General features: G+C 50.9%; 48 protein-coding genes and 1 pseudogene. 28 read left to right on the top strand and 21 right to left on the bottom strand.

Annotated elements, in window-relative coordinates:
• Positions 1-628: 628 nt before the first annotated feature.
• From CRO05_RS15190 to CRO05_RS15380, 3 genes are all read right to left on the bottom strand, one after another.
• Positions 629-1630: a tyrosine-type recombinase/integrase gene (locus tag CRO05_RS15190; RefSeq protein ID WP_200814453.1), complete on the bottom strand. Its 1002-nt coding sequence runs from the start codon at positions 1628-1630 to the stop codon at positions 629-631.
• 104 nt (positions 1631-1734) lie between these two features.
• Entirely contained in the window at positions 1735-4761 is a 3027-nt protein-coding gene (locus CRO05_RS15185; RefSeq protein WP_097068060.1) for a hypothetical protein, read from the bottom strand.
• 22 nt (positions 4762-4783) lie between these two features.
• Complete coding sequence (locus tag CRO05_RS15380) at positions 4784-5317, bottom strand: hypothetical protein (RefSeq protein ID WP_143860951.1); 534 nt, start codon at positions 5315-5317, stop codon at positions 4784-4786.
• 729 nt (positions 5318-6046) lie between these two features.
• Here CRO05_RS15380 and CRO05_RS15180 point away from each other — a divergent pair.
• The 6 genes from CRO05_RS15180 to CRO05_RS15155 all read left to right on the top strand — a co-directional run bounded on the left by CRO05_RS15180 (position 6047) and on the right by CRO05_RS15155 (position 11668).
• Positions 6047-6250, top strand: coding sequence for a CopG family transcriptional regulator (locus CRO05_RS15180; RefSeq protein WP_097068059.1), 204 nt, complete (start codon positions 6047-6049; stop codon positions 6248-6250).
• Between the two features lie 38 nt (positions 6251-6288).
• Positions 6289-7431: a DNA cytosine methyltransferase gene (locus CRO05_RS15175; RefSeq protein ID WP_097068058.1), complete on the top strand. Its 1143-nt coding sequence runs from the start codon at positions 6289-6291 to the stop codon at positions 7429-7431.
• A gap of 70 nt (positions 7432-7501) precedes the next feature.
• Positions 7502-8242 (top strand): GIY-YIG nuclease family protein, encoded by a 741-nt coding sequence (locus tag CRO05_RS15170; protein ID WP_097068057.1) that lies wholly within the window; start codon positions 7502-7504, stop codon positions 8240-8242.
• The gene (locus CRO05_RS15165) at positions 8232-8630 is read left to right on the top strand and encodes a very short patch repair endonuclease (RefSeq protein ID WP_097068056.1); all 399 of its coding nucleotides are present in this window, start codon (positions 8232-8234) and stop codon (positions 8628-8630) included. The genes CRO05_RS15170 and CRO05_RS15165 overlap by 11 nt, the downstream gene beginning before the upstream one ends.
• A gap of 56 nt (positions 8631-8686) precedes the next feature.
• Positions 8687-10366 (top strand): AIPR family protein, encoded by a 1680-nt coding sequence (locus CRO05_RS15160; RefSeq protein WP_159462758.1) that lies wholly within the window; start codon positions 8687-8689, stop codon positions 10364-10366.
• Between the two features lie 501 nt (positions 10367-10867).
• Complete coding sequence (locus CRO05_RS15155; protein ID WP_143860950.1) at positions 10868-11668, top strand: hypothetical protein; 801 nt, start codon at positions 10868-10870, stop codon at positions 11666-11668.
• Between the two features lie 330 nt (positions 11669-11998).
• Here the strand turns inward: CRO05_RS15155 and CRO05_RS15145 are convergent, their stop codons facing one another.
• Positions 11999-12664: an SOS response-associated peptidase gene (locus tag CRO05_RS15145; protein WP_097068053.1), complete on the bottom strand. Its 666-nt coding sequence runs from the start codon at positions 12662-12664 to the stop codon at positions 11999-12001.
• 58 nt (positions 12665-12722) lie between these two features.
• On the opposite strand from CRO05_RS15145, the gene CRO05_RS15140 reads away from it, so the two are divergent.
• The 3 genes and pseudogenes from CRO05_RS15140 to CRO05_RS15130 form a co-directional block, all read left to right on the top strand.
• Entirely contained in the window at positions 12723-13187 is a 465-nt protein-coding gene (locus tag CRO05_RS15140) for a LexA family transcriptional regulator (RefSeq protein WP_097068052.1), read from the top strand.
• 2 nt (positions 13188-13189) lie between these two features.
• The gene (locus CRO05_RS15135; RefSeq protein WP_097068051.1) at positions 13190-14503 is read left to right on the top strand and encodes a Y-family DNA polymerase; all 1314 of its coding nucleotides are present in this window, start codon (positions 13190-13192) and stop codon (positions 14501-14503) included.
• 94 nt (positions 14504-14597) lie between these two features.
• Positions 14598-14879, top strand: a pseudogene (locus tag CRO05_RS15130) (HU family DNA-binding protein); the annotation flags it as partial.
• 92 nt (positions 14880-14971) lie between these two features.
• On the opposite strand, the gene CRO05_RS15125 reads toward CRO05_RS15130, so the two are convergent.
• The 7 genes from CRO05_RS15125 to traJ all read right to left on the bottom strand — a co-directional run bounded on the left by CRO05_RS15125 (position 14972) and on the right by traJ (position 22911).
• Positions 14972-15874 (bottom strand): ArdC family protein, encoded by a 903-nt coding sequence (locus CRO05_RS15125; protein WP_097068049.1) that lies wholly within the window; start codon positions 15872-15874, stop codon positions 14972-14974.
• Between the two features lie 586 nt (positions 15875-16460).
• Complete coding sequence (locus CRO05_RS15120) at positions 16461-17054, bottom strand: RES family NAD+ phosphorylase (RefSeq protein ID WP_097068048.1); 594 nt, start codon at positions 17052-17054, stop codon at positions 16461-16463.
• Between the two features lie 12 nt (positions 17055-17066).
• Complete coding sequence (locus tag CRO05_RS15115) at positions 17067-17693, bottom strand: integrase (RefSeq protein ID WP_097068047.1); 627 nt, start codon at positions 17691-17693, stop codon at positions 17067-17069.
• A gap of 195 nt (positions 17694-17888) precedes the next feature.
• Positions 17889-18431: a conjugative transfer signal peptidase TraF gene (traF, locus tag CRO05_RS15110; RefSeq protein WP_235001489.1), complete on the bottom strand. Its 543-nt coding sequence runs from the start codon at positions 18429-18431 to the stop codon at positions 17889-17891.
• A gap of 13 nt (positions 18432-18444) precedes the next feature.
• Positions 18445-20316, bottom strand: coding sequence for a type IV secretory system conjugative DNA transfer family protein (locus CRO05_RS15105; RefSeq protein WP_097068045.1), 1872 nt, complete (start codon positions 20314-20316; stop codon positions 18445-18447).
• Positions 20313-22508 (bottom strand): TraI/MobA(P) family conjugative relaxase, encoded by a 2196-nt coding sequence (gene traI / locus CRO05_RS15100; protein ID WP_097068044.1) that lies wholly within the window; start codon positions 22506-22508, stop codon positions 20313-20315. Before traI ends, CRO05_RS15105 begins: the two co-directional genes overlap by 4 nt.
• Positions 22509-22539: 31 nt before the next feature.
• Positions 22540-22911 carry a conjugal transfer transcriptional regulator TraJ gene (gene traJ / locus CRO05_RS15095; protein WP_097068043.1) on the bottom strand — a complete coding sequence of 124 codons (372 nt, stop codon included), beginning with the start codon at positions 22909-22911 and terminating at the stop codon, positions 22540-22542.
• Between the two features lie 93 nt (positions 22912-23004).
• On the opposite strand from traJ, the gene CRO05_RS15090 reads away from it, so the two are divergent.
• From CRO05_RS15090 to CRO05_RS15080, 3 genes are read left to right on the top strand one after another with little or no spacing between them, the layout of a single operon-like run.
• Complete coding sequence (locus CRO05_RS15090; protein WP_369831638.1) at positions 23005-23508, top strand: TraK family protein; 504 nt, start codon at positions 23005-23007, stop codon at positions 23506-23508.
• Positions 23509-24237, top strand: coding sequence for an AAA family ATPase (locus CRO05_RS15085; protein WP_097068042.1), 729 nt, complete (start codon positions 23509-23511; stop codon positions 24235-24237).
• A complete protein-coding gene (locus CRO05_RS15080; RefSeq protein ID WP_097067217.1) occupies positions 24234-24650 on the top strand; it encodes a conjugal transfer protein TraM in 417 nt (138 codons plus the stop codon). The genes CRO05_RS15085 and CRO05_RS15080 overlap by 4 nt, the downstream gene beginning before the upstream one ends.
• A 136-nt stretch (positions 24651-24786) precedes the next feature.
• Here the strand turns inward: CRO05_RS15080 and CRO05_RS15075 are convergent, their stop codons facing one another.
• The 7 genes from CRO05_RS15075 to CRO05_RS15045 form a co-directional block, all read right to left on the bottom strand.
• The gene (locus tag CRO05_RS15075; RefSeq protein ID WP_097068041.1) at positions 24787-25926 is read right to left on the bottom strand and encodes an HAF repeat-containing PEP-CTERM protein; all 1140 of its coding nucleotides are present in this window, start codon (positions 25924-25926) and stop codon (positions 24787-24789) included.
• A 308-nt stretch (positions 25927-26234) separates the two neighbouring features.
• On the bottom strand, positions 26235-26585 hold the full coding sequence (locus CRO05_RS15070; protein ID WP_097068040.1) for a KfrB domain-containing protein: 351 nt from the start codon (positions 26583-26585) through the stop codon (positions 26235-26237).
• A gap of 28 nt (positions 26586-26613) precedes the next feature.
• Positions 26614-27603, bottom strand: coding sequence for a ParB/RepB/Spo0J family partition protein (locus CRO05_RS15065; RefSeq protein ID WP_097068039.1), 990 nt, complete (start codon positions 27601-27603; stop codon positions 26614-26616).
• Positions 27600-28379 (bottom strand): ParA family protein, encoded by a 780-nt coding sequence (locus tag CRO05_RS15060; RefSeq protein ID WP_097068038.1) that lies wholly within the window; start codon positions 28377-28379, stop codon positions 27600-27602. The genes CRO05_RS15065 and CRO05_RS15060 overlap by 4 nt, the downstream gene beginning before the upstream one ends.
• A gap of 42 nt (positions 28380-28421) precedes the next feature.
• A complete protein-coding gene (gene kleE, locus CRO05_RS15655; RefSeq protein ID WP_097068037.1) occupies positions 28422-28730 on the bottom strand; it encodes a KleE stable inheritance protein in 309 nt (102 codons plus the stop codon).
• Between the two features lie 63 nt (positions 28731-28793).
• Positions 28794-29192 (bottom strand): single-stranded DNA-binding protein, encoded by a 399-nt coding sequence (locus CRO05_RS15050; protein ID WP_097068036.1) that lies wholly within the window; start codon positions 29190-29192, stop codon positions 28794-28796.
• A 930-nt stretch (positions 29193-30122) separates the two neighbouring features.
• Positions 30123-31148, bottom strand: coding sequence for a replication protein RepA (locus tag CRO05_RS15045; RefSeq protein WP_097068035.1), 1026 nt, complete (start codon positions 31146-31148; stop codon positions 30123-30125).
• 324 nt (positions 31149-31472) lie between these two features.
• Here CRO05_RS15045 and CRO05_RS15040 point away from each other — a divergent pair, with 324 nt between their 5' ends.
• The 16 genes from CRO05_RS15040 (at position 31473) to CRO05_RS14965 (ending at position 48252) form a co-directional block, all read left to right on the top strand.
• Positions 31473-31883, top strand: a complete 411-nt coding sequence (locus CRO05_RS15040; RefSeq protein WP_097068034.1) for a transcriptional regulator — start codon at positions 31473-31475, stop codon at positions 31881-31883.
• 161 nt (positions 31884-32044) lie between these two features.
• Positions 32045-33010: a P-type conjugative transfer ATPase TrbB gene (gene trbB, locus CRO05_RS15035; protein WP_235001487.1), complete on the top strand. Its 966-nt coding sequence runs from the start codon at positions 32045-32047 to the stop codon at positions 33008-33010.
• A 3-nt stretch (positions 33011-33013) separates the two neighbouring features.
• Positions 33014-33403: a conjugal transfer system pilin TrbC gene (gene trbC / locus CRO05_RS15030; protein WP_097068033.1), complete on the top strand. Its 390-nt coding sequence runs from the start codon at positions 33014-33016 to the stop codon at positions 33401-33403.
• A 5-nt stretch (positions 33404-33408) separates the two neighbouring features.
• Positions 33409-33720 (top strand): conjugal transfer protein TrbD, encoded by a 312-nt coding sequence (locus CRO05_RS15025; RefSeq protein WP_097068032.1) that lies wholly within the window; start codon positions 33409-33411, stop codon positions 33718-33720.
• On the top strand, positions 33717-36254 hold the full coding sequence (locus CRO05_RS15020) for a VirB4 family type IV secretion/conjugal transfer ATPase (RefSeq protein WP_097068031.1): 2538 nt from the start codon (positions 33717-33719) through the stop codon (positions 36252-36254). Before CRO05_RS15025 ends, CRO05_RS15020 begins: the two co-directional genes overlap by 4 nt.
• A complete protein-coding gene (locus CRO05_RS15015) occupies positions 36251-37027 on the top strand; it encodes a VirB8/TrbF family protein (protein WP_097068030.1) in 777 nt (258 codons plus the stop codon). Before CRO05_RS15020 ends, CRO05_RS15015 begins: the two co-directional genes overlap by 4 nt.
• 7 nt (positions 37028-37034) lie before the next feature.
• A complete protein-coding gene (gene trbG / locus CRO05_RS15010; RefSeq protein WP_235001486.1) occupies positions 37035-38066 on the top strand; it encodes a P-type conjugative transfer protein TrbG in 1032 nt (343 codons plus the stop codon).
• 2 nt (positions 38067-38068) lie between these two features.
• The gene (locus tag CRO05_RS15005) at positions 38069-38584 is read left to right on the top strand and encodes a hypothetical protein (protein WP_097068029.1); all 516 of its coding nucleotides are present in this window, start codon (positions 38069-38071) and stop codon (positions 38582-38584) included.
• A gap of 2 nt (positions 38585-38586) precedes the next feature.
• Positions 38587-39873, top strand: coding sequence for a TrbI/VirB10 family protein (locus CRO05_RS15000; RefSeq protein WP_097068028.1), 1287 nt, complete (start codon positions 38587-38589; stop codon positions 39871-39873).
• Positions 39874-39886: 13 nt separating this feature from the next.
• Positions 39887-40651 (top strand): P-type conjugative transfer protein TrbJ, encoded by a 765-nt coding sequence (gene trbJ, locus CRO05_RS14995; RefSeq protein ID WP_097068027.1) that lies wholly within the window; start codon positions 39887-39889, stop codon positions 40649-40651.
• An 18-nt stretch (positions 40652-40669) separates the two neighbouring features.
• Positions 40670-40891, top strand: coding sequence for an entry exclusion lipoprotein TrbK (trbK, locus tag CRO05_RS14990; protein WP_097068026.1), 222 nt, complete (start codon positions 40670-40672; stop codon positions 40889-40891).
• A gap of 5 nt (positions 40892-40896) precedes the next feature.
• Positions 40897-42249 carry a P-type conjugative transfer protein TrbL gene (trbL, locus tag CRO05_RS14985; protein ID WP_097068063.1) on the top strand — a complete coding sequence of 451 codons (1353 nt, stop codon included), beginning with the start codon at positions 40897-40899 and terminating at the stop codon, positions 42247-42249.
• Between the two features lie 561 nt (positions 42250-42810).
• Entirely contained in the window at positions 42811-43236 is a 426-nt protein-coding gene (locus tag CRO05_RS14980) for a hypothetical protein (RefSeq protein WP_143860949.1), read from the top strand.
• Positions 43237-43432: 196 nt separating this feature from the next.
• The gene (locus CRO05_RS14975) at positions 43433-44554 is read left to right on the top strand and encodes a DUF4268 domain-containing protein (RefSeq protein WP_097068024.1); all 1122 of its coding nucleotides are present in this window, start codon (positions 43433-43435) and stop codon (positions 44552-44554) included.
• Positions 44555-44617: 63 nt separating this feature from the next.
• Complete coding sequence (locus CRO05_RS14970) at positions 44618-46342, top strand: ATP-dependent endonuclease (RefSeq protein ID WP_097068023.1); 1725 nt, start codon at positions 44618-44620, stop codon at positions 46340-46342.
• A complete protein-coding gene (locus CRO05_RS14965; RefSeq protein WP_097068022.1) occupies positions 46342-48252 on the top strand; it encodes an ATP-dependent helicase in 1911 nt (636 codons plus the stop codon). Before CRO05_RS14970 ends, CRO05_RS14965 begins: the two co-directional genes overlap by 1 nt.
• Positions 48253-48399: 147 nt before the next feature.
• On the opposite strand, the gene CRO05_RS16215 is transcribed toward CRO05_RS14965, so the two are convergent.
• From CRO05_RS16215 to CRO05_RS14950, 3 genes are all read right to left on the bottom strand, one after another.
• A complete protein-coding gene (locus CRO05_RS16215) occupies positions 48400-48648 on the bottom strand; it encodes an IS3 family transposase (protein WP_369831639.1) in 249 nt (82 codons plus the stop codon).
• 698 nt (positions 48649-49346) lie between these two features.
• The gene (locus tag CRO05_RS14955) at positions 49347-50939 is read right to left on the bottom strand and encodes an NAD(P)/FAD-dependent oxidoreductase (protein WP_159462756.1); all 1593 of its coding nucleotides are present in this window, start codon (positions 50937-50939) and stop codon (positions 49347-49349) included.
• Between the two features lie 307 nt (positions 50940-51246).
• Positions 51247-54441, bottom strand: a complete 3195-nt coding sequence (locus CRO05_RS14950; RefSeq protein ID WP_143860948.1) for a hypothetical protein — start codon at positions 54439-54441, stop codon at positions 51247-51249.
• Positions 54442-54558: the final 117 nt, after the last annotated feature.

Below are 54558 nucleotides of genomic sequence, written 5' to 3'. Positions count from 1 at the left end.
AAGGCTACATCGGGACAAACCCGACGCGCAACGAGCGTCAACGGACAGGACTGAGCAGTGACAATGAGTGCGTAAGCTTCCCCTCCCGGCACAGGCGCTCAACTACTTCGGTGCTATCATCCGTCACTTCCTTGATATACCAACGATCCCCGCCTAACTCTCCATGAACTGAAATCGCCCGCTGCCTACGCTTTGCTTCCGCTGCAATAGCTAGCAAATTTGTACAAGCATCCTTGTTACGATCATCTAACTTGCGCCAGCCACTGTTTCTAGGCCAAACCCAAGCGTTCGATTCCTCCTCATTGCTCCACAAGGCATCAATATACCGGCCACAGGAAACACTCATAGCTGCTTCTCCTTCTAGAGCTTGACAGCGTGGTGCTAATGATTATTTATAGGAGTGAAATTGGGAACAATCAAGTTCACATTGTGTGGAGTTTTTACCCTTGATAACGTCCTTTAGCGATAGAATCATCAATCATAATCAGCATCGCACGCCGCTTGGTAGTTGCATAATGACTCCCTTTTGGACACTGAAAACGAACAATGCAAGACAGTTTTTGTTTGCCCACTTTTGTTGCATAAGGGTGATGCAAAAACAGAGAGGGAAAATTCATTAATATCGCGCCTAATAACTCACCTTAAAGGTCGGACTATCCTCCGGCCGGGTCTTGCGGTGATCGTAGATCCGAGTCGTGGCAATATTCGCATGCCCCAGCCATTCCTGCACCTTGGCAATGTCCGCCCCGTTATCCAACGCATTGGTCGCGGCTGTGGCCCGCATCACGTGCGGCCCCATGTTCCTGCCCGATAACCCCAGCTTCTTTAAATATTTCAGCACCACTTGTTCGTAAACATTGCCCGGGGTCATTGCGGTATAAGTATGGCCATGCACATTGTTCTTAACGGGACGAAACAGCGGCGCATCCAGATCGAGTCCGTGGCCAGCGGCTTCCAGATACTCTTCTATCAAGGTCAAGGTGCCGGGATGGGCGGGCACAAAGCGCGTCTTGCCGCCTTTGCCTTGTACCTGCAAATGGGCCACTCCCCGGCGTTGTTGGCAGTAGTCTCTCACTTTCAGCTTGGTAAGTTCTTCCCGGCGCAAGCCATGATAGAGCAAGGCCGAGAGAATCGCGCGGTCGCGCTTGCCTTTGAGCGTACTCGCGTCCGGGGTGCTCAACAAGGCACGCGCCTGGGCATCGCCCAATGCCGGGGTTTTTCCCTGTTGCGATTCCACTACCGGACGCTTCACGCCTTTGACCGGATTGTGGGTCACTGCATTGGATTCACATAAATGCTCGAACAAGGAAGCCAGCGCGGCCAGTTTCCGACGGATGGTGCTGCCGCCGAGTTGGCGCACTTCCAGGGTTTTGCGCCAGGCCAAAACGTGGGATCGGGTGACGGTGCGAAAATCCTCCGGGTGATGGATGCCGACAAACTGCATGAAGCCGCGCAAGTCGTTTTCGTAGGCGCGCCGCGTTTGCGGATTGTCGATATTGGCGAACCATTCGATTGCGGACGGCACTTGGCTCAATTGGCGGTATTGGGCGGAAGTCAGCATCGGGACTCCCGCTGTGGTTGCCAGTTCGGAAATACCCGCGTCTTGAGGTTTTGGGATGAGCGAATTCATGAGCTTAGTTTACAGTTGATAAAATATGTTATCAACTGTAAAAGGTGCGAACTTGGCGAACAGATCATACGCAGTTATAAGTGTTAAACAGCTTATGATTATTCCTACTTTTTTCCTGGTTGATTTTTCTGAGAAGAAGGTTTTGAAGAAGCGGGCGCCAACCTTGATTGTTTTTCTACTGTGAAATTAACACGCGCAAAGCTCTCATCATCCAGAGCTGCATGTTTGATATAGCCCAGTCTTACTTTATGCTCTTTACTCTCTTCCCAGGACGTAAGAAGTGCGATTCTCTCAACAAATGAGTCTCGTAGCGCTCTTAGTAGGTAAGCGGGGGGGCGATATGCAATTTGATTTGTTTGTATCTCAGCCGCGGTGGGTAATGGTATTAAAAAGTCGCTCTTGCCGTTTTCACCCTTATAGACTAGCTTGAGGTGCCACCATGGCTTGTTATCTTTGATGCCCTGAACTAATGGCAAACCCGGAAGAATCGATTTAAGGTGTACCTCCTCGTCCGATTGCAAAGCAAAAGCATATGCTGGGATGGAGGTGTTGGTTTCGTTCAGTTTGCTCCCTACCAGGTAGTAGCTAATGTTCAACCGGAACGGAATACTGTCTTGAAGGAAGCACACCGTTAAGGCGTAGGGAAATCTTCCCCATATCTCAGCAGAAGGACTGCATGGTACGGGCCTTCCGTTGACATCTTTTGGAGATATCAAATCCAACGGCGGAAGTTCTGCCGTCGTTCCGTAATTCGCTTCGCCAAGTATATCTGCTGACCTTTTAGTAATAAGCAGACCTGAATGTAAGGTCTCCTGAGCTACCGCAAGATTTAGCACATCAAGATAGAATTCCGGCCAATCAAGCAGTTCTGATCCGTCAAGTCCCCGATCGGGAACACCATCAAGTAACTCACTTTCGCTCAGCATCTTATATTTGCGATTTGGCTTCTCGCTCTCCTTAAGCATTTCCATATATGGAGAAAAAAATAACATATACTCGCCCAGTTGCCTCACCATTGCAGGTGCCAAGGCTCGTTCAAGAGCGTGGCTGGGGGGCACAGGATCACCAGCGCGAGTGCACAATGCTCCCTTACATCCCTCAGCAGAGATGTGAGGTGGATCTATGTCTTCACCTAAACAAATGAACGCAGAGTGCTGTAAGTTTGCAAAACGGTCAGGCGCGATCGCTAAACCTGAGAGCAATCGTGAGTAGCAGTTCTGCTTTTCTTGGGTAAGTTGGTACGTTTCTTTAGAATCGTCATCTTTGGTTTTGCTAACGGCATGTATCCCCAGTGTGAGAAGCGTAAAATCTTTCATTCGCGAAAGCCGTGATTGAGCTGAATTCGGTTCAGACATGTCCTGCAGCACACCCGCAGTTCCAGCTAGTAACAGGGGGTGAACTATTGTGAGCGGTCCCTTACCGTTTTCCCCCCAATCATTGGCGGCGCTTGCCACTAACCTATTTACACTACTAGATAAAAAATCGCGGCATTTATCGAAGGAGTCGACGCGGTTGATATCACCGTCAAAATGTTTTATTCGGTCCGCATAGCTTGGAAAAATGCCGTTTTTCATATGGAACTTCTCTTCTGCTGTACGAACAAAATCGCCACAGCGATCGTACCTCTCGAGCGTCTGAACAAGAATTAGCTGATTAGCAACATCAACTTTATCTTCTAGAGTTTTTAATCTCGCCATGATTTTGGCGGTACTCACGTTCAGCTGAAAGCTGAGGTCATCGAGTTTTTGTATCGTGACGAACTGAAGCCTTGTGATCTCCTTCAAGGCTCCCATTATCTCCTTGTAATGTTCCGCTTCTGCACTTTGACCTCCGGGGAAAAGACCGCCGGCATTTTGAAGAACAGTAAACCAGCCACCCCAACCGCCCAAGGCCACGCCACTGATTATGTTAACTGTGGCTGATGCCGTTTCTATATTTCGATTGAAGTTGTAAACATCGACAGGAAGACCTGCCATTGCGGCAAGATTAGCAAGTTGCCCTGCAGCGGCGAGGGTTTTAAGGGCATTGTCACGAGAATTCATGACATTAGCAGTAGAAACAAGATCGCGACGCAGATCATCACGTTCATTCGGGTCCATCTTTGGAAAAAACCCATCGTCCAACGCGCGTACCTGGTCTGCGGGGCTCATCTGCCGCCACATGGCGGATTGCATTGCATCAACTTGATGGCTAATCATTCCTATCTTGTTGTTGAGCAAGACAAATTGTTTTTCTGTATAGTTCTTGAGCTCTACAATTGCTCTTGTGTTTGCAGAAATCTGCTTCTTAAATTCCGTAATCTCTTTGGCCGTCCCCATAAATTTCGAATGCTGAGCCTTAACTGCTTGTCTTAAAGAACTAAGTTCAGCATCTGTATGCGTTTTGTATCGAGCCAATGCTTTCCGAACTATTTCTGCTTTTGCGTTAGCTAAGTCTGCCTTCACACCCGGCCCGAGCTCTTTAACAAGTTCGTCATCAAAGAACTCATTTTGGGGGCCGAACAAATCCCGTAACGCCGCTTGCTTTGTGCTATCAGTAACTCCCAGTTGCGCCCATTTTGCGGCCAATGCTTCATCCGTTTGAAGAACGGCCAGGGTTATCGCGTTTTCCAGGCCTGATTCGTAATCCGTTTTAATCTGCTTCGCATAACTTTCCGTTATTTCTTTAAAGCTCATGGATCCAGCGTGCGCCCCAAGTTTTAGACCGAGCTTTGTTTTTGCTCCGCCAAGCAATGGGGTTAAAGCATTTACTGACTCATGCCCTTCCTTGATACCTTCCAACGCATATCGCTTTTTATTGTAAGTTTCTTGGGCTGCATCCACGTGCGACACCATATCGCTGATAGCTGTGACGCGAGTCTGAAACGAATCATTCGGGGGCGGAGTCGCCTTCTGCGCCCTCAGTTTTCCGATTTGTTCTGCAACCCGTTTTGCCGTCCGTTCATTTTCCCTAAACTTAGGGTCCCCGTACTCAGCTCCGACAATGGACTGAGTTACGGGCGAACCGTATTTTGCGCCATTTGCTTTTAGCTTGAGCTGAGTGTCTGTCGCTGCGGATGATGATTGAGCATGTGCCTGGCTAAAACTCGTCACGCATATAAAAGCAAGTATTATGGCAAGGGGTAAACGCATGACGAATTAAAGCTGAGCCAATTTATTTTTTTTCCACAGCTGGAGGTAGCACCTCATCACATTTCTCTTTTTTCTCAGCGTAGGTTTTACAAAACTGGTTCAAGAGCAGCCGCATGTCTTTGCTGCTTGATTCGGCAATAACTTCTGGCCTTAGCACACGTACGCAAGCAGATGGAATCTCCGCGCGCACTTTATAGTAACAGTACTGATATGCCGTTTGTTTCGTTTCCACTGTTGGAAGACATTCATCATTTGGCGCCGGTTTATTATAACCAGCGGGACATAATGCGCTTCTCCATTGCACAATCCATTGTTGATATGCTGGGTTATCAGGAAGAGGTCGAGTCATTGTTAAGGGAGGCTCTTTATCCTTTACTAGCAATCTCCAAGAGGCAGGAGTTCCAACATGTATATCCTCTGCACATTTGCGGACGATATCCTGAAGACATACTTCATCAAAAACCGTTATTTCTTTGTCGCTACCCGAGAAACTTGGCGGTACTACGAATACCGTTATTAGGATTAGACCCAAAAAGCGACGAATTGTGAGATGCACGTTGTTTCTCCTTTTCTCCTTATACCTCCAGAAATAATACTAGGATTCAGACTCATAAAACATGAATGATTCACAGCATGATGGATTTGTGATTTCCTGATGGAAGGAGGTTGCCATGAGTGTTTTGTTCTGGCTGAGCGAAGAGCGGTTTTTCGGATAGCAATATCATGGGCAATTGATAGCAGTGACTTAAAGGGTGATACCAAGTAGACCCCGCTAAATGTGTGTGAGATTCAAATGATCTTTGCTTTTTCTACACGCATTAATCCAGGGCTTTTCTCTTCACAAGCCTCGCTAGGTGTCCGACAGCCCCAGGTTTTGCCGATGAATTCCACCTTGAGTAAACTCGACGTAAGGATCAGGTCGCCCCGCCCTACTCGCTCAAGCAGCTCTCCGAGCCGACGGCTTCGCCTGTCTGCAGAAACCTGATTAATGCGTTTAACGAATGCGCTATACATCTATTTAAGATGCATTAAATATAGCAACGCGGTACCGTTTATACCGTCGTTTTAATGGATGCAATCCTAGCCATTTTGATATTTTTCTTTAGAAACTTCTTGGGGGGCTACTATCGGTCCAGCTTTAATCCCCACGAATGGATGAGCCGTTTGCTGGAAATCCAAACTAGGAAAACAAAGAGGGACAGAAAGGAACACAAAAAATTATTCTTATCTCTCGTTTTTGCATCTAGTTGGTGTAAAGTGATGCAATCGTTAGCCGGTGATTATCATGGTGACTAAAGCCAAACCTTCAGAGCGGTCTAAAGCAGAACCAAAAAGCACACGGACATCTGTCAGTTTTCCGCCTCAGCTATATGACACGCTCGAACTCATCGCTAAAGAAAAAAAAGTTTCCGTGGCTTGGGTCGTTCGGGATGCGACAGAAAAATACGTTGCTGATCAATGGCCATTATTTCAAGAAAGTACACAATGACGCTCTATTGGGTGAAAAACAATTCTAGGGAATGAGCAATGCCAACCTTCTATGAATTCTTTGCCGGTGGCGGGATGGTCCGCGCAGGCCTTGGACGAAACTGGCGTTGCTTATTTGCTAATGACGTTGATCTAAAGAAAGGCGCTACCTATACGGCTAATTGGGGCGTCAAACATCTGCACATTGGTGATGTAGCGAAGCTCGGGATCGGCAACTTGCCAGCGCAAGCAGACTTGGCTTGGGCATCGTTTCCATGCCAAGACCTCTCACTTGCCGGTGCCGGCGCTGGTCTGGAAGGCGACCGTTCGGGCACCTTCTGGCCATTCTGGGACTTGATGCGTCAGCTCGGAAAAGAAGGACGGGCACCACGCATGGTCGTGCTGGAGAACGTTTGTGGCGCTCTCACGTCGCACGGAGGCAAGGATTTTGCAGCTATCAGTTCCGCTCTGACCGGCTCCGGCTATCGTTTCGGCGCCGTCATCATTGACGCAGTAAATTTCCTGCCGCATTCGCGGCCGCGTCTATTTATCATCGGCGTGGCCCCCGAAAATCCGATTCCAAAAGAACTGACAAGCGAAGGTCCGACGCAACCTTGGCATACGGACGGGCTAATGCAAGCTTACGGCGCGCTTTCAGGCCGTGCAAAAGCAAAATGGATCTGGTGGCAATTCCCGCAACCGTTACCGCGCAGCCAGAACTTTGTAGACATAATCGAAGATAAACCAAAAGGCGTTAAATGGCATACAGCAGCGGAAACAAAACAGCTGCTTGCTATGATGAGCGCCGTGAACATTGCCAAGGTCAAGAAAGCACAACAAAACGGGGGCCGCGTAATTGGCGCTGTTTACAAACGGACGCGCACGAACGACGCTGGCGAAAAAGTGCAACGGGCCGAAGTGCGATTCGATGATGTAGCCGGATGTCTACGCACCCCAGCGGGTGGATCGAGCCGTCAATCAATCTTGGTGATTGAAGGGAAAAAAGTTCGTTCGCGTCTATTATCCCCACGCGAAGCAGCGAGGTTGATGGGGTTACCTGATGATTATATTCTGCCACAGAAATACAACGAAGCGTACCACATAGCCGGCGACGGAGTAGCTGTGCCAGTCGTCCGGTTTCTAGCCGCCAACCTTCTAGAGCGGCTGCTTTTAGTGTGGAAAGAAGAATTGGCGGCCGCCTAATAAAGATTTCCTCTCGACCTCCATGTGTCTTGCCTATTCTTGACGGGAAAAGCAATAAACAGGAAAGCAATTGTCTTCCAAGAAGAAAAACCTAGATTCCGTAAATATTCCTCCATTTGAGACGGAGGACTTGCGAAAGAATCTCACTGCCATCCTTGATGCAGAGTTTCATGATCCGATCATCAAGAAAAACATCAAAGTCGGAAATTTCAAATGGGGTGTTTACGCTTTTTTTGACTACGACGGCGAGCCAATCTATATAGGGCAAACAAATGAAAAACTCCGTACTAGAATCCGGCGTCACCTGACTAATCAACGAACAGACGCCGTGGCCATGTCGGTCCTTGATCCGTTCGAGGTATTTGAAGTCGAGGTCTGGCCATTGCCGCAATTCCAGACAACCAGCGGTACGGATAAAGAGGCCAGAGCTTATCTGAACGCTTTAGAAGAGCTAATTTATCGGCAAGCGCTGAAGGATAGCAAATTTGGAGCCGTTCTAAATGAGAAAGACCCGCCAGCGCCGCTTATTGAAGTGAGGGCGCCGCCATCCTTGCGGCAACGTATCGTTTCTGATGATGTTTACGCTATACGTTCTCATCCTGACTTCCGCATAGCGCGCCGTTCTCTGGTCATCGCACGGCTGGCGCAAGTTATCTCAGAACGGAAGGTACAGGGTGGGCTGCGTCGCGTTCTTCTTACGCAAGCGAAGCGGGTGGAGTGGCTTGCAGAAAGACGATATTTGGCGCTTGGCGGCCCTGCGTCCGTCGAACGTGAGGAAAGCGATTCCGAAACCGGTGACAATGATAGTTGACCCGGTGCGGTCACGCATCATGCGGGCAGTAAGGGGGAAAAACACAGCCCCTGAAATGATTGTTCGGCGCCTTACGCATGCTCTGGGATACCGCTTCCGTCTTCACCGCGCTGATTTGCCTGGAAAACCTGATCTTCTTTTTCCAGCGCGCCGGAAAATTATATTCGTCCATGGATGTTTCTGGCATGGACACGATTGTCTACGAGGAAACAGAAAGCCAAAAACAAATGCCGATTATTGGCGTACTAAGATTGAGAATAATCGTGCGCGTGATTGCATCAACATAGAAAAACTTGAGATTAAGGGGTGGCGCGTGTTGATTCTTTGGGAATGCCAGATGGCAGATAAAGAGCGTCTTACATCAGAAATCAGCCAATTCTTGATGTGATGTACATTCTATCGATTGGATAATTCACGAACGGGAAATAATAGAACGATATGAGCATGACCATTCTTCTTGAAAGCATCCTTCAAACAGAGAGGCTTAAATATCCAACGCATCTGTCTGAAGACGAGCTATTTGAGTATTACTGCGCCGACAATATCTTGGTGAACTACGATCTTGACAGCGACGAAATCGAAAGTGGGTTAATAGATGGTCAACGCGATGCTGGCATAGATGCCGCATACGTCTTTGTGAATGCGCAAAGTCTCGCCGAGGATTTCAGCTTTGATACAGTGCGTCAACCGGTCGAGCTTGAGTTGTATTTAATTCAATCCAAAAACCAATATTCTTTCAAGGAAGGGCCGGTGGATAAACTCGCTTCCTCTCTGCCTCTTTTGCTTGATCATACAAAAAAATCAGCAGATCTGGAGCCTCTTTTCAAGAAAGAGGTGGTATCTGTCTGTCGTGATTTTCTTGATGCTATGGGGAGGCTTGCCGATAAATTTCCTAAGATATCAATACGGCTTTTCTATTGTTGTAAAGGTAGTGAACCGAATGAAACTATCAAAGCAAAAGCCGTCGCTCTGGAAACGACTCTCAAAGGTATGCAATTCCAGAACGCTCAATTTACGTTTCTCGGTGCTCAGAACCTCTATGAGCGATCAGGAATCCAAAAGCTTTTTGTGGGTAAACTTTCCACGGCAAGCACCCCTCTTTCTGGGTCCGACTCGTTCGTAGCACTTAGTAAGTTGCGAGACTATGTCCAGTTCATCACTGATGATGGCGGAAGCCTTATTACCAGGATATTCGAAGCTAATGTTCGAGCATATCAAGGAGAGGTTGAAGTAAATCGCGAGATCGCGTCGTCACTTCAAGAGCCAACAGCTGGACTAGATTTTTGGTGGCTAAACAATGGGGTTACTATCGTTGCTGATGAGGTGAGCTACATTAAAAATCAGTTGGTTATAAAAAACCCTCTAATTGTCAATGGACTTCAGACATCTCATGAAATTCACGCTTATGCGAGTAAGCTGCCTACTGATGATGAGCGCTCCATTCTCATACGAGTAGTCGTGGAACAGGATCCAATCAGACGCGATCAGATCATTCGCGCAACAAATCGACAGACCAGCATTGGCAGCTCATCGTTCAGAGCCACAGAGCAAGTCCACAGGGAGATCGAAGATTATCTTTTGACCCTTGGGTATTTTTACGACCGCAGAAAGAACGCCTATAAACGTCAAGGCAAACCAGCAGACAAAATTATTAGCATTGATCGGCTCGCTCAGGCGATTCTATCCGTTCTTCTTCAGGAACCGCATACTGCTCGTGCCCGGCCGACGAGCGCCATTAAAATAGATGCCGATTACAAGCGAATCTTCTCAGGTGACAAAGCTGAGCAACCACTTGAAATGTACGGTAACGCCATTCACATGCTAAGCCATATTGAGCGGCACTTTAAAAGCATGAGTAGTGAAGTCAGCAGAATTTTCCGCAATAACCTTAAATTTCATGCGCTCATGGTCTTGGGTTGGGCGCTCAACGAAAGCACAAACTTACCAGCACTACGTATTGCCCAACTCGATCCGATGAGAATAACCAATCAGCAGGTAGAGAGAGTTATAGACTGGGTATTCAATGAGTTTGATGCGGCGGGTGCCGAGGATAAAACTGCGAAAGACAAGGCATTTACACGACGATTAAAAGAGAACTGGTCTGTAGACATAACCATATCCTGATTCTTAATTTCTAAGTTCTAGTGCTATGCTGGTATAAGTTGGTTAACTTTCAATTTTTGCTGCACCCCGAATGTCTGCTGGTATTTGGCAAAACAAGAATTAAGTACGACTTTATTTTCGCCTCACCACTTAGCGAATAGCCGAATGCCCGTCCTATATTTTCTACCCTGGGTATCTACCGTAAAAACCGTCATTGTCGGCGACCTGAAACTAGTTCCTTATGAGCGTGGTATACAGCCAGCCGACTTGGACGGCATCACTATCAACAGTATTGACGCGGTTCTTGCGAACTACGGAAACCAAGGGTACCCGTCTAAGCGTCGCGCTGCGCCAATTACTAACGCAACGATAGTTGCCTGGAATAGCGCAAGCACAGCCAGCGAGCCAACTGATGAAGAAATCCAAAAGCGCCTCCAGGTAGGGCAGCAGTTAGTCTTCTGTGCCTTGGCACGACGTCAATTCTGCTCGCACTTCGGATACTGCAATACTGACGGATACCGAATGATTGCCCAACGTTTCACAGTCCACAATAGTGGAGCAATTGCCGTGAGGACGAGAAGGCGCGATGGTCATTCGCTACAATATTTGGGAAACAATGCCCACAATCCCCGATTTGTGAGGCCATTACATGTTGACGCTCGACTCCCTCTGGATATCGATTTTAAGTTATTAGAAGCATTGCAGGCTGTCATTGAACCGGAGCTAAAAGAAAGACTATCGGCCGCGATTGACGTCTTCGTTCGTGCTAATACCGATGCACCAGATATGCCTGAACGCACTGAGATCGTTCTTCTACGAATCGCTTTCGAGACACTGCTCAATTCAACACACCAAACGGATGATCTGGTTCGCTGCTTCGCTGATCACTTTAGAAGAGAGGTTCCGTCAACCCCAGTCTGGCATGCTGGACAATTCAACGAAAAAATCTGGCGCAAACGCTGGCTAGATAAAGGCAAGCGGAATATTACTCGACCGTTAGATGCCTGGGTTAATGATTTCTGTGGTGCCAGAAATGCAGCTGCTCACGGCTCCCGAGGCCATCACGATTTACCCGTTTGGCAAATACAGAACCATCTTCTATTTGCTAGCTGGCTTTTTCCACTTATGGTGAAGGGGTGCCTTGCATCTGCTGGCTTGTATCACCTTACTGATGAAGACGTCGCCTTGCGAGGAGGATTTGAGGCATTTTTTGCGCATGATGTAGTTGCTAGTTTTGACGAGAACAACCCAGAACTCATGTGGACAAAGGTCGAGCGCGAATTGCTTTTCCAAGTTTTCGCCAAAACCGTATTCTCCACCTAAATGGATTAATCAGCTCCCTAGGTGTAGCGACCTGCGTTTGAAAACGCTCCGACCTGCATTTCATCGCGGCGAACCAGGAATAAGTGCGACTGACGTGGCGCCGATTTTAGATCGGCAATCCCGCCGCCAATATCTGCTCGCGCAGCTCTGCCGCGCGAGCAGTCTCAAGCTGGTTGCTGAACAGCGCCCTGATTTCTGCCGGCTTAACGTGCTTTATTTTCCGTTTTCTGAGACGACCCCATGTAGCAAAATTCAGATTTCATAAACTTTAAACAACCTTTCAGAAAAAAACTCTTCAAGAGTTATTATTTTTAGCGTAATGAATTTTCTTCAAGAAATAGATTGAATCAACTCCTCTCCCTGATTCGCCACTCGCCCCACTGCCGGAGATACGGGCCAAGCCTGCATCCGCTCCGCATCAAAGGGTTTAAGCAGGGAAAGCAGGATCTCCTCCTGTTTCAGATCCGGATCAAGCCAAGCCGCCCAGTCATCGGGAGACAGGATGACCGGCATGCGCTCATGAATCGGCTGCATCAACGCATTGCATGCGGTCGTGATAATGGTGCAGCTGTCGATAGACTCTCCCGTATCTGCCGTCCAGGTTCCCCATATTCCTGCAAATGAAAATGGCGCCCCGTCCTGACTGGATATAAAATACGGCTGCTTGCTCTTGCCCTCTGCCTTCCACTCGAAAAATCCGGAAGCGGGGATCAGGCATCGCCGCTGGCGGAAGGACTGCTTGAACATGGGTTTTTCAGCGATTGTCTCCGCCCTGGCATTGTTCATCACCGGCAGTTTTTTCGTGTCCTTTGCCCAATAAGGAATGAGTCCCCAGCGCATTGTTGAGCCGATGCGGCCGCTCTCGGTTTCGCGCACAGCGATAATATCCATCGTCGGCGCGATGTTGTAGCGCGGCTTAAACTCCGGCATGGATGAAGCGCGGTACCAGTCCGTCAACACTGGATGAGGATGATTCAGTCCGTAGCGTCCGCACATAATCGACTATCCTTTCAAGACAAGTTATATTTTTTCATATTGCATCAGGGCGCATTCCATGGCAAACATTCTCCCGCTTCGCAATGAGACTCCCTTGCCCTATCTGCGGCAGGCGGCACTCTCCGCTCCGCTATATCGTTTGCCCCTGCTGCTGCAGCGCATCCCGGCTGGTTTTCCCTCCCCGGCAGACGAATACGCGGAATCCGCGCTCGACCTCAATACGTACCTGGTGCGCAACAAGACCGCGACCTTCTTTTTCCGGGTGATCGGCGACTCCATGACCGGCGCCAATATTCATGATGGCGACCTGCTTGTAGTGGACCGTTCCATCGAACCCAGGCACGGGCATATCGTGCTGGCCGTCATCAACAACGAATATACGGTCAAACGGCTGCACCGCTTGAACGGCGTGATCGAGCTGCATGCGGAAAATCCCGCCTACGCGCCGATATGCTTTCAGGAACACGACGAATTACGAGTATGGGGTGTCGTGACCGGCGCGGTATCGCGCTTTGCCGTATAGCCATGCCGGCATTCGGCGCAGCTGCGAACCAGCAGATTTTCGCGCTGGTGGACGTCAATAATTTTTACGTCAGTTGCGAGCGGGTGTTCAATCCGACCCTCGAAAACCGGCCGGTAGTCGTGCTCTCCAACAATGACGGCTGCGCGGTGGCCAGATCCAATGAAGTCAAGGCGCTGGGGATAAAGATGGGTGCGCCCTGGTTCCAGATGAAGGAACTGGCCAGGCAGCACGGCATCGTTGCGCTCTCTTCCAACTATGCGCTCTACGCGGACATGTCCAGCCGCGCGGTATCAATCCTGCGCGAGTACAGCCCCAACCTGGAAGTGTATTCCATCGACGAAAGTTTCCTCAGTTTGAACGGCCTGGACAGCCTGTGGCCGTCTTTTACCAGCATGGGGCAGTCCATGCGCCAGCGTATGTTGCAGTGGACCGGCTTGCCGGTGTGCGTCGGCGTTGGCCCATCGAAAACGCTGGCCAAGCTCGCCAACCATATTGCCAAGAAAAATCCCCGCTTTAATGGCGTGTGCGATCTTGCCGCCATGCCGCAGGCAGCAATAGACGCGCTGCTGGCCGGCATCGAGGTCGGCGAAGTATGGGGCGTAGGCCGCCGCATCGAGGCCCACTTGCAAGCAGCCGGAATCCGGACAGTGAAAGCCCTGCGCGATGCGCCTTTGGCCTGGCTGCGCTCGCGCTTTGGCGTCGTGATGGAGCGCACGGGAAACGAGCTGCGCGGCATCTCCTGCCTGGCGCTGGAAGAAGTTGCGCCTGCCAAAAAACAGATTATTGCGTCGCGCTCGTTCGGCCAGCCGGTCCATGCCTTGCCGGAGTTGAGCGAGGCGGTTGTCAGCCACGTAAGCCGTGCCGCCGAGAAGCTGCGCGGCCAGGACGGGATATGCAATGCCATCCATGTATTCATCCATACCAATCCGTTCCGCGAGCAAGACCCGCAGTACAGCAACAGCATCGTTATTCCCCTGCCCAATGCCAGCGCGGATACACGCTTGCTGGTGCGCGCCGCCCTGTTCGGCTTGAAGAAAATCTACAAGCCGGGCTATGTCTACAAGAAGGCCGGGGTAATGCTGATGGGGATCGGGGAAGCGCAAGTGGCGCAAGGTTCATTGTTGCTGGAGCATGGCGCGGGGCAGCGCTCGGAAGGGCTGATGAAGGCAATGGACGCCCTGAACCGGCGCTACGGGCGCCATACTGTATCTGTATTTGCCTCGTCAGCCGTAAAATCCTGGGCCATGCGCCGGGAAAATATGTCGCCCTGCTACACTACCCGGTGGAGCGATGTGCCAGTGGCGCATGCCTGCTGATAACCAGATACCAGGTAGGTTACCTCCCTACCCTTCGCGACAAAAAAAGAAAATGCAGCAAATCCAGTAACCACCATTCTTAAAAGAGAAAAAAACCATGAACAAGAACGAGCTAATTGATGCAATGGCCGCCAAAACCGGCTCCACCAAAGCCGATGCCAGCCGCGCCGTGGCGGCATTGACTGAAATCATTGCGGATGCCCTGAAAAAAGGCGATTCCGTCTCCCTGATCGGTTTTGGAACCTTCGAGGTGCGCGACCGTGCCGCGCGCACCGGCCGCAATCCCAAAACAGGTGAAGAGCTTAAAATTGCCGCCGCAAAGGTTCCAGCATTCAAGCCGGGTGCCACACTCAAGGCCACGGTCAACGAAGGATAAAGGAGGAATGGGGAGATGTTTTCGCATATGCGAAAATGCATTTCCTGTGTTTTCCATTGAGACCGCTGCAGCGGTCTCAATGAATGTTTGCCTTATGCCACCTTCTGCTCGCTTGTTCCCTCCACCCCATCCACTAAATCCATGATGTAGCGGTGCGCTTGGCTTGCTTGGCTGGCGGCGGTGAAGATGGCGCGCTTGTCGTTCTTCAGCACCTTCAACCATGATTCGATATATCCGCCATGGTTGGGGATTGTGGCTGCGGAAAAGCCCAATTCTGCATTCAGGAAAGCGCTGCCAAGCTCGGCTATCAATTCCTCGAAAGCGTAAGCCTCTGTACCGAAGCGTTTGGTAAAGTCACGCGCTAACCGGTGCCTGGCTCCCGTCCAGTGCGTCAGCTCATGCAGGGCCACACTGTAAAACTCAATCTCGGAGGAAAAACGGGTGCGTTCCGGCAGGTAAATTTCATCAGTCGAGGGACGGTAAAACGCATTTTCGCCTGCTTCATGGATAACGGCGCCAGAATGAATTAAAACCTTCTCGGCTGCATCGATCTGCTGAAACTCATTACGCGGCTCGTCGGTCTGTGGCTTTTCAATGCCGTCTACCTGGTCAAGATTGAACAACCAGAACGGTTTTATCAAGCGGATCGAATCGGCTTTCTCGGTGCTGTCGCCCTCGTTCTCCGACTCGCGCTCAAGCGTCTTGAAAAAAACGCACGTAACGCTTTTTTCGCCTTTGCGGACTTGACCACCCATCTCTGCGGCTTGTCTGTAGGTCAGCCAGCGGGCGCTGGTATAACCACGAGTCATGGCTTCGGCCCACAACAAAAGCACGTTAACACCTTGATACGCTGCACCGGTTTGATGATTGCGCGGCAAACCATCGCCACTTTGCGCCCAGGTAAGATGACTGGTCTTGCCGCTCTCCATCACGGCAATGATCGAATCGGTGACTTGGGCATACAAGTCCTTGTTTGGGCTGGTATTGGTTTTCATGTTTTCGGTTCCTCGCGATTGATTAAAAACAGATCCTCTCGCTCGGACTCTCCTCGCCTCGCCCTGGGGCGACGGGAGTGGGGATAGTCCTTGCCCTCACGGGCAAGGGTTGGGAATGGGTGGGGTTAAAAGGCAAGCAAATGCAGGGCCGATGTATCTGGCCCCGCATGAAATGTTTATCCCCCCACAAGTCCCCCTCACTTAAGGACTGGGGGCGCTTGTGGGGGGATTCATGTGGGGATTTGCAGGCCCGGGCCGTCAGGGATTGGAATTCAAGTGAGCTGCGGCCGCAAGCAAAGCTTTCGGATCAGAGGCCATGACAGGCAAAGCGCACCGCGTAGCGGCTGGCGTGGCCTGTGACAGCAGGAAGCGGCATCAGGGAGAATTTTCGTGCACGCGAAAATCTTTATGAGGAGGTTTGCGAAAAGGGATCGTTACCGAATGGCCGGGACAATGTCCCGGTGTGCGAAGCACATAGAGCCCGCCCCGCGCACAGCATGGAAGCGGGTTTGCTGAAAGCTAGTCCTTAACGTGCTTTAAAGCGCGAATCGTGTCTTTACCTCTTTCTGGTACGCGGACCAGGGATCTAACTCACGCCGATCTGGTATTTCTCGACGAAGCCTGGCCACTCCACATGCTCGGGTAGATCGATGTCGTCGACCAACTTGATCTTGCCCTGTGCCCGCTCGAACAATGCGATGCTGGTAGAGGGAAAGTTGTTGCGCGACGGATAGAGCACTCCATCGAACAGCGGCACATTATCGGCATCCAGCATCGCATGCACCCGAGCGGAAATCTGCTGCGTATGCGTGTAGTCACGGCTGGCCAACTGCTCCAGGGTCAAACCAAAGTAGCCGGCCATGACACCTGCGGCCGTGAGGTCCGCCAACTGCAGTGCGTCCACCACGCCAACCGCGCGCACCAGTCGACTCTGGACTTCAGCCAACGCAATCGAGCGTTTGGCGTCCTGGTCCCACCGGTGCTTGTGAAATACTGACTCCATCAATGCCGTGGGCAGATCACGGCCAAGATAGAGCACACCATAGTTCTTGGCCGGATCGTCGTAGCGGTTCGTGCCATCGCGGCCGTAGTACAGCAGCGTACCACGGTAGGCAACCCGACTCACATGCTGGAGCAACTCACGTGGGTCGATGCGCAGCGTGGGAAGCTCGATACCCATGCCAGCCTTCCCTCAATGCACGCCGAGCACATTGAAGACCGCTTTCGCCACTGCGTCGACCGAATCGGCAGTCACCGCCTCCACCGGCGAACGCCCTGCCAACCCTTCGAGCGGTTCGGACAAGGCGCGGTACAGCGTCCAGATATCAACCTCGGGCGCAGCCTGTAGCACGATCTGGGTCAGTTGCCGTTTCACCGGATCGAGCTGCCAATCGGGCAACCTCCGGCCGCGCGGCCCCACGTTCAGCGCCAACAACCGGCGCGCCTTGATGTCCTTGTAGATCTGCTGGCGCGATTTGTTCGCCAGCCGAGCAAAGTCAGGCAACGGCAGGTTGTGGGGCTGCTCGAAAGCCTCCAACAACACGGCACGACCGCGCTGAATGTCGGTCTGGCTCGGTACCCAGCGGATGTCGGTACGCAACGCTGCAGTCTTCCTGGCCAAGGTCTTCTCCACCGTCTCCACTTCGTTTTCCATTGACGGTGGGAGTTCGACCGACTCAAGGCGCTCCTGCACGAACGCGTACAGTTCGGCTGCAAAGGCCGGAGCATTTCGAATCTCGACGGTATTGGAGAAACGGCGTACTTCGTCCAAAGTCACCCTTGGCAGGTGGCCGACAATGAATTCCAAGGTCTTGGGCATGGATAGCTCCCGTTAACAGATTGAGATAGTCTAGCCGCCTTTGTCTCGTTTGTCAATGATGACAACCGAGCCCCGTCAAATGGGAACGGGTCAGCATCCGATTGGTTCTGGCGGCATCCGGAGGATTTGGAGGAGGCCTTTCCACCCTTAAATTTTCGCGGCCGCGAAAATATTTTTCATCCGGGGATGTCAGTCTCACCAAGTGAAAACCGGAAAAATAACGCCCTTAATCTGAGATAGTTGAATCGGACCAAAATAACGGCTATCAAACGATGTACGACTGCCCGACAGAAGCAGCAATTCTGAATTCTGCAAGGTGAAGCTGCCGGATTGATAGCGCGGCATAACTCGTCCCGCTTTGTCCATTCTCAAAGGGGTACTTGAAGGCTGTAGTACCTTGTTGATGGTAATGCCGTTTTCCCCTACTACAACCGTGTCATGTTCTGTTGCCACGACCTGCTTCATCATCAAACCGTACTCGCCTGGACAAAACCCGGCTGTAATGTACCCCCGCGCCTTTGCCTCGTCAAAGAGGGCCAATCTAGGGGGACAGAAGATCACGAAGGCTCCTTTCGTTACCGGCGCGTCAATTATCCAGTAAAGCCCAATTGGAATGCTTCGAGTGGTGTTGATTCGTGCGCCTGCCGCGTAACAAAGGAACCCCAGCACCAGCACGCTCGCCCCGCTTATAGCGGTGAAGCGGCCAATACGGTCCGGCATTGAGTGAATCGGTTGCACGATTGAGCGCTCGTCAAATAAGCCTATCGCTTTGGCCGGGGGCCGGTATCTCGGCCCTTGCCTGAAAAACCGGGTCTTTGAAGTAAAGCGGCTGCCTGCCATAAATGGCCGGGAATCCCGCCACATAGATAATCATGTCGCCGGCTTCTTCGATAAGATCTTCGTCGCCTCGTCGCACCTTCACGGGCCCCGGCATCCGTAAACATTCATCGACGGTAAGCAAAGAGCGCTGTATTTCCTGCTTGGTGCGGGAAACCTGGCTGCCCAAAGCAAGGACACCCCGCCCCGTCCTGGTCGTCTGTTCTTTAAGGATGGTGGTCTGTCCGGTAAGTTTCGAGAGATGTTCCGCGGTTTCAATTCTGTTTGGCGGAAAAGCATTCTGAATATGACAATTCGAAGTAATAGTCTCATCAGGTCCGTATCCCGCCTCTCGCGACTTTAGCTGATTGATATCCTGACAAACGAGATAGCACATAATGCCGTAGCCGCCAAGAAAGGCGAGTGATTCCTGCATAATATCGAGCTTACCCATGCTCGGAAACTCATCCAGCATAGCCAGTAGCCGGTGCTTGTAGTGGGCCTTGGGCCGCCCATTCTCAAAATGCATTTTGCCGGCAAGCAAGCGCACAATCATGTTTATCATGACTCGCACCAGCGGGCGTAATCGGGTCTTGTCATCGGGGCTGGTTACGATATAGAGGCTCACCGGATTATCGTGATGCATCAAGTCCTGTATTCGAAAGTGGGAGTCGCTTATATTTTGTCTTACAACTGGATCGCGGTACAAGGACAGGTAGGATTTCACACTCGACACTATCGACCCGGCTTCCTCCTCATGCCGATCGAGCATGTCCCTGGCGGATGCGCTGATTAAGCGTTGGTTCGGACCAGCGCCGGGATGCTGGTTCATTTCCATCCACAATTCCTGAATATCCCGATCCGGATCGGCAAGCATGTCGTCAACGTCCGATAAGGAAGGCGTAATGCCGGTACCGGCAGCTTTATAGAGGGCGTGCAGGATTACGCCAACCAGCAACGCCTGAGCTGTCTTTTGCCAATGGGACTCTAGCCCTTTACCATCAGGATCGACAATCAGGGTGGCTAAGTTCTGAATATCACCGACCTCGTGATCGGTGCCCAACCGGATCTCTTCTAGTGCATTCCAATGGGCACTATGCGCCGCCGAAGCCGGCTCAAACCGCAGCACCTTGTTCTTTGCGTGTCGTTGCCGCCACCCCGCCGTCAGCTCCCATAACTCACCTTTCAGATCGGTGATAACGGCGCTTTCCGGCCAGGAAAGCAGCGTGGGCACGATTAAACCGACGCCCTTGCCCGAGCGCGTAGGTGCATAGCACAAGACGTGTTGCGGCCCCTCGTGACGCAGGTAGTGTTGCCTGCCCTGCTTGTCTAACCAGGAGCCGACGTACACGCCCGAATTCACTTGCGGCGCGTGGCCGCGAAGCCGTGCAAACAGGGAAGCGCGCGGCAAGAGCCCGGCTGCCTCGATATCCTTGCGCTCGGCCCAACGCGCCGAGCCATGCAAATAGGGATTGGGCTTAGAGCCGGCGATAGTCGTTTTTAGGGCAAGCACGGCAAGGAAACCCACGGCGGTAACAATAATGCCGACGCCGCCGGCGCTGCTAAATTGACCAGGATAATGCTGTTGCCAATTCAGCGCCCATTCCAATATCCTCCAGGGAGGGTAAATAGAGCTGAAATTCCAGCCTAGAGAGGCGTGATACTGGAAGATATGGGCAAAGTATTGCGTGGCGGCAGATAAGCCGCCCAATAGGGTTATTACAACCAGTATAGGGATCAATGGGGATCTATCTGTCCTGACCCTTCTGACTTGCGGCCCAATCGTGTTGTCAAAACCCTGTTTCATAAACTGCGTCCTTTTTGTCTAACTTTACCCTTGGTATCAAACGCTACTGTGACGCCTATCTTCAATCGTTTAACCCGATTCAGCGTTGCCGCATCGGTTGGCAATACGATTATTTCTGCTTTATCTGATTTCAACAGTATCAACGGTTGGCCGTCTTTCTGGCGCCAGCCCGCAAACTCGGCACGACCGCCCTGCCCCGCCTCCCAATGGATGTGTTTGGGAATATCCTTGATAACCGCTCTTTTCGCCTCGCGCTCGGCAATATACTTCAATGCCGCCTCTTCGCCGGAAGTTACCGTCATTCTTCCTGGTTCAGGTGGAGTCCATCGCACGCTGTTATTTGGGTAGGATTTTTGCTGCTCCATGTCACCAGGAACATGACTCGGCAGTAGCATTTCACCTCGTTCGGCGACGTGAACCACACCGAGTTCGGACAATCCTCGCAGACGGTTTTGTCCTTGGGGTGGCGGCTTGGTTCCAACCCGCGCAACGTGTGGCTTATGTAATCGTTGGCGTAGTGGTCCGTTTCCGGTTCGCTCAATTCCGGCATAGCTTCGTTGCCGGTCAATCCTTGCTCGTCGATCAAGCGGTCTAACTGGGCCTGGAGTTCGGTTTCCGATAGATTGGTCATGGGCTTGCTCCGATTTATGAGTGGCAGATAAAATGGCCCGGCGCTGTTCTTCCAGGGCCTCGTTGTCGAAAACGAGCGGCAGTTTCGTTGTCGCGGCGAGCTGCACGACGCGCTGCTTGAATTCCGTAGTGCCTTCAACGCGGATACGTGTTCCGAAACGACGCATTGCCATGTGCAGCGACATCTCCAATCCCTTCTGACTGATCGCCTTGGACACTTTGAGGTACGTGCCGTCGTCCCTGATGGCCGATGCGCCAACACGGTAGATGAGTGTCCCTTGTTTGGTAACGGTGTCGGGTCGAATATCAGGCATAGGCTGCGGATTTTTGGGTGCTTCCCCCGTCACGGTATTGCCGACTTGCGCCGGACTCGTTCTCCTTCGTGCGCGTAACGCGGACAAAGCCTGTCGATTGCCGCGTGCAGCCTTTTGTTGCAGCCAATCAAGCCAGGACGTACGGCAAAAGCCGAACGACTGCGCTTGTCGTTCTTCACGATGCCGTTGGTTGATGTTCTTTATTTTTGCCTGAAGGGTTTTGCTCGTGAGCTGATACAGAAGTTTCTTGTTGAGCCTGCCGCTGGTCAGCAATTTGATAACCGAGCGTTTCAGTCGCGCTTCGTTCTTCGCTGCCTCGATCGACAACTTGGCCCTTTTCGCCGATTCCAGCCTGGCCGCGGCGCGAGATGCCATTAGTTGCGCCTGCTCCCGCTGATACTCTGCGTAGAGATCGACGGTTTCGTGGCGAGAAGTCATCGGGCGTGGCTGATAAACCTGCTCTGGTTGGCTGGGGTGCGCAGCCGATGGGGAGAAGTGCCCCAGCCGTTGTTCGAGATGGTTTTTTGACAGATCCCGCGCAATCGAACTTGGCTTCACTCCCCTCCCCTCCCTGTCAGTAATCACCAGACCGTTGCCCTTCGCGCTAAGGACAAGTCCGTTGCGCTGCATGACTTCATGCAGCCCTTCCCAAGTCGGTGCGGCTCGAATTTGATCCAGGCATTCCCGCCTGATCCAGCCAAGCAAACTCTCGACGCCGCCGGCGTGTTCCATATCCAAAGCCCGGCTTTGACTACCGCGCTCCTTGGGGTCGTGATTATCATGTGCCAGGCCATACTCCAATTCCAGCTTATCGCATGCCTTGCCCAAGGTCTTGTGATCACAATAAGGATTGTGGATGGTCAACCGATGCGGGTGGATCTTGTTGATCGCGACATGAATATGCATATTGTCCGTGTCCGTGTGGACGGCGCTGATGCGTTGATGCTCCTTGAAACCCAATGCATCGCACAACCTTGATTCAATCGCTTCTAGTACCTCGGGTGCAGGCTGCTCCCCTCCCTGGAATGAAATAATCAAATGATAGGTTTTGTCGGATTCGGCCCGCGTATTTCGCAATTGGATGGCTAGGATTTCATCGGTCGCGTGCGGGTAGTAAGTCTGATAACAGTTCGTCACGGTAATCTGATGGACGCGCTCATGCTTGTTCTGCGCATTGGTAATGTAGTTCACCAGCTCCCCAAAGTTGCTTTTCTTCGCAAGCTTCATGGGAATCTGTTTGGCAATCACCACTCGCTCCGGAATTTAGCCGCTAAACAAATCACGACGTGACGACCCTTTTGATGATCTTGCGCAACTCGTCCTGATTGGAGTCTATTTTGGCTAAAGTGCCAAGAATTAGCTTGCGCACATCCGTTTGGCGAAACTCTGTCAGTCGTTCGTGGTTCGTCAGCCAAAGTTTTAACAACCCGCCCATCCGTCCCAGGTCCCCGTTGATCCTGGCCATATCTTCCACACAACGATAGTCCAGCGTGCCGTGGATTTCGTACCCGAGACCCACGTTGCGAAGATAAGCGGCCACGGACAAGCCCGCTGCATCGGCTTGGCGTTGGATCTGTTTTTTCTCATCGGGAAGGCAATACACCTTCAAAGGTGGACTGCTTTTCCGTGTCGCCGTTTCATGTCTTTCCATAGCGTCCTCTAACTTATGGCGGCAGCCATCTGGCCTCGCAGAGCAGGATTCCGTTGAGCACGAAGTGCGAATAAGGCAGGAGGTGAAGTAGGGATGCCCGCTTGCGGGTGGGCCTACTTCACATATCCTGCCCGGCTCTTCGATGGATACGAAATAAAGTACCAGATAATACAGGCTTGCACAATCAATATATTCAGTATATCTTTCGTTGAAAACACAATATACCGATTCACTCACCTGCCTTATATGCCCGAAAAAGATCTATCTACCCGGATAGCTGAAAATGTGACGCACAACAGAGCATCAAAAGCGGCGCGTAATACCGCTGCGTTTTTGGCACTTCGCGGCGAAATCAACAAGGCGCTGAACGACGGATGGGCGATCCTGCAAATATGGGAAACGCTATATCAGGAAGGAAAAATACGGTTTGGCTATGCGGCATTCTGCCGTCGTGTCAAAAGATCGATGCTCTCTGGCAAAGCAACCGTAGCGGGGCTAGAAAACAAGACAGCGGATGCAAAAGCAGCAAGAACGGTAAAGCCTTCCATCACCGGCTTTACCTTTGAATCCACACCTAGGAAAGAGGATTTACTCTAAATGGCAAAATTTCACATGGTCCTGCAAGGTAAGGGCGGCGTCGGAAAATCAGTCCTGGCGGCGATCCTCGCGCAATACAAGGTAAGCAAGGGTCAAAAGCCCCTATGCATCGATACTGATCCCGTTAACGCCACCTTTCACGGTTACAAAAGCCTTGATGTCAAAAGACTCCAGGTAATGGACGGGGATGAAATCAACTCCCGTAACTTCGATTCCCTTGTGGAATTGCTTGCATCGTCGGAAGAGGATGCAATCATCGACAATGGCGCCAGCTCATTTGTGCCGCTTTCTCATTACCTTATCAGTAACCAGGTGCCGGCGTTGCTGCAGGATATGGGGCATGAGCTGGTGGTGCATACGGTAATTACCGGTGGACAAGCGCTACTTGATACGTTGAATGGGTTCGCCCAGGTTGTTACGCAATTTCCAGCTGAGGCAAGTTTCGTTGTTTGGCTAAACCCCTTTTGGGGATTGATCGAACACGATGGCAAAAGCTTTGAACAGCTCAAAGCGTACAGGGACAACAAGGAGCGGGTGTCCGCCATTGTTCAAATACCGGCACTCAAAGAGCAAACGTATGGCCGCGATCTGAGCGATATGCTGCAAAAACGGATGACATTCGATGAAGCGCTGGCCATGGAATCACTCACCATCATGACGCGCCAGCGGCTGAAGATAGTACGCGATAAACTCTACAGTGAGCTTGACGAGGCCGAAGTGTTGCTATGACAACAGATCTTGAGGGCATCGATGAGATCATCAAAGAGGTTGCGGTCAAGCACAACATCATGCTTAGCCGCGATGATCCCATACTGATGCTATACACGATCAACAAACAGCTCATGACTACGAGCAAGCAGGCCCAGGAAGGCATGCTCCAGGAGTTCCGCAAAGAGCTGGAAACCATCGCGCAGCGGTGGGGAAATGAAGCCAGCAATCAGGCGAACAAGACCCTCAACAGCACCGTGGCCTCGATGCGAGATATGATCACTACCACGATTAGGGAGGAAACCGATGCGGCAATGGACCGGTTAGCAGCGGGGGGTCAAAGATGGCAGCGTCTAAATAACCTTAACCTGCTCGCGTCGGTTCTGACGCTTGCCGCCGCCGCCATTGTACTTTGGGTGGCGGCGGGGAATTAATCTGTATCAGTTCGGATTTGATTGGACAAACAATGTCTGATTCGAACTGCTGCCAAGTGCCGGGAAGCGGCCCTCAGGCGCGAAAAACGAATACGCCATAAGGGGCGCGTCTGTCCCTTTGTGGCTCAAACTCTGCTTAAGCAGTCTGGCGGCGGCGCACGATAAAGCCTAGCAGGCCCAGACCGGCCAACAGCATGGCATACGTTTCGGGTTCGGGGATAAGGCCGCCCATGACTGCGACTTGCCCCATTTCGTTGATTCCTGTGGCACCCGTTAAAACAACTCCATCTGGCAGACTCACCAACGAGTTTAAGTCGGTCATGCCCACGCCATTGGGGCCGGTGATAAAGGCATTGGCATGGAAAGAACCTCCGGCCGTGGTGGACGACCCCACGACCTGCCCGGCGTCGTTGATGCCAGTGGCTTCAGCACTGGAACCTCCACCCAGTGTGCCGAGATCGGTCATGCCCACGCCATTGGGGCCGGTGATAAAAGCGTGCTGATAACCTGCGGCCGTGTCAGAACGGCCCACCACCTGCCCAGCATCGTTGATGCCAGTGGCTTCACTGGAACCTCCACCCAGTGTGCCGAGATCGGTCATGCCCACGCCATTGGGGCCGGTGATAAAGGCATGGTAGCCACCTTCGGCCGTGGTGGAGTACCCCGCCACCTGCCCGGCGTCGTTAATGCCGTAAGCGACGCTTAAGTCTCCACCGAGATGGCCGAGATCGGTCATGCCCACGCCATTGGGGCCGGTGATAAAAGCATGGGATTCAGGGCTTCCGACCACGTTGGAGACTCCCACCACCTGCCCGGCGTCGTTGATGCCAGTGGCTTCACTGTAACCTCCACCCAGCGACCCGAGATCGGTCATGCCCACGCCGTTGGGGCCGGTGATAAAGGCATGGAAATGACGTCCGGTCGTGGCGTACCACCCCACCACCTGCCCGGCGTCGTTGATGCCAGTGGCTAAACTGGAACCTCCACCCAGCGTCCCGAGATCGGTCATGCCCACGCCATTGGGGCCGGTGATAAAGGCATGGAATTGACCTCCGGCCGTGGCGGACTCCCCCACCACCTGCCCGGCGTCGTTGATGCCAGTGGCGAAACTGGAACCTCCACCCAGCGACCCGAGATCGGTCAGTCCTTTGCCATTGGAGTCCACGATGAATGCATGGTGCTGTTGTGCGGAGACAGGGGAAACAAAACCAAGCCCGGTACTCAGGGCTGCGGTCAGAATCAAGCCATGGATTGTAGAGCTATGGGTAATTTTCATGATTTCTCTCCGTTGACAGAGGGTTTTTAAAGATTCGGGGCTTTTGCTGATTTTTCAAAAGCGCGCCGACAGGGCGGTCCCCTGGGTCAAAGATAACTGCCCGGCCCCCTGGCCACCATTTCTCACAACTTAGTTTAGATCAAATAGGGAAAAACATATGAACCGAACGGCCTATCCAGCGGAAGGCATCTACTCCTGGTTTCACAAACACTGAGCAGTAGCGACGACGGACTGTTTTGTATCGAAAGCAGCAGCTTGAATCTGACAACCAGGGTCGGATCAAATCTCAACTACTACAATTAATCAGCCTAGCGTTTTATTCCGCGGCTGAGCTTTTCAGAAGCTGTAACTGCTATTGCCCTATCGTCCTCATACGATATGCTTTTCATCGCTCCGTAGGGGGGTGCGACGTCGAAAGCGTCAAGTGCATGCCGGATCACTCGCTTGCCGTCCCTGTCTTGCTGATACACGTAGTCTTTATCGGTGTGCAATATGACTCCGATGGAGGTTTTGGCCTTGTCTGCATCCGTTGCCAGATACAAATTGTAGATGCCGGCTTTCACATCTCCGGCTTTTTCTATTTTATTCGTGACCCACTGCCCTTCCTGCTCACTCTGAACAAGACGCTGTTTGTTCATAATGAGAATTCTCTGCTTCATGCAACTCTCCCCTTTCTTGTACTAGATACTACGCCTCAAGCACAGCTACCAATTTAACCCGATCCAATGTGGTTTCAAACTCTGTGCCATCATCGTCGTACTTAAGCCAAGCCAGCCCTTGAGCGGATGGACGGCGGTTCAAGAGCAGTCGTGCTGCCTTCCCCTCATGCCGCACCTGAACGATTGCTTTGCGCAGTTTGTTCGGATCGGTTTCAGCCGGTCTTTTTTCCCTGGCAATCGCCACAGCACTTTCGATGGGCTCTATCTCCTCGTTAGTTTCCTCGGGTTCTTCTTGTTTGTTATGCAGGAATTCACGTAACTGCTTTACCGTTCCACGGGTGATCGGCATGTTTTCATCACTCAGCCAGGCATCAACTTCTTTCGGATCGCGCTCGCGCATCACAGCCAGTTCATTTAGCGAAGTGGCATCAGTACAGCGTCCGGAATTAAATACCTGGGCAATGGGATCAGGCAATGTAAGTAATTTTGCATGCTGGGTGATAAAAGCGCGAGATTTACCCAGATCCTCTGCGATTTGCGCCTGGTTCTTTCCTTGCTTTTTTTCCTGATCGATTAAAACCGCCCACTCCCTGGGCGTGAAAGTCTCGTGATGAGCGTTGACAATGATCTGATCGATCTTGGTGAAGTCGCTATCAAGGAAGGCAGGAATGGTTTTTTTTCCGGCAATCTTTGAAGCACGGTAGCGCCTGGCGCCGTCATTGATGATAAACCGCCCTTCCTGGGATGTGTTTTTGTGTACCGAAATTGGATTTTTCACACCTCTGGCACGGATGGTTTGTGCCATCTCCTGAAGCAATTCTTCATTGAATTCCGTGCGGGGCTGGTGCGGATCTTCATCTATCAACGACAGATCCAGTTCCATTGGACGCTGATCTCCATGAGAATGGACGTCATCATCGCGAAGATACCTGGACAAGTCGATCGTATTATCAAGGCCAAGACCAGATGAACTTTTATTTTTTGGTGCCGGCGTTGTGCTCTTTTTATTCGGTTTCATTCTGAAAGCTCCATCTTTTTAAAAATATAATCTGCTACCGCACGAGTCTCTTTCGCTGCCTCCCGGGCCGCAGTTGTCTTTATATGCCAAACTGGCACCCCGGAGGCTAGGGCTTCTGCTATTCCGTCACGAAAGCCAATACTGAAGGGAATCAGAAGATCGGGGTAAGCGGCCTTCAGTTCCGCAAGATTACGGACCTGCCGGGGCTTTCTTGAATCCACTTTGCTAGGCAGCATGCCTAAAAAGTGAAGCTTTGGATTTGGCGGCATGCCTGGGGTGTGCTTGCGCACATGACTGATCGTTGTCAGCAACTTCGTTAATCCCTGGACGCTGTAAGCTTCGAGTTCAATTGGTGAAAAGACGTAGTCTGATACATAAAGTGCGCTCATCAATCCTATACCCATTGATGGGGCTGTATCTATTAAGCATACATCGAATTGGGTCTCGCGCAATACTTCTATGTTCGTCTGAAAGCGTGCTCGGGCATTCTCTAGCGATAATCGCTCCAGGTTCGCCAACCCAGGGTCGGATGCAATCAATAATAATCCTGTTTCCGGCGGCGTATTTTGTAACCATTCCGGTGAATTCTCGGCAAACATCGCGCTGGCAAGGGCATCGCCACGGTAGTCAGCCAAGGTGTAGGAAGCATTGCCTTGCGTGTCGAGGTCAATAACGGCGACCTTTAGCCCGCGTTCCACGAAATTAAATGCCAGGTGGACCAATGCAGCCGTCTTGCCTACGCCACCCTTTTGATTAGCTGCCACCAATATTTTCATTGTTTTATAACCTTAATCCGTAACAGACAGAAGTACGAGAATTTAGCGGCTAAATTGTACTGGGCGATAAATTGCAATAAAACAATACAAAGCAACGTAGCCGAGAAAGTAATTTATAAAAATCCAGTCGAGGAAAACACCTTTATCGCTAAAGAGAATGAGCATTCGAAAGCCTTGTAGCGTTACAGCAAGCGCACCGATCCAACGCAGCACCGGCCAGGTAAACACGGTAATCACCCAAACGGTGACAACAAGAAAATTTACAAATCGTAGAATGAGATTAACGGCAATAGGCGATGTTCCCGCAGCACTGCGGTTATTTGCCGAAGGAAGCATTATTATCTTGGCCATAGCTTGATCTAACCTTGTAAATACTAACCCGCAGCAGGGTGCGGGTTAGTGCGTCGCTACCGTTTATTCAATCCCGTCATCGGCGAAACCGCTGTCTTTGTCGTCATCATCCAACTCGCCTAGGTCTGCCGGCTTTTTTCCTAGCATTTTCATGTCTCGGCCTATGATTTCCGTGGAGTACCGGACTACATTATTATCATCGGTCCACTTCCGGGTGCGAAGTTTTCCCTCGATGTAAACTTGCTTGCCTTCCTTGAGATAGCTTTCCGCGATATCCGCTAAGCCCCGAAACAAACTAACTCGGTGCCATTCGGTGTGTTGTTTTTTGTTACCCTTGTCGTCCTTCCACGTTTCGGTGGTTGCAATACTGATCGTAGCAACTTTACCACCGTCCGGCATATAGCGGACTTCCGGATCAGCACCAAGATTACCAATGATCTGCGTTTTATTAAGTGAGGCCATTTAAAAACTCCTTTTTGTTTAAGAAAATATAAAAGTAAAGCCTTGCCAGAAACATTATATAACGAATAGAGTATTCATCATAATGCATATCAAGGTACGGCTGAGAAGAGAGATCAATAAACACATCCTCTCGCTTGAACCCTTTTCACCCCGCCCTGGGGCGGATGGGTGGGGGATAGCCCTTTTCCTCACGGAAAAGGGTTGGGAATAGGTGGGGTTAAGACGGAAAAGCAGCTAGTGCCTTTCCTGTTGCGTTTTGGTTAATCCCCCCACAAGTCCCCCCTCGCAGAGATTGGGGGGGCCTTGCTGGGGGGAAGACGCGGCAGGAATGGGCATGCCCGGTAGAAGATCTTCGGGGGATGTGACCGGCAGCCGGAAGGGTGCCGGATCACTGACCATGACAGGCAAAGCGCACTGCGGAAAGCAGTTGGCGTGGTCAGTGACAGCAGCAACTGTGCTAGGTGTTTGGAACAGCCGTAAGGGCCGATTATTTGTTAGGGTTATTAAAACCGGGTTTAAGATTTTTCATTAATTAATAAAAAAAAGTTTTACAGGTAAGAGCCGATGTGTGGACAGATAATAGGTGGACTACAAGGATTTATAGAGGAAAGAACCTAAAGGCAAATACAGGGGGGCAGATAGTAAAAGCGGGGAAAGGCTTACGCACATTGCTATTGCTGAGGTTTTGCACGCCTGATTGTGGGAGTTGTTCATCACACATTTGGGAGTTGTTCATCACGCTGACTGGGAGTTGTTCATCACCGGTTTTTGTGGATAAAATGATTAAGCAACTAATTTATAAAGTAAAAACGGGTGGGAGTTGTTCATCACGGATAAATTTTGTTATCCACAAACTTATGCACATCGAACAGTGATGAACAACTCCCATTTTTTGTTAATAAAGGACTGTTGGGAGTTGTTCATCACCCCTTAGAAAAGCGCAGTTTGTCGCGCGACGTGTGGCGGAGAGGGAATCAAGACAATGCCGTTATCGGCTAATTGGACATTTGCTCGCGGGTAAACGACCTGGACAGCTCGCAAGGCCTTGGTAAACGCACGCTGAAAATCCCGAACAGCGCGCTCGGTGTGGTAGTTACTTCCGAATTGCCCCATCAGCGCTTCCCAAGGAATTGGCCTGCTGCGTCGATCCGTATAGCTCATACGGTAAGTAAGCCAAGTGTATACGTCCATCGCCAGTGGAGAACCACGTAATGCTTTGTATGCGCGCAAATCGATGGGTACGGGTTTGGAAATGCACTCTTGGAAAAATCTGTCTGAGAGCCGCACTTTGCTTCGCCAGGTTCCAGCGACCTCAAGTTTTTGCGGAGTCCAAAGCTTATCCTTGTCCGGACTCAATGCAGTGTCATTGTGAGCTGGTGGTGCGAGTTGAAGATCATCCTCGTGAAAATCGAGGCTTTCGGCAATCATGACATTACGGATAACAAAACCACGCTCACTCATGCCGCCAGTGTATTGAGCCGTGATAAGCGAGCCGAAAAGGCGCTTCATCTGTTCGGCAACGCGAGTACTTGAACCGCGTACACCGCCACCTCGTTTCAGATCTAGTACATCCCGGAGGAAGAGCGAAAGCGAGTCTCCCAGTTCGATTGTCGGGGATTGTGTTCGAACCGCTTCAGTAGCCACCCACGACATGAGCAAACGCGGATAAATACCGAACGGTACACCTCCCTCATATCCGGCCACGATGCGTAGGCGAAAATCCCCGTTCTCGCGCTTAAAAACGTCGGCTTTCGGGTCTTTGTAGGGCATCGTCGCAATCACCAATGCCCGAGCCATGAAACCGAGAGCGCCAGCACTCTTTGCATCCTCAGCCTCAATTGCAAAGTGAGTTTCGATGGCTTCTCTAACCCAACCTGGCACGGTACCTTTTCGGTAATCGATCTCGACCGGTGTTTCGGGTTTAGTGGATTTACGCGTATTTAGTTTATCTTCCATTTATTTACAAATCGCCAAGCTTAAATAATTTCGTAATGATTTCAATGGGGAGACGCATGTTTAATTCTAACCGGAAAACAAAACGGAAAGACGTAATTATTATAATTAAAGGTTATTTTCTACGATAAATAGAACGAGGAGTCATAGTTGTTAACTTTAAAGAAGCACTAGCATTCAACTTGAAAGACATAAAAATATTAACGTTAACGCTATGTTGACATGTCAGCAACAATAAACATAAGCTCCCAACTCAAAAGGCCTCTCCTTTGTAAAAACAATTAAAAAAGTAAGTGTTTAGCCGCTAAATTCCTCACACCCAAGCTCATGCCCAGATCATCTTTTTACCATCAAATCTTTTTCACAAATATTCTTCGCATACTTGATGAACGTGGCATGACGCAAGAAGAGCTTGCAGCTCGCTCCGGGATATCCACGGCTTTCGTCTCCGCTCTTGCGAATGCGAAAGCCAACCCCTCGTTGGCAACTATGGAAGCTATCGCCAAAGCGCTGGATACCGCATTGCCGGTATTGCTAGAGTCTACGGACCTCGATCGCGAATCCCTTGATGCGCTAGCAGGGGGAAAGGCGCCAAGAAGCTTGCCCCCAGGTTTTGAGCGTGTCTCGGCGGTGTTGACAAGTTTCCAGGCGTACCAGGTAAAGTCATGGGACGAGGCTAACAAAAGAAAGATACGGGAAATAAAAGAAGCTAGAAGAAAGAAATTTCTAGAATACTAGTGTCCCGGTTCTCTTCTGAATTTTCAAATATACCCTTGCATAAAGTGTAATTACAGAATATCCTCAGCCGCTCTGTGGAATAAAGATTAGTATTGCAAAGATACGAGATACAATATATCGTATTATGTCATTAAATACTAGTCTTCGATTCTGGAAAACGGGTGAAAGTGACAGAGGATATTTCAACGATCAAGACCCGCGCCAAGGGCACGCTGGAGCGTGAACTAGGTCCTGAATTTTTAGGGGTGTTGCATGATCCGAGAACAGTCGAGATCATGCTTAACGCGGATGGCAAGCTTTGGCAGGAGCGCTTGGGCGAGCCCATGCGTTGCATCGGCATGATGCCCGCTGCCAAGGCCCGGGGAATTGTCAAGACCGTAGCCGGCTATCATGGCCGCGAACTTACCCGTAGCAACCCCACACTGGAATGCGAATTTCCCCTGGACGGTTCCCGATTCGCCGGCCAGGTTCCCCCGGTGGTGTCCGAAGTCGTTTTTGCCATCCGCAAAAAAGCCGTGTCAGTATTCACGCTGGACGAGTACGTTGCCGTCGGGATTATGACGAGCGCGCAATGCGAACGCATTAAAGACGCGACTACACGGCGAAGGGATATCCTCGTAATCGGCGGCACGGGATCTGGCAAGACCACGCTGGTTAACGCCATTCTTGCTTATATCGTTGAAATCGAGCCTGACGTTCGCATTGTCATCATTGAGGATACAGGCGAAATTCAGTGCACCGCCAAAAACTACATTCAATACCACACATCTGCTGAAGTCAGCATGACAAAGCTCTTGCGCACTACGCTGCGCATGCGCCCTGATCGTATTATTGTCGGGGAAGTGCGCGGCCCGGAGGCGCTTGACCTCCTGATGGCGTGGAATACAGGTCATGAAGGCGGAGTCGCCACACTTCACGCAAATGATGCAAGGGCCGGATTATCGAGGCTCGCAATGCTGATCAGCATGCATCCTGATTCACCCAAACCCATTGAACCGCTGATAGGCGATGCGGTACATCTCATCGTCCATATCGCGCGGACACCGGAGGGCCGTCGAGTCGAAGAAATCATCGAAATTGGCGGGTATGAAGCAGGCCGTTACTTAATTAAAACCCTAGAGGAGTAGTTCATGGTCAGGGATGTTTTGAGGTCGAATGAATGGTTGTGCGTTGCGCTGTTGCTCCTGGTTGTGTGGATGTTGTCGCCGGAATACGCCTTGGCATCGGAAGGGGTAGGGGGCACGCTGCCGTATGAGAGCTGGTTGGTCAACCTGCGCAATTCGGTGACGGGGCCAGTGGCTTTTACGCTGTCCATAATCGGAATCGTGGTTGCAGGCGGCGTCCTGATAATGGGGGGTGACTTGGGAGGATTCTTTCGGACATTGATCTTTATCGTACTGGTCCTGGCCTTGTTGGTCGGCGCGCAAAATATGATGTCGAATTTTTTCGGGCGCGGAGCGGAAATCGCCACGCTTGAGGATGTTTATCAAGCAGGGCAGGGCGCAACAGCACGCGGCTGATCATCATGGCGCTTCGCAAGATACCTATACGCAGGATCGGCAATCGCCACAGTCTTTTCATGGGCGGAGATCGAGAATTGGTGATGTTCTCGGGTTTACTGGCATTCGCGCTGGTTTTCAACGCCCAGGAGATCCGGGCCGCGATAGTGGGAACGGCTTTATGGATTTCCGCCTTGTTCCTGCTGCGGCTTATGGCAAAGTCCGACCCAAAAATGCGTCCCGTTTATCTGCGGCACCGGCGGTACAAGACGTACTACGCAGCGCGAGCGACGCCTTTTCGGGAAAACACACGCACTCAGGAGAAACAATACAAATGATCGCATTTGTGACTGTCGTGATAGCGAGTGTCGGCATCGTATTTCTGACGGTTCTGTTTTCCAGACTCGATGCGGCGGGTGCTGAACGCAAACTGAAAAAGCATCGCGCTAAGGATGCCGGGCTGGCCGACTTATTGATTTATGCGGCCATGGTTGATGATGGGGTGATCGTCGGCAAAAACGGTTCCTTTATGGCTGCTTGGCTATATCGCGGAGAGGATAATGCCAGCGCAACGGATGAGCAGCGTAATCTTGTTTCGTTTCGGATTAATCAAGCGCTATCCAATCTCGGCAATGGCTGGATGATCCATGTAGATGCGGTGCGGCGTCCGGCGCCCCATTATCCCGACCGGGGGCTGTCGCATTTTCCCGACCCTGTATCGGCGGCTATCGACGAAGAACGCCGGCAGCTGTTCGAGAACATTGGCACGATGTACGAGGGTTATTTTGTACTGACCCTGACCTGGTTTCCACCATCGCTGGCCCAGCGTAAATTCGTCGAGCTAATGTTCGATGACGATAGCGCGCAGCCCGATCATAAAGCGCATACCGGGGCGCTCATCGAGCATTTCAAGCGCGATTGCCGCAACATCGAATCACGGCTGTCAGCCGGCCTGACGCTCAAAAAGCTGCAAGGCAACAGAATCATGGGGGAAAACGGGGTTGAGGCAACCCATGACGAATTCCTAAGCTGGCTGCAATTTTGCGTGACCGGCATCAATCATCCGGTGCAGCTGCCGACCAACCCCATGTACCTGGATATGCTGATCGGAGGACAGGAACTTTGGGCCGGTGTGGTACCCAAAATCGGTCGCAAGTTTATCCAGGTCGTCGCCATCGAAGGGTTCCCGACTGAATCGTATCCCGGCATCCTGACTGCCTTGGCGGAATTGCCGAGCGAGTACCGCTGGTCCAGCCGTTTCATCTTTATGGACGAGCACGAAGCTATTGCCCATCTTGAAAAATTTCGAAAGAAATGGCGGCAGAAGATCCGCGGCTTCTTCGACCAGGTTTTCAATACACACATCGGCGTCGTCGATCAGGATGCGATGTCCATGGTCGCGGATGCGGAAGCCGCAATAGCGGAAGTCAGCAGCGGCTTGGTCGCGCAAGGTTATTACACCAGTGTGGTAGTGCTGATGGACGAAGACCGCGCCCAACTGGAAACATCGGCACGTACCCTCGAAAAGGCCATCAACGCTTTGGGGTTCACGGCCCGCATTGAGACGATCAATACGATGGATGCGTACATCGGAAGCCTGCCGGGTCACGGCGTCGAGAATGTGCGCCGTCCGCTCATGAACACCATGAATCTCGCCGACCTACTGCCGACCAGCACGATTTGGACGGGGTTGAATGAAGCGCCGTGCCCGATGTACCCGCCAAGCTCCCCGGCGCTCATGCACTGCATCACGCATGGGGCAACCCCATTCCGCCTCAACTTGCATGTGCGCGACGTGGGACATGCCTTTGTCTTCGGTCCGACCGGATCAGGCAAGTCTACCAAGCTTGGCGTGATAGCGGCGCAAGCTCGCCGATACCAGGGCATGTCGCTACATGTCTTTGATTTCGGGATGTCGATGTACCCGCTTGCGAAAGCAACTGGCGGGAAGCACTTCATTATCGCGGGCGATGAAGAAAGACTTTCCTTTTGCCCCTTGCAGTTTCTCGAAACGAAGGGAGACCGGGCTTGGGCAATGGAATGGGTGGATGCTCTGCTTGCGCTAAATGGCTTGAGTACCACGCCGAACCAGCGCAACGAGATTGCGAAAGCAATTACCAGCATGCATGAAACCCACTCCAAAACCCTGTCGGATTTGCATACGAAAATCCAGGACGATGCAGTGCGGGAAGCGCTGCATATTTACACTATAGATGGCAGCATGGGGCATTTGCTGGATGCCGAAGAGGATGGCTTGTCGCTCTCCGATTTTACCGTTTTTGAAATCCAGGAACTCATGAACCTGGGCGACAAGTTTGCGTTACCAGTGCTGCTTTACCTCTTCCGCCGCATCGAACTCTCGCTCAAGGGCCAGCCCGCGATGATCATTCTGGATGAAGCCTGGACCATGCTGGGGCATCCCGTTTTCAGGGCAAAGATACGGGAATGGCTCAAGGTGATGCGTAAGGCAAATTGCATGGTCGTGATGGCAACCCAAAGCCTGGCCGATGCGGCTAATTCCGGGATTCTCGACGTTATTGTGGAATCTACCGCCACCAAGATTTTCCTGCCTAATGTGTATGCCCGCGATGAAGATACGGCAGCACTCTATCGGCGAATGGGTTTGAACACCCGGCAGATAGAAATTCTGGCAACTGCCGTGCAAAAGAAGCATTACTACTATGTTTCAGAAATGGGCCGGCGCCAGTACGAGCTTGCCTTGGGTCCCCTGGCGCTCGCTTTCGTCGGCAGCACTGACAAGGATTCAATTGAGGCCATCAAGCGGCTGGAAGCCAAGCATGGAGAGGCTTGGGTCACGGAATGGCTGGCGATGAAAGGTCTGACCCTTAACGATTATAGAGTCGCGGCATGAACGTAAGCAATTTAGCAATGACGTTAAAGTCATTGGTCTTTAGGCGGCCGGTAGCCGGAGATGAACGGGTTACATCATCAATGGCTGATGGAAGAAGGGCAGGGGAGAGCGACAACCCGTATCTCGCGGCACGTCGCACCTGGAATGAGCATGTGGGAGAACAAGTGGCATCCCGCCAGAACTGGCAAATGCTGGGCCTGCTCTGTCTCTTGATTGCGTTGGCCGGGGTCGGCGGCATGATCTATATCGGCAGCCAATCGAAATTCATCCCTTATGTGGTTGAAGTGGACAAACTGGGCCAGACAATTGCGGTAGCGCCTGTGGACCGGGCAAAAGCCGTCGATCAGCGTGTCATTCATGCAGCTATGGCAACGTTCATTCAGTGGGCCCGTCTGGTGACGCCTGATGTGGCGTTGCAGCGCAAGGCCATATTCGGGGTCTACGCGATGCTTTCACCCGATGATCCAGCCACGGCAAAGATGAATGAGTTCCTGAACGGCAGGCCGGATTGGAATCCTTTCAAGCGAGCTGAAAAGGAAACGGTCAGCACGGAAATTATTTCGGTGATCGCGCAAACACCGGAAACCTGGCAAGTGGACTGGACCGAAACCGTACGCGACCGGCAAGGTTTTGTGAAGACTCCGCCGTACCGCATGCGCGCACTGGTGACGATGTACGTGTCCGAGCCCGCACCGGAAACCAGCGAAGAACAGATCCGCAACAACCCCCTGGGCATTTTTGTCAGCGATTTCGCCTGGTCCAAACAAATTTGAGGTCTATATGAAAGCAGTTACTGTCTTGGCGATTACCTGCGCCGTTCCCGCTATCGCTATAGCTGGCTCACATCTTGTGGTTGCCCCGGAGATACCGGCCCAGCGATCAACCTCATCCGTAGAACAGCGGCCACCTGCAAAAAAAATGGAGTTCATTCCAGTCTTATATCCTCATCAACCGGCTTCGGCGCCGAGGGTTGAACCCGAGCCCGAACCCGAAACGCTTTATTTCAGTAATCCTGAGCTGAAACTAACGCCGCATGAGCGCGAAGCGCTTGCCATCGTCAAGAAATGGAAGGCCGGCAATTCCACGCAAGGGGTGAAACCCGTGGCTGGCGCAGATGGTACCGTGCGATTCCTGTTCGGTGCCACACAACCGAGCATCGTTTGCGCGGTGCTGCAAGTGTGCGATGTGGAGTTGCAACCTGGCGAGCAGGTAAATTCCATCCATCTTGGCGACATGGCGCGCTGGACGGTCGAGCCAGCTGTCACCGGCGCCGGCGGAAATGAAGTACAGCATCTGATCATCAAACCGATGGATACGGGTTTGGAGACGTCCTTGATAGTTACCACTGACCGGCGCACCTACCATTTGCGGTTGCGCTCGCACCGCAACGAATTCATGCCGCGGGTGGGATTCATCTATCCGCAAGATGCAATGGCGAAGTGGGAAGAAATCAAGAAAATGGATGCCAAAAACCACAGCCGGCAGATCCTGCCTGGTACTGGCGAATACCTTGGGGATCTCAACTTCGACTATACGATTGATGGCGCCAACGCCGCATGGAAGCCAGTGCGTGTCTACAACGATGGCGTAAAAACCATTATCCAGATGCCATCGACCATGAATCAGGCCGAAGCCCCTATCCTGCTAGTGGTACGCAAGGATGGAGGTTTGTTCACCGACGAAGAATCCGTTCAGGTGAATTACCGATTGCAAGGCAATCGCTACATTGTGGACAGCATTTTCGACAAAGCTATCCTGGTCGCTGGTGTCGGCTCCAGTCAGGATCGCGTCACGATCAGGAAGGGTCAATAAACATGCGCGCTCTACTTATCACGTTGCTATGCGCAAGCCTTGGCGCATGTGCACTCCAGCCCATCAGTGAAGGAGATAAGCGGTATGCCTCCCATGATGAAAAAATCGCATCCGATACCGCCAATCAGCTTGCGCGCCTTTATCCGCCTGCCAGGACACAATTTAACATGGTATTTTCCGCGCCGACGAGTTTCGGCACGCTGCTGGCGAAAAAGCTGCGTGCAAAAGGTTATGCGCTTTCCGAATCAAGGGCTGTTGAGAAGGGCGGCCTTGCCATGATCCTGCCGCAAGACACGTTCGGCGCGTCATTTTCGTCAAAGCCGGCAACCGATGACAAAACACCAGCCCAGTCACAACCAGACAAGACAGGCATAGAACTCCACTATGCGATTGATCATTCCCCCGCAGCGGGTTTCTCCCGAATCACAGTGAAAATCGGACACGCCCTGCTGGCACGTGCATACATAGGTGATAACGGTACCATCGCGCCTGCGGGGGCATGGACTTTCAAGGAGTAAAGATGAGCAATCCCATGTCTCCGGCAACTCCCCCCCTCCAGGTACCAAGCGGTGGCGTGCGCCGCGTCAATAATTTACCCCTTTATCTAATTGGGGTGGCAGTGGTTCTTTTCCTTGGGATCATGGCGCTAGTTGCGATGGATCGCAGCAATACGAAACAAAGAGAAACGGATACGGTCAAGCGCAGCGGCAACACGGCGTTGTTCGCTACGGAACTTGCGGGGGACCGCAAAGACGGCATTATTGCGGCGTCAAGTCCGTCTCTTCCGGAGGAAGCCCAGCTTCGCGCCGATAATCCCAATATGCCGCTGCCATCCCCGCCAGGCCTGCCAGCATCGCAGCATCAGGCTGACGTGGAGCGTATCCGGCAGATGAAGCAACAGCAGTTCGAAGAGGCATTAAAAGCGAAAACAGGCGTGCAAATGGCACAACCACGCGAGCGTAGCGCGCCTAATGCCTCGAATGTGCGTCCGGCTGGTCTTCCAGCCAGCGGGGACCCTGCAGCTGTTTACAAGGAACGGTTGGCACAACTCAGGAAAGCGGGTATAGCCACTAGCCAGGATATGGAAGACAGCGAAGAATTGCGCCAAAGCGGACCAGGCCAGCAAACGAAATCCAGGGCTACCTACGAAGATTTTGAGGGAGGGGAGGGGGATAAATGGAAGCTCGATTCGCGCGTTCTCCCGCCGCGCTCTCCCTATACCGTGCAGACCACTTTCGTGATTCCGGCCACGCTGATCAGTGGCATCAATTCCACGCTTCCGGGTAAAATCTTTGGGCAGGTCAGCCAGGATGTATACGACACGGCCACGGGCAAGCATTTGCTGGTGCCGCAAGGCACCAAGCTCGAAGGGGTTTATGCAAGCGATGTGGCTTATGGGCAGGCAAACCTGTTGGTTGCATGGCAGCGCCTGGTATTTCCGGATGGCAAGACGATGGATATCGGCGCCATGCCGGGCTCCAGCGGCGCGGGCTATGCGGGGTTCTCGGATCAGGTCAACAATCACTACGTTCGGCTGTTCGGCGCGGCACTGATTATGTCGGCGATCACGGCGGGCGTGTCATTGAGCCAAAGCCGCAACCAGATTGCAGGAACGTTCGGCGCGCCCACGACGAACAGCGTACTGAGTGCTGCCCTGGGGCAGCAGCTGGGGCGCGTGACTTCGCAACTGATTTCAAAGAATCTCAACATATCGCCGACGCTTGAAATTCGCCCCGGCTACCGTTTCAACGTAACCGTCACCAAGGATTTGGTTTTCACCAAACCCTACCAGGCGTTCGACTATTAATAGGGAGCATTAGATGAAAACAGCTACGCCCCGAATTCTTGCAGCAATGGTTGTAATAAGCCTTGGCGCATCAGCGCCGGAAGTAGCAGCTAGTGGCGTGCCAGTCATCGATGCCGCCAACCTGAAGCAAACAGCTGTGTCGGCGATGGAGGGGGTAAACCAGACGCTGAAGATGATCCAGCAGTACCAGCTCCAGCTGATGCAGTACGAAAACATGATTCAAAACACGCTGGCGCCGGCAGCGTATGTCTGGAACCAGGCCGAGCGCGTCAACATGGCGCTCCTGGGGGCGGTGAACACGCTCAATTACTACAAGAACCAGGCGGGCAATCTTGACGGCTATCTGTATAAGTATCAAAACTCATCCTACTACATGAGCTCACCGTGCTTTAGCATTAACGGCTGTCCGGATTCAGAACGCAACAGACTGTTGGAAAATCGCACCCTGGCGTCCGATGCACAGAAACGCGCCAACGATGCCCTGATGCGCGGACTCGATCTACAACAGCAGGAACTCGAAGCGGATGCCAGACGACTCACGGCTTTGCAGGCCGCTGCGCAAACTTCCCAAGGGCAAATGCAGGCGATACAGGCCGCCAACCAGCTCGCCAGCAATCAGGCCAGCCAGTTGATGCAGATACGCGGGCTGCTGATCGCGCAACAAAATGCGGAAGCGGCCCGGCAGTCGGCTTTGGCGGATATTGAAGCGCAACAGGCAGCGGCCGACGCACAAGCGACAGCGGGAGTATTCAAGAAAAGTGTGCCATATGAATGGTAATCAGAGAGAGAAAAGATAATGAAAACTGAACAATCGGTTGCCCTGGTAGTTACGACACTCATGCTCACAATACTTACTGGATGCGACAACTTTGTGCCCGATAAAAGAGTAACGATAGCCAATCCAACCTGCGAAGACTTGGGAAAGATAACGGACGAGAAGGAGCATAAGGCTCTTCTTGCCAAATGCCCGGACTATCTCCCAGGAGGCTTAAAGAGAAGTAAAGATGTGGAATGGTAACGGCCATGAAACCACCAGCTTCATCAATCGTGGCTACGCTATCGGTGTTGTTCTGTTTGGCGCTTTTCGTCTCTGAAGTGCATGCAGCCGTCGAAACTACTAATGTGCTTGACGACATTTTACGCCGTTATCAAGCGGCAGCTACCGCTTGGGCGGCAACCATTACGGAAAGGGCGTCGTGGCTCTTCTGGCTGCTTGTAGTCATCAGCATGGTCTGGACTTTTGGGTTAATGGCGGTACGGCGAGCCGACCTTGGAGAATTCTTTGTCGAATTCATCCGTTTTACGGTGTTCACGGGATTCTTTTGGTGGCTGCTGATCAACGGACCGAATTTCGCTACGTCAATTATTGATTCGATGAAACAGATCGGCAACGAGGCCAGCGGACTTCGAGGCATGGGTTCTCCATCCAAGATTGTGGATATCGGTTTCGACCTTTTTTATCGAGCGTTGGATGAGACCTCCTTTCGTTCGCCAATTATCAGCATGATTGGCGTTATCATGACGGCAGTCATCCTCGTCATCCTGGCGCTGATCAGTGTCAATATGCTGTTACTGCTTGTAGCGGGCTGGATACTGGCCTATGCCGGTATCTTCTTCCTGGGCTTTGGCGGTTCGCGCTGGACTTCCGATATGGCAATCAATTACTACAAGACCGTATTGGGTGTCGCGGTGTCGCTACTTGCGATGGTGCTGTTGGTGGGCATCGGCAGAAGCTTTCTTGACGACTATTATTTGCAAATGAGTGGGGGAATGAACCTCAAAGAGCTCAGCGTAATGATGGTCGTGTCTATAGTGCTGCTCACACTGGTCAATAAAATCCCACCGATGCTGGCCAGTATTGTTGGCGGTGGTGGAGGAGGGGGCGGGATAGGCAATATCGGTGGCGGCGCTGCGATAGGCGCAGTCGCGGCGGCAACAGGAATGGCGGCAGCCATGACAATGGCCTCGGCAACCAATGCGGCAGGCGGGGCCTCCGCAATCAAGGCAGCGTTTGATGCTGCGCAAGGCAATATGGAAAGCGGGGGAGGGATGTTTAGCGGCGGAGGGCAGGGCGGCGGGAGTTCCCCATCTGGTGGCCATGGAGGGCTGAGACAGGCGATGGGGACAGGCGCGCGCTTTGCAGCTGAGATGGGATCGCATCTTGCAAAAGGCAGTATGGACGTTGTGAAGACAAAGATCGCCGGCACTGGGGACCGCGTTAGTCAAACTCCAGGCGGAAAAGTCGCCTCAGCCATTCGCGCCAGCATGGAACAACCTGAATTCACCGGGAACAAGTTTGCTGGTTCCACTGATACGACATTGGACAAGGAAGCTGAAGCCGAAGCTTTCGTAAACAGCAAATCGAGATTCGGCTAAGCCCCTCCCATGGACAACCCTATGGATAACCTGATGGACGGATAGATCCCCGTCCACAGGTTTCCCACAGGGATTGCCCACAGGGTTTCCAGACTCTACCCAACATAAACCCAAGCGTCCTGACGCGGCCTTCGGCCTTGCCCAAGCTATTTTTATTTTTTTCTTCAAGACTTCTTAGCGGCTCTTAGCAAGACAACTTCTTATTGTCGAGCGACCCTCTCTAATCCAGTTTACCTGTAGCCGAATCAGTGCCTGTTCGCATCTTTCAGCAACCCCAGTTTCCGGCCTCTCAACTTCCTGCCCCTCTATAGAAATCGTAAACTGGGAAATACCCCTACTCAGCTTTGGTGTACCTAAGTCCAATTGTTTGCTCAGCAATAAGAGCTCTAAAATCGGGCTGGAAATATCGCTCGGTCCAGCCCATCGCTCTGGCAAAAATGAACCATTCCATCAGATTTACGCTTTAAAGCCGTAGATCACCTAATACCTGGTTTTTTTCCAACATAGCATCTCGTTCGCGGGTTTGGGTCCCCTATGACGTATGCAACCAAGGAGCGCATCTTGAAACAATTAACAAGAAAAACGGTGTCAGTAATTATTGCTGTGACATTCATTGCTGGTTGCGCTGGTCGAGCCGCAAATCCTGTTGCCGTTAATCAATATGGCGATACAAGTAGATCGTGCAAGGCTATTGAAAGCGAGTTGAGCTTTATTGACTCGGAAGTAAGCCGGCTAATACCGGCCACAGAAAAAACGGGCAAAAATGTTGCCCTTGGGGTAGCGGGGGCTTTCTTTCTAGTGCCGTGGTTCTTTATGGATTTCAGCCAGGCAGAGCAGACGGAGATTAATGCGCTGCGGCAAAGGCACAATCATCTGATTATCCTTGCAGGCGAGAAGAACTGTGAAATGCAGCGGGCCCAGGTTCAGGAGGTCGTAAAAAAATCTCCTGAGCCCACCACCAAGGATCTGAATCAGAGCAATTTTTAGGTCACAAGGCTTGGTAGCATCGCTAGGTACACCTTTATATACCTGTACTTGATAGGCTACCCAAAGTCCCATTGACTTACTCAGCCATAAACTGCGGGTATTGATCGATTCAAATGCCTCGCCAAACTTTCATGGGTGGAAAAACTAGGAGGTTTGCCGTGGTGTTCTCGTGTTAGCAGCTTAGGGGTCTAAAACAATGTATCGAATAAATCATATCTCGAACCGAATTACCAAGGTTAAAGAAGCCAAATTCTCCGAACTAGGGTTTACCGAGCGAAACCATTTGCAAGAATGGATTGCAAACCAGCCGAATGTTCTTGGAGAAGAGTTGCTAATTATCCAAAAGGAGTTTGATGGGTTCGACGACACTAAAGAGCGTCTGGATTTGTTGGCAATCGATAAACGAGGTGGCTTGGTAATTATCGAAAATAAACTCGATGATTCGGGTAGAGATGTTGTCTGGCAAGCCCTCAAATACGCTTCTTACTGCTCGACTTTGTCAAAGACACAGATCACGGAAATTTTTCAGAGCTATCTGGATAGGAATGATTCAGGAAAAGATGCAAAGGCACAAATTTGTGTATTTCTTGAACAAGAAGACTTTTCGGAAGTGGTTCTGAACTCGGGCAATGATCAGCGACTGATAATGGTTGCTGCACAGTTCCGCAAGGAAGTAACTTCGACAGTGCTATGGCTCTTAAAACATGGGGTATTCATCAAGTGTTTCAAAGCTATGCCTTATCAGGATGGGGTCGACCTTTTTCTTAGCATCGAGCAAGTAATTCCGCTACCCGAAGCTGAAGATTTTATGATTGGGGTCTCGCAGAAAGAAGTTGAAGAGCAATTCTCGGAACGCAGCCGAGCGACCCGTCACCAGCGAAGGAGAGATTTCTGGCAAAGAGTGCTAGAGGCACTTGGTCAATCCAACAACGAGCTATATGCGAATATAAGTGCCAGTCACGACCCTTGGCTTAACGCTGGCTCCGGGCTACGCGGCGTTTCCTATTCAATGGTTTTTAACAGAGATGAGGTTCGGGTTGCCCTCGAACTGCATAAATCTTCAAAAGAGCAGAATAAAAAGCTATTTGATCGGCTTCATGATCACAAGCTCGAATGTGAAAATGCGTTTGGGGCACCGCTATCGTGGCGAAGAATGGATGACAACAAAAGGTCTTTTATTGAATACGCCCGATCGTTCGATGGTTACGCACAGGAAAATTGGCCTGATATGATTGAATGGCTTATTGAGCACATACAGAAGCTGGAAGCCGTATTCGGTCCTCGAGTTCCTGAGATAGTCAACTCCACAAGGCAGTAGAGAGGGTGATCTGATAACAATGTTTGATTTCCGAAAAGTGCGCGGCAAGAAGGGAGCGCATTGATGTTGCTGACTCGACTGGAGATTGAAAATTTCCGCGGCATTAGGTCACTTGATCTTGCTCTAGGCGGAACAACGGTTCTGATTGGGGAGAACAACAGCGGCAAGACAACTATTTTGCATGCGCTTCGCGCCTGCCTTCAGTATCTGCGTTCAAGCGGCAAGATGCCAGTCTTTGATGAGTTTGACTTTCACTTGGATGGCGTATCTGCCGATCCCACAACAGCCAAGCCAATTTCGATCACACTAACATTCGAGGAGTCAAAGCTGGGTGAATGGTCGGAGGAAATCGAAAGGCAGTTAGGTGGAGATGCCAACATTGTGATGCTGATGCCGGATGACCGCTCGAGAGTTCAACTTCGCTTGACGTCGGAGTTCTCGACGGTTACTCAGGAAATTGATACGAGCTTCGACTTTCTGGATTCTACCGGAAAGCCGCTGCCTGGCAAAAGTAGAGGCCGGTTGTCAGCATTGCAACAGTTGCGTCCCCTATTTTATCTTTCTGCGCTTCGTGATGCCGGCAAGGAATTTTCAAGAACCTCACAGTTCTGGTCGCCGTTTGTGAAGAATTCACAGATCACCCCGACAAAAAAGGCAGAAATTGAGATTCAGCTCCAAGCTATCAACGCAGAAATCATCGAGGCGCACGGAACTTTCAAGGATATTCGGGAGCATTTGTCCAAAGTGCAGGATCTTGTGGCGCTTGGTCAGCACGACGTCGTTAGTGTGGACGCTATTCCCGCACGCATCTTCGATATGCTAAACCGTACTCAGGTTAGTATCGCTTCCGCCACTGGCGCCCGTTTGCCCATCGGAAAACACGGTGAAGGGACACAGAGCCTCACCGTTCTGATGTTGTTTGATGCCTTTCTTCGATCTGAGCTGGGGCGCAAACAAGGAGTAAAGGATTCACAGCCAATTGTTGCGCTGGAGGAACCAGAGGCTCACTTGCATCCAAGCGCCGTTCGCGCTTTGTGGAAAACAATTCGGAACATCAAAGGGCAGAAGCTAATCGCAACCCATTCTGGGGATCTTCTCTCTGAAATTGAGGTGGATTCAATTCGCCGCCTCTACCGTAAGAGAAACGAGGTCTGTGTAGGTACACTTCCACCTGATCTGTTACGCAAGAAGGAGCGTCAGAAATTCGATTTCTTAGTACGTCGTACTCGTGGCGAATTGTTGTTCGCGCGCTGTTGGCTACTTGGGGAGGGCGAGACCGAGGCCATCCTTTTCTCCGGTGCTGCTGAAGTGTTGGGCCTGGACCTAGAACAGGCGGGAGTACGATGTGTTGAATACCGACAGGGAGACATAGATTTCTTCTTGGAGGCAGCAAACTCTTTAGGTATCGCCTGGCATTGCCTCACAGATGCTGATACACAAGGTTTGAGTGACGTAAAGAAAGCGAGGGGTCGCGTCCCGGGCATCCCTAAGAGAGAATGGAGGCATATTTCATTTCTGGCCGGCGCAACTTCTATTGAACCTTATTTGGCTGCGAATGGCTTTCTTGCCGTCTATGAGAGATTAGCCTCACACCAGATGAAAAAGAACAATTTGACGGTGCCTAAGGAAGATCCTGCCTACCCAGAACAAATTTCCAACTGCATTCCGGAGAAGATAAATGCAGCATACGCTGTTGTAGAAGCGATGCGAGTCGGTGGGCCAGCCTCTGTACCTCCAGCCCTTAAGTGTGCGGTCATGAAAGCCATCGTATTGGCAAGGAGACCTTAATGGATTACCTGAGGAAGCTCAATGCAAACCAGTTGACCGCAGCTCAGTGGAATACAGGTCCATTGTTGGTACTTGCCGGGCCAGGATCCGGCAAGACAGCCACCTTGACTTCACGAACTGCTCGATTGGTAGAGGAGAGCGCGGATGAGTCGTACCGGATTCTCTGCTTGACATTCACCCGCAAGGCCGCCAGCGAGATGCGAGAACGTCTGTTTGCGCTTGTTCCTGATGCGCGCAACAGAGCACTCCTTACTAACTTCCATTCATTCGCCGCTGACATCCTCCGCCAACATGGTAGTCACTTTGGGTTGAGTCCAGAGTTTGAAATCATCGAAGATTCGGAGCGACTTGCTCTGGTTAAGTCGTTGCTCACAAAGCGAGCAGACGAGTTTACGAAATTCGTCTCTGCCGAAAAGGCGCTCACTGCGCTCAATTTCCTATTCAGGAGCGCGATTCCAGACGTCAATGTTCCTTCCCTGCTGAAGGACTCGGCGATGGGGCAGCAATTGCTAGCGCTGTTTAGTGCTTACAAGGAGCTATTGAAGCATCAAAACTGTCTGGACTACGATGCCATCCTGTACTTTTGTGAAGAACTTCTTCGTGAAAGGCCACGCGTCGCGAAGCAGCTTCAGACTGTCTATCGGTACATCTGTGTAGACGAGTTTCAGGATACAAATACCGTCCAATATCGGATTCTCCGCGCGCTGGCACCGCAAAGAGACTCGAATATTTTCATCGTTGGGGATGATGACCAAATTATTTATCAGTGGAATGGCGCAAGCCCAGCTCGTATTAGTGAACTAGAGCGCCATTACGATCTAAAGACTATCCAGTTGCCAGAAAATTACCGTTGCCCTGCTGAGGTCGTTTATCTAGCCAATGCCCTCATCGCGCACAATGGCGACCGCGCCGCAGGGAAAAAACCTCTAGAGGCTATGCGTCAACTGGCATCTACCTCTCCTGTTGTAGTGAAACAATTCACCGACGAAGTAAAAGAGGCAGGATGGGTTGCAGAGCAAATTGCTCAGCGCATTCGTGTCGGGGCAGCACCACGCGAGATTGTGGTTGTTGCCAGAAATACTAAGTTGCTTGAGCGCGTGGGCAGCGCACTAACGACGGTTAATGTCGAATCACATGTTCAGCGTCGAAAGTCACAGTTTGAAAGTGCGCCGCTACGTTTTGTAATGGCGGCACTTAAATTGGCAGCTGTTCGCTCGGATAATGAGATTGCTGCCGCCCTAATTAAGGCCCTATCCGATTGCCGAGGGATCCACATTGAGCCTGAAAACTTGGCAGCGTGGGCAGCCCAGGCTAATGGAGACTATCTGGAAGCGCTCGCGCTCCTGCTGGAGCAACAGTCTGCAGAGATAACAAGCTTTTGCGAGGCTGTCCAAGAGCTGATGCAAGGCCAGTACTCAGACTTCTTGAGGCGAGTCTTTGAATATTTTGACAAGCTAGAGGATATTGAGCTTCATACCGAAGGCAGCGAAGCTTTCGCTGATTATCCGGCAGAGCGAGATGTTTGGCTCGGAATCATCCGAGATCTAGGCGGAGAAAGCGATGCTTATGCTCTGTCTTTAAGGCAATTCCTTCAGGAGGTTGCGCTGGCCAACAAAACGCCAGAGGCGCCTTCCTCAGCAGTACGTTGCTTAACCATTCACGCCTGTAAGGGAATGGAGTTTTCTCATGTATACCTGGTCGGCCTTGCTGAGGATCAGCTTCCCTCTTTTCAGGCTAGAAAGGCTGGAGATGACAGCCGTGAAATGCAGGAAGAGCGAAGAAATTGTTTCGTAGCCATTACCAGAACGATGGAGACGCTGACTCTTACCTATGCCGGAAAATACAACGGTTGGCAAAAAGCTCCTTCAAGGTTCCTTAAAGAAATGGGCTTCGTAGTTGAGGGTGGATAACTGGTGATTCGCTTTGTTGTATAACTATTTTTGCTAAAAGATCTATGAATGATAAAGGACGTTATCATTCATAATGATGAGTGCGAATTTCAACCAAACCCTGTCACACGACTGCAGATACCATCACACTTTAGTCCTTCTGGACGGTTAGGAACTCGATTGACAAGGTATGGTGCTGTACTCGAGTTCGTTATGCCGGACATTGAATTCGGGAAGAGAGGTTGGTGATCTCCTTTCGAAGTTCGTGGGTGAGAGGTATCCGAGTGCTATACGCTCCCTAGGGTTATACCAGCCTTCGATCCAGGTAAATACTGTGAGCCGGACCTCGGTACGAGCTTTGAAGGTTCTGAGATCGATGAACTCACACTCCAGGCTGGCGAAGAAGTTCTCAGCCAGAGCGTTATTAAGCGCATTGCCGACCGTACGCCGCTTCTCCCGACAAACCAGGTCCTCAATAGATTATGCGAAGGCATTGAAGATCGGATCATCTATGCACGTTCCACATGCATAGATGATGATGCCCTGACCCAAACCAGGTATATTTACTGGGCACGCACACATGAGAGTAGAACCATAACACCACGTTTCACACTGTCGCTGCCTCTGCATGGTACTCAAAGAGGCGGTGTGGGGTCTTGCGTCTGAGAAGCCACCCAAATTAGGGTGTCCCATCATAAATGTAAATGGGCGTTCATGCGAGCAGGCACAATCCTTCGATACTTGAAGATTTGATTTACAGTGCTTGCATATCAGCGCCTCAGGATTGATCGCTTCCTTACAAAATGGGCATTGCCCACGGTGTTGCGGTCGTGCTGGTTCTACCCGTGAGGCGCAATATTTGCATTTGGTTGCTTCCGAATTGATTTGCTCCTTGCAAAAAGGGCACTGCCGAGTTTCGTCATCCACCATCGTCACATCTCCTTGCATATTGCATCGTTTAGAGAAAGTAACTCTTTCTTTATCTTCTATGCTGTAATGTGATCGTCTCGTTGTCTGTAGGAAACCGCACACAGCAACAAAGTCTTTGCGGAAATGTTCATCATACTGGACAAAGTGGAAAGATTAAGCGGGAACGGGTCGGTAATTTCTTCTTCCTATGCTACCCTCACCTCAGGCGGGGGTGGGGGACAGGGATTCACTGTCATCCCGCATGATTCGCGCATCAGCAGGTTTGCCGCGCGAATGCCGGAGCGCAGTGCCCCTTCCATGTAGCCGAAATAGGAAACGTATGTGTGTTCCCCGGCAAAGTACAGCCGCTTATGGAACGCGATGTTGAGCTTTGGACCAACCTTGAAGATCTCGCCGTTTGGTTTTGGCGCCCAGAAACCGGTCTCGATGAAGGGCTCCTCCGGCCAATCCTTATAAAAAGAAGGGGTGACTAGCTTTGTAAAATAGCTGGGATAGAGTTTCCTCAGCTCGCGCTTCATTTCGGGCTCTTTGGGCGGACGGTAACCTTTCAGTGGGTCGGGCAAGAGGGGCCCGGCAAAGACGTTCAGCATGACGTCTTTGCCTTTAGTCTGCATCTGGTTATCGGTGCCCTCCCAAATCTGACCAAGCTTGAGGGTCCCGCCGCTCGGAGCGGATGGGATCTTTTCCGTGATCCAGAACCGGCTATTAAATCTACTGAAGAACTTCACTGCCAGGCCTTTTCCCATGTCGCCAATCTCCGCCTTGAGATCCACCGGATTGTCGTTGTCTCGGATCGTCACGTGGTGCCACACGGTAGGCGGGATCGCCAGCACTACGTAATCAAAACTCGCTTGGGCCCTCACGCTGCCTAAATTCCCCCTCGGCCAAGCAACCGGCTGCGTCGTCAGCTGCACATCCTGCGAGTGAATGTCGATTTGTGTGACCGCTCTTTCTAGCTCAAAAACGCCCCTGTTTTTTTTGATCTCATTGCACATTTCATCGGCCAAGCGCTGGCTTCCATCGGCGCAGCGAAAAATCTCCAATTCGTCCCAATACCCCGTTGGACTATGATCTTCGATCTCGAACCGCTCGCTCTGCCCTCCCTTCACTTTTAACAGCAGACCCAGATAGTTCATTTCGTCCAGTTGAGAGAGTTCATTGTTGACCAGTAATAACTCCAGCATCTTCCACAGCCGCTGCTGTTTCGGATTGTACGGACTGACCTTGTGCTTGTTGATTAGCGCCTGTTTTACGGTCATGTGGTCGTAAACCATCAGCAGACCCAGAAAGAATGGGTTACTTTCCTTCCACGGACAGGTCTCTTGCGTAATCTTTGCTGCCTCATTGGCAATCGACTCCAGCACCTGATTGACATCATTAGTGAGCTGATCGATTTCTGGCCATGTCAGGTCCTTCGTATTATCCAGTCGGAGTTTCAAATTCAAGCCTGCTCGTTCGTACTCCCGGTCCCCCATCCGGTTGATCACTGCGATGCCATACTTCCGGGCCAATTTCAGCCACGCGGTATGGAACGAGCCAATCAATTCCGCCCCCTCCTCGATAATGCACCCAGGGACAATCTTGCGATTGCTGCAAACGCGCCCCCCTATCTGTGGATGCGCTTCATATACCTTCACTTCGACGCCATGCTGGCTGAGCCGCAGGGCGGCCATCAGGCCGCCCAGTCCGGCCCCAACTACTGCCACCCGCATGTTCTTCAGCCCGTTCTTACAATCCTGCGAGAGGGTCGTGAGGGGCGTGATTGGATCATTATCCATGGTACCGTCCGAGCTTTTGACCATCCTTTTTCTTCGCGATTTTCTTCGTTCGCAGCAAAGAGACGGGGTGTGTTTTATTTTGGGGAAACGCGCCTAGAGCCAGATTAACTCTTGAATTGCCCAGAACGTTTATATATCCGCTGTATACCCGCTTTTTACAGGCCGTTCTGCTAGTGCAGGTGTCCGGACAGTCGGTGTTGTAAAAAGGATCAACCAAACCAGATGAAGGTCAATATACTGGCGGGGAAGATGCCGTTAGTAGTTAGTATCCGGGCAGACCCGGTCATCTAGACTCAGCCATTTAGACTTAGCCATTCTGGATGGCCGCATTGATCTCCGGCAAGGTTTTATATTCGTCAATCATCACTAGGTCAGTTGGCAGTTTCACTTCCCACGGGTTGCCAACCAATTTAACGCCGATGGAATAGCGCACACCCCTTTCACTCTCATCCAAATACTTTTGGGTCAGGTGTATTTCGGTTGGGCTGATTACTTCGCTGATTACGTAGGTTTTGTCCTTGATGATAATGCGTTTGTTCTCATCGCTATCGATGAACTCAGTCTCTATACCGGTTACTTTTGTAACATCTTTTTGCACGGTCAGCCGTCCTTTACCTTCTATGTTTTGATTGCCGAGTTGTTCTTTTAATTCGGCCAAAACAGATAGATGCAGGGGATCAGCAACGCCGTCTTCGGCATTGACTAGAGTGCCTTCGCCATACCAGATTTCTCCAATTTCCAGATAGTGAAGCAGGCTGGTTTCAAAGCCCGGTCGAACAGGCACTTGTACTCTGGCCGCACCCGCTTGCAAAAAGCGCGTGTATAGCGGATCATTATCTGAAATTTGCGAGATCGTGACCCAATCATCTTTTTTGCCCCAAAAGTAAGGGTAAAAAATGTAGGTCATGTTGGTCCATTCGAAGGCATTCTCAAAAAACTGGATATATCTGCCTTCAGCTTTGGCATCGGCAAAGGCTATTTCAGGATAGCCAAGCGGAGCAACATTGCGTCTCATGGCATCAAAGGTTTCAAAACTTTGGGCTGTGAGTAGCGAGATACAGCCTTTCTTCAATTCACTTTTCTCACATTCACGATTCATTAACGGATTGGTTCCGGTAATATTGGAATCCCGTATTCGCGCTGTCTCAACTGCGTTGTCGTAACGACTTTTCTGGTCGTTGTAGGCATTCATGATCAAATTGTAGGTTTTGATTTGCCACGCTTCGAACTTTTCCTCTGAACACGTGCAAAGGACGCTGACTAGGACTCCATAATTGTGGAAAGCATTGGAATTTATGGTAATCGGTATTTTGCCAGTTGTTGGTGTTAGAAGGGGAAGGGGATCAACCCTATCATCACCGGGCTCGACATAGGTAAGCTGTTCGTTCTGAACTTGGACGACGACTTGATGCACGGTGACTCCTTCTCCTTCTAAATCTTGTGTTTCGCCATAGATATTTATGTGAGCGGCCTGTGGTATATAGCCCTCGGTAATAGGGATATCAAAACTGTCTGAACTAAGTTTTCTTCCTTCTCCAGCAATGTCTTTATTTTTCTTCTCACTTATTACGAGCGTTAAAGGTGGAGGAGGCTCAATGTCTTCTGCTAAGTATTGGCTTACCCAACCCATATATTTGTCTCTCTCAATATGTTGGGGCTGCAAAGCGATGAAATTATTGTTTTGGCAATATCCGGGGGGTTCAGGTTTTACTTGAGTTACTGTGTCGATGGGTTGTTTGCTCATCGCATACCGCAAAAAAGCTGCCGGTTCGGGAACCATAAATTCCAACATCAATCGTTTGCCGTAGTTAACGATTTGAGCCTTGTAAATTTTATCTACAAATCGATAAACGCCGGAAATATTTTCCGGACCATCTTTATTATCAAAAGAATGTTTATTTCTTTCTTCTATTTCATTTACTGTTCTAACAAATTGGCGTTCCAATGTCCTTTTCTGTATCTTGCTAGTGGCACGGGTGGTCGTATCACGGGCAAAGGTTGCAGAAGCACGATTTGATTCTTGCTTAGCACTACTATTTGTCCAGTTGAAATTGGAAGTTGCATCTACCGAAGGTCCGTAGGATGCGTTAACTGTTAGGCCTACTTCGGTGCTAGTATTTTCGTTAATAACCTTTTCTGATTCAGTTTGTAATTCAAATCTCTCAGTGGAGACAAGGTCTTGTATTTTCTCATTGGTCACTTCAGTTTCTGTCAGGGTCGATCGTTCAGTAGTGGTCATAGTTCTAAATCGACGTTCCCTAATCTCGCTTTTTAAGACATTTTCAATATGAGCAATTTCGCCCAGTCGATAACCTAGTAATTCCTGCTCGACGACCATCAAGTCGGCAAAGCCTAAAACCCGTGCCTCGCCATGGGTTCCATGCGGAACTGTTACTTCATCAGTGATATTTGTAGCCGGAACAGGCGGACAAACACCAGGAGTACCTGGTTCTGTTACCGGATTTTCAAGTTCGATGGGCATTTCGCCCACCAAAATATCGCTTGCTATCAGATTGTTTCCGATACTTACCATATATCTCATTGAGCTTCGGCTGGCGTACAACTTTTTGTTTATTTCTCTTGATTGTTTTTCAATTAAAGAAATTGCCATAGCTACATCAATATTGGATGGCTCAAGGCCAATCTTTCTCAAAGTGGCCTTTGTTTCCTGACGGAGATTATCTGCGGCTCCCTCCGAAAGTCCGAAACCGTTATGAGCCATATCTCTATTTGCCGTAACTGAGTGCGGCGTTGAGCCGGCTTTAGCTGGATTAGGCTGAGCTATGCTTTTCTCAAAAGTTGTTAACAAATCATTAACAGCATTACGATTAGCTGTTAATTCTCTCGAAAGTCTTAGCAATTCTGCTTGGTTATTGGCAATCTTTTCAAGCCTTTCCCCTTCGGCTCTGAGTAGTTCAGATAGATCTTGTTTGATGGTTGGCAAAGGAAATATGCCTTCAGGCAATATAATTATCTGCGAGAGAAAGTCTGCTTTTGAATAAACTTGATTTTCTTCCAAATATGGAAGCTTCTGGATCAGGCCAAGTGTTTTGGCTAGGCTTATTAACAAACTTCGAACTCTAGACTCGACGTTCTGCTCAATTGCCGCAATCACTATGCTATCAGTTACTTTTAAGATAACCTCATTGAAATCATCCTGTTGGACAAATTTTTCCGGTTCCACATGAAATATTTTGATAAATAAATCTTTTGCTGCTTTATGAAATTCTTTTTCTCTCAACTTTAATAAAGATTCATAGAATGATAAGAACTTGACATCGATTTTTTTTCGAGAGTCAATAAATCCTGAATTATTTGATCTGATAAATCCTTGAACCAATTTTTCGATGCCAGCCCTCGAATCGGCCCTTTTCTGTTGAACTAACAATTCTATAAAGTCACTCGTTGAATCATTTAGATTAAAAATATTTTTCATTACTGTTTCAGGACCCACCTCTTGAGGGGGGCGAAGGGTCATAAAACGAAAGATCTCAGTTGTCATGGTTTAAGATGGTGAAGATTGGAAAAATGATGAGCTTTTCACCTGAGCCATTCGGCAGGCGAACTCATTATTTATATAGTAAAAAATTCAAATTGTTGCCCTAAAATATGTCCCGAG

This window comes from Nitrosovibrio sp. Nv4, assembly GCF_900215485.1.
Classification (GTDB): domain Bacteria; phylum Pseudomonadota; class Gammaproteobacteria; order Burkholderiales; family Nitrosomonadaceae; genus Nitrosospira.
The sequence above is the reverse complement of the archived record's forward strand: the minus strand, read 5'-3'. Positions and strand labels throughout refer to the sequence as shown.

Coding starts and splice junctions, on each gene's coding strand:
- CRO05_RS15185 (WP_097068060.1), bottom strand. CDS start 4,761: ATGCGTTTACCCCTTGCCATAATACTTGCTTTTATATGCGTGACGAGT.
- CRO05_RS15175 (WP_097068058.1), top strand. CDS start 6,289: ATGCCAACCTTCTATGAATTCTTTGCCGGTGGCGGGATGGTCCGCGCA.
- trbL (WP_097068063.1), top strand. CDS start 40,897: ATGAAACCACCAGCTTCATCAATCGTGGCTACGCTATCGGTGTTGTTC.
- CRO05_RS15005 (WP_097068029.1), top strand. CDS start 38,069: ATGCGCGCTCTACTTATCACGTTGCTATGCGCAAGCCTTGGCGCATGT.
- CRO05_RS14965 (WP_097068022.1), top strand. CDS start 46,342: ATGGATTACCTGAGGAAGCTCAATGCAAACCAGTTGACCGCAGCTCAG.
- CRO05_RS15070 (WP_097068040.1), bottom strand. CDS start 26,585: ATGAAGCAGAGAATTCTCATTATGAACAAACAGCGTCTTGTTCAGAGT.
- CRO05_RS15140 (WP_097068052.1), top strand. CDS start 12,723: ATGGCAAACATTCTCCCGCTTCGCAATGAGACTCCCTTGCCCTATCTG.
- CRO05_RS15155 (WP_143860950.1), top strand. CDS start 10,868: ATGATTGCCCAACGTTTCACAGTCCACAATAGTGGAGCAATTGCCGTG.
- CRO05_RS15080 (WP_097067217.1), top strand. CDS start 24,234: ATGACAACAGATCTTGAGGGCATCGATGAGATCATCAAAGAGGTTGCG.
- CRO05_RS15085 (WP_097068042.1), top strand. CDS start 23,509: ATGGCAAAATTTCACATGGTCCTGCAAGGTAAGGGCGGCGTCGGAAAA.
- CRO05_RS15065 (WP_097068039.1), bottom strand. CDS start 27,603: ATGAAACCGAATAAAAAGAGCACAACGCCGGCACCAAAAAATAAAAGT.
- trbJ (WP_097068027.1), top strand. CDS start 39,887: ATGAAAACAGCTACGCCCCGAATTCTTGCAGCAATGGTTGTAATAAGC.
- CRO05_RS15045 (WP_097068035.1), bottom strand. CDS start 31,148: ATGGAAGATAAACTAAATACGCGTAAATCCACTAAACCCGAAACACCG.
- CRO05_RS14955 (WP_159462756.1), bottom strand. CDS start 50,939: ATGGATAATGATCCAATCACGCCCCTCACGACCCTCTCGCAGGATTGT.
- traJ (WP_097068043.1), bottom strand. CDS start 22,911: ATGGAAAGACATGAAACGGCGACACGGAAAAGCAGTCCACCTTTGAAG.
- CRO05_RS15015 (WP_097068030.1), top strand. CDS start 36,251: ATGAACGTAAGCAATTTAGCAATGACGTTAAAGTCATTGGTCTTTAGG.
- CRO05_RS15145 (WP_097068053.1), bottom strand. CDS start 12,664: ATGTGCGGACGCTACGGACTGAATCATCCTCATCCAGTGTTGACGGAC.
- CRO05_RS15025 (WP_097068032.1), top strand. CDS start 33,409: ATGGCGCTTCGCAAGATACCTATACGCAGGATCGGCAATCGCCACAGT.
- CRO05_RS15060 (WP_097068038.1), bottom strand. CDS start 28,379: ATGAAAATATTGGTGGCAGCTAATCAAAAGGGTGGCGTAGGCAAGACG.
- CRO05_RS15115 (WP_097068047.1), bottom strand. CDS start 17,693: ATGCCCAAGACCTTGGAATTCATTGTCGGCCACCTGCCAAGGGTGACT.
- CRO05_RS14950 (WP_143860948.1), bottom strand. CDS start 54,441: ATGACAACTGAGATCTTTCGTTTTATGACCCTTCGCCCCCCTCAAGAG.
- kleE (WP_097068037.1), bottom strand. CDS start 28,730: ATGGCCAAGATAATAATGCTTCCTTCGGCAAATAACCGCAGTGCTGCG.
- CRO05_RS15165 (WP_097068056.1), top strand. CDS start 8,232: ATGATAGTTGACCCGGTGCGGTCACGCATCATGCGGGCAGTAAGGGGG.
- CRO05_RS15000 (WP_097068028.1), top strand. CDS start 38,587: ATGAGCAATCCCATGTCTCCGGCAACTCCCCCCCTCCAGGTACCAAGC.
- CRO05_RS15125 (WP_097068049.1), bottom strand. CDS start 15,874: ATGAAAACCAATACCAGCCCAAACAAGGACTTGTATGCCCAAGTCACC.
- CRO05_RS15120 (WP_097068048.1), bottom strand. CDS start 17,054: ATGGGTATCGAGCTTCCCACGCTGCGCATCGACCCACGTGAGTTGCTC.
- trbK (WP_097068026.1), top strand. CDS start 40,670: ATGAAAACTGAACAATCGGTTGCCCTGGTAGTTACGACACTCATGCTC.
- CRO05_RS15135 (WP_097068051.1), top strand. CDS start 13,190: ATGCCGGCATTCGGCGCAGCTGCGAACCAGCAGATTTTCGCGCTGGTG.
- CRO05_RS15075 (WP_097068041.1), bottom strand. CDS start 25,926: ATGAAAATTACCCATAGCTCTACAATCCATGGCTTGATTCTGACCGCA.
- CRO05_RS14970 (WP_097068023.1), top strand. CDS start 44,618: ATGTTGCTGACTCGACTGGAGATTGAAAATTTCCGCGGCATTAGGTCA.
- CRO05_RS15020 (WP_097068031.1), top strand. CDS start 33,717: ATGATCGCATTTGTGACTGTCGTGATAGCGAGTGTCGGCATCGTATTT.
- CRO05_RS15050 (WP_097068036.1), bottom strand. CDS start 29,192: ATGGCCTCACTTAATAAAACGCAGATCATTGGTAATCTTGGTGCTGAT.
- trbC (WP_097068033.1), top strand. CDS start 33,014: ATGGTCAGGGATGTTTTGAGGTCGAATGAATGGTTGTGCGTTGCGCTG.
- CRO05_RS15160 (WP_159462758.1), top strand. CDS start 8,687: ATGACCATTCTTCTTGAAAGCATCCTTCAAACAGAGAGGCTTAAATAT.
- trbG (WP_235001486.1), top strand. CDS start 37,035: ATGAAAGCAGTTACTGTCTTGGCGATTACCTGCGCCGTTCCCGCTATC.
- CRO05_RS14975 (WP_097068024.1), top strand. CDS start 43,433: ATGTATCGAATAAATCATATCTCGAACCGAATTACCAAGGTTAAAGAA.
- CRO05_RS15190 (WP_200814453.1), bottom strand. CDS start 1,630: ATGAATTCGCTCATCCCAAAACCTCAAGACGCGGGTATTTCCGAACTG.
- CRO05_RS15040 (WP_097068034.1), top strand. CDS start 31,473: ATGCCCAGATCATCTTTTTACCATCAAATCTTTTTCACAAATATTCTT.
- CRO05_RS15180 (WP_097068059.1), top strand. CDS start 6,047: ATGGTGACTAAAGCCAAACCTTCAGAGCGGTCTAAAGCAGAACCAAAA.
- CRO05_RS15090 (WP_369831638.1), top strand. CDS start 23,005: ATGCCCGCTTGCGGGTGGGCCTACTTCACATATCCTGCCCGGCTCTTC.
- CRO05_RS15105 (WP_097068045.1), bottom strand. CDS start 20,316: ATGAAACAGGGTTTTGACAACACGATTGGGCCGCAAGTCAGAAGGGTC.